This is a genomic window from Isoalcanivorax pacificus W11-5 (assembly GCF_000299335.2).
GTDB lineage: Bacteria > Pseudomonadota > Gammaproteobacteria > Pseudomonadales > Alcanivoracaceae > Isoalcanivorax > Isoalcanivorax pacificus.
This window is the reverse complement of the sequence record NZ_CP004387.1, coordinates 1431615-1489285: the sequence shown is the minus strand read 5'-3', so window position 1 is coordinate 1489285 and position 57671 is coordinate 1431615. Positions and strand designations below refer to the sequence as shown.

Annotated in this window: 54 protein-coding genes and 2 tRNA genes (2 of these 56 cut by a window edge); 24 read left to right on the top strand and 32 right to left on the bottom strand. The window is 64.2% G+C overall.

What is annotated here, in order from left to right:
- The 10 genes from S7S_RS06670 to S7S_RS19815 form a co-directional block, all read right to left on the bottom strand.
- Positions 1-256, bottom strand: the beginning of a protein-coding gene (locus S7S_RS06670; protein WP_008738946.1) for a Bug family tripartite tricarboxylate transporter substrate binding protein. Its footprint begins 722 nt before the window's first position; 256 of the gene's 978 nt are visible here — the first part of the coding sequence; the start codon lies at positions 254-256; its stop codon lies beyond the left edge, outside the window.
- A 41-nt stretch (positions 257-297) separates the two neighbouring features.
- Positions 298-1977 (bottom strand): long-chain-fatty-acid--CoA ligase, encoded by a 1680-nt coding sequence (locus S7S_RS06665; protein ID WP_008738947.1) that lies wholly within the window; start codon positions 1975-1977, stop codon positions 298-300.
- Positions 1978-2043: 66 nt separating this feature from the next.
- Positions 2044-3204, bottom strand: coding sequence for an acyl-CoA dehydrogenase family protein (locus S7S_RS06660; protein WP_008738948.1), 1161 nt, complete (start codon positions 3202-3204; stop codon positions 2044-2046).
- Between the two features lie 8 nt (positions 3205-3212).
- The gene (locus tag S7S_RS06655) at positions 3213-4034 is read right to left on the bottom strand and encodes an SDR family NAD(P)-dependent oxidoreductase (RefSeq protein ID WP_008738951.1); all 822 of its coding nucleotides are present in this window, start codon (positions 4032-4034) and stop codon (positions 3213-3215) included.
- Between the two features lie 15 nt (positions 4035-4049).
- A complete protein-coding gene (locus S7S_RS06650) occupies positions 4050-4472 on the bottom strand; it encodes a MaoC family dehydratase (RefSeq protein WP_008738954.1) in 423 nt (140 codons plus the stop codon).
- A gap of 17 nt (positions 4473-4489) precedes the next feature.
- Positions 4490-4933, bottom strand: a complete 444-nt coding sequence (locus tag S7S_RS06645) for a MaoC family dehydratase N-terminal domain-containing protein (RefSeq protein ID WP_008738956.1) — start codon at positions 4931-4933, stop codon at positions 4490-4492.
- A 13-nt stretch (positions 4934-4946) separates the two neighbouring features.
- Positions 4947-6137 (bottom strand): lipid-transfer protein, encoded by a 1191-nt coding sequence (locus tag S7S_RS06640; RefSeq protein WP_008738958.1) that lies wholly within the window; start codon positions 6135-6137, stop codon positions 4947-4949.
- A gap of 232 nt (positions 6138-6369) precedes the next feature.
- Positions 6370-7416, bottom strand: a complete 1047-nt coding sequence (locus S7S_RS06635) for an AraC family transcriptional regulator (RefSeq protein ID WP_035205488.1) — start codon at positions 7414-7416, stop codon at positions 6370-6372.
- Positions 7417-7546: 130 nt separating this feature from the next.
- Positions 7547-9073 carry a tripartite tricarboxylate transporter permease gene (locus S7S_RS06630; RefSeq protein ID WP_238582961.1) on the bottom strand — a complete coding sequence of 509 codons (1527 nt, stop codon included), beginning with the start codon at positions 9071-9073 and terminating at the stop codon, positions 7547-7549.
- A 10-nt stretch (positions 9074-9083) separates the two neighbouring features.
- Positions 9084-9539, bottom strand: coding sequence for a tripartite tricarboxylate transporter TctB family protein (locus S7S_RS19815; RefSeq protein ID WP_008738964.1), 456 nt, complete (start codon positions 9537-9539; stop codon positions 9084-9086).
- A gap of 472 nt (positions 9540-10011) precedes the next feature.
- On the opposite strand from S7S_RS19815, the gene S7S_RS06620 reads away from it, so the two are divergent.
- The 10 genes from S7S_RS06620 to S7S_RS06575 all read left to right on the top strand — a co-directional run bounded on the left by S7S_RS06620 (position 10012) and on the right by S7S_RS06575 (position 24828).
- The gene (locus S7S_RS06620) at positions 10012-11175 is read left to right on the top strand and encodes a CaiB/BaiF CoA transferase family protein (protein WP_008738966.1); all 1164 of its coding nucleotides are present in this window, start codon (positions 10012-10014) and stop codon (positions 11173-11175) included.
- A 94-nt stretch (positions 11176-11269) separates the two neighbouring features.
- Complete coding sequence (locus S7S_RS06615; RefSeq protein ID WP_008738968.1) at positions 11270-12097, top strand: HTD2 family dehydratase; 828 nt, start codon at positions 11270-11272, stop codon at positions 12095-12097.
- A gap of 19 nt (positions 12098-12116) precedes the next feature.
- Positions 12117-13283: an acyl-CoA dehydrogenase family protein gene (locus tag S7S_RS06610; protein ID WP_008738970.1), complete on the top strand. Its 1167-nt coding sequence runs from the start codon at positions 12117-12119 to the stop codon at positions 13281-13283.
- A 10-nt stretch (positions 13284-13293) separates the two neighbouring features.
- Positions 13294-14643, top strand: a complete 1350-nt coding sequence (locus tag S7S_RS06605; RefSeq protein ID WP_008738973.1) for an MmgE/PrpD family protein — start codon at positions 13294-13296, stop codon at positions 14641-14643.
- A 21-nt stretch (positions 14644-14664) separates the two neighbouring features.
- Positions 14665-15861 carry a CaiB/BaiF CoA transferase family protein gene (locus tag S7S_RS06600; protein ID WP_008738976.1) on the top strand — a complete coding sequence of 399 codons (1197 nt, stop codon included), beginning with the start codon at positions 14665-14667 and terminating at the stop codon, positions 15859-15861.
- A gap of 2 nt (positions 15862-15863) precedes the next feature.
- Complete coding sequence (locus S7S_RS06595) at positions 15864-16703, top strand: HpcH/HpaI aldolase/citrate lyase family protein (RefSeq protein ID WP_008738978.1); 840 nt, start codon at positions 15864-15866, stop codon at positions 16701-16703.
- A 31-nt stretch (positions 16704-16734) separates the two neighbouring features.
- On the top strand, positions 16735-18321 hold the full coding sequence (locus tag S7S_RS06590; RefSeq protein ID WP_008738980.1) for a class I adenylate-forming enzyme family protein: 1587 nt from the start codon (positions 16735-16737) through the stop codon (positions 18319-18321).
- A 6-nt stretch (positions 18322-18327) separates the two neighbouring features.
- Positions 18328-19152: a thioesterase family protein gene (locus S7S_RS06585; protein WP_008738982.1), complete on the top strand. Its 825-nt coding sequence runs from the start codon at positions 18328-18330 to the stop codon at positions 19150-19152.
- Positions 19153-19326: 174 nt separating this feature from the next.
- Positions 19327-21951 carry a winged helix-turn-helix domain-containing protein gene (locus S7S_RS06580; protein ID WP_008738984.1) on the top strand — a complete coding sequence of 875 codons (2625 nt, stop codon included), beginning with the start codon at positions 19327-19329 and terminating at the stop codon, positions 21949-21951.
- A 129-nt stretch (positions 21952-22080) separates the two neighbouring features.
- A complete protein-coding gene (locus S7S_RS06575) occupies positions 22081-24828 on the top strand; it encodes a peroxidase family protein (RefSeq protein ID WP_008738986.1) in 2748 nt (915 codons plus the stop codon).
- A 265-nt stretch (positions 24829-25093) separates the two neighbouring features.
- Here the strand turns inward: S7S_RS06575 and S7S_RS06570 are convergent.
- Both S7S_RS06570 and S7S_RS06565 read right to left on the bottom strand, forming a co-directional pair.
- A tRNA-Gly gene (locus S7S_RS06570) sits at positions 25094-25169 on the bottom strand.
- A gap of 3 nt (positions 25170-25172) precedes the next feature.
- A tRNA-Glu gene (locus S7S_RS06565) sits at positions 25173-25248 on the bottom strand.
- Positions 25249-25454: 206 nt separating this feature from the next.
- Between S7S_RS06565 and S7S_RS06560 the strand changes: the two genes are divergently transcribed.
- Entirely contained in the window at positions 25455-26111 is a 657-nt protein-coding gene (locus S7S_RS06560) for a glutathione S-transferase family protein (protein WP_008738987.1), read from the top strand.
- A 20-nt stretch (positions 26112-26131) separates the two neighbouring features.
- Here S7S_RS06560 and S7S_RS06555 read toward each other — a convergent pair whose 3' ends face one another.
- Positions 26132-26590, bottom strand: coding sequence for a helix-turn-helix domain-containing protein (locus tag S7S_RS06555; protein ID WP_041025944.1), 459 nt, complete (start codon positions 26588-26590; stop codon positions 26132-26134).
- A 194-nt stretch (positions 26591-26784) separates the two neighbouring features.
- Here S7S_RS06555 and S7S_RS06550 point away from each other — a divergent pair, with 194 nt between their 5' ends.
- Together S7S_RS06550 and S7S_RS06545 are read left to right on the top strand one after the other, a co-directional pair.
- Positions 26785-27453: a response regulator gene (locus S7S_RS06550; protein WP_008738991.1), complete on the top strand. Its 669-nt coding sequence runs from the start codon at positions 26785-26787 to the stop codon at positions 27451-27453.
- Entirely contained in the window at positions 27450-29348 is a 1899-nt protein-coding gene (locus tag S7S_RS06545) for a sensor histidine kinase (protein ID WP_008738993.1), read from the top strand. The genes S7S_RS06550 and S7S_RS06545 overlap by 4 nt, the downstream gene beginning before the upstream one ends.
- Here S7S_RS06545 and S7S_RS06540 read toward each other — a convergent pair.
- Entirely contained in the window at positions 29321-30241 is a 921-nt protein-coding gene (locus tag S7S_RS06540) for a lipase family protein (protein ID WP_008738994.1), read from the bottom strand. The genes S7S_RS06545 and S7S_RS06540 overlap by 28 nt on opposite strands.
- Before the next feature lie 98 nt (positions 30242-30339).
- The gene (locus S7S_RS06535) at positions 30340-31269 is read right to left on the bottom strand and encodes a LysR family transcriptional regulator (RefSeq protein WP_008738996.1); all 930 of its coding nucleotides are present in this window, start codon (positions 31267-31269) and stop codon (positions 30340-30342) included.
- Between the two features lie 128 nt (positions 31270-31397).
- On the opposite strand from S7S_RS06535, the gene metE reads away from it, so the two are divergent.
- Both metE and S7S_RS06525 read left to right on the top strand, forming a co-directional pair.
- Positions 31398-33689, top strand: a complete 2292-nt coding sequence (gene metE, locus S7S_RS06530) for a 5-methyltetrahydropteroyltriglutamate--homocysteine S-methyltransferase (protein WP_008738999.1) — start codon at positions 31398-31400, stop codon at positions 33687-33689.
- A 145-nt stretch (positions 33690-33834) separates the two neighbouring features.
- Positions 33835-34446 (top strand): hypothetical protein, encoded by a 612-nt coding sequence (locus S7S_RS06525; RefSeq protein ID WP_008739001.1) that lies wholly within the window; start codon positions 33835-33837, stop codon positions 34444-34446.
- Positions 34447-34452: 6 nt separating this feature from the next.
- Here S7S_RS06525 and S7S_RS06520 read toward each other — a convergent pair whose 3' ends face one another.
- From S7S_RS06520 to smc, 6 genes are all read right to left on the bottom strand, one after another.
- A complete protein-coding gene (locus S7S_RS06520; protein WP_008739003.1) occupies positions 34453-34689 on the bottom strand; it encodes a transposase in 237 nt (78 codons plus the stop codon).
- Between the two features lie 106 nt (positions 34690-34795).
- The gene (locus S7S_RS06515; protein WP_008739005.1) at positions 34796-35224 is read right to left on the bottom strand and encodes a hypothetical protein; all 429 of its coding nucleotides are present in this window, start codon (positions 35222-35224) and stop codon (positions 34796-34798) included.
- A gap of 68 nt (positions 35225-35292) precedes the next feature.
- The gene (locus tag S7S_RS06510; protein WP_238582947.1) at positions 35293-35874 is read right to left on the bottom strand and encodes a transglycosylase SLT domain-containing protein; all 582 of its coding nucleotides are present in this window, start codon (positions 35872-35874) and stop codon (positions 35293-35295) included.
- A 5-nt stretch (positions 35875-35879) separates the two neighbouring features.
- Complete coding sequence (gene ligA / locus S7S_RS06505) at positions 35880-38207, bottom strand: NAD-dependent DNA ligase LigA (protein WP_008739010.1); 2328 nt, start codon at positions 38205-38207, stop codon at positions 35880-35882.
- A gap of 53 nt (positions 38208-38260) precedes the next feature.
- Entirely contained in the window at positions 38261-39211 is a 951-nt protein-coding gene (zipA, locus tag S7S_RS06500; protein WP_008739011.1) for a cell division protein ZipA, read from the bottom strand.
- Positions 39212-39269: 58 nt separating this feature from the next.
- Positions 39270-42764, bottom strand: a complete 3495-nt coding sequence (gene smc / locus S7S_RS06495; RefSeq protein ID WP_008739012.1) for a chromosome segregation protein SMC — start codon at positions 42762-42764, stop codon at positions 39270-39272.
- Between the two features lie 310 nt (positions 42765-43074).
- Between smc and cysZ the strand changes: the two genes are divergently transcribed.
- The 3 genes from cysZ (at position 43075) to S7S_RS06480 (ending at position 45252) form a co-directional block, all read left to right on the top strand.
- Positions 43075-43893, top strand: coding sequence for a sulfate transporter CysZ (gene cysZ / locus S7S_RS06490; protein WP_008739013.1), 819 nt, complete (start codon positions 43075-43077; stop codon positions 43891-43893).
- 106 nt (positions 43894-43999) lie between these two features.
- Positions 44000-44509 carry an Rpn family recombination-promoting nuclease/putative transposase gene (locus S7S_RS06485; protein WP_052269213.1) on the top strand — a complete coding sequence of 170 codons (510 nt, stop codon included), beginning with the start codon at positions 44000-44002 and terminating at the stop codon, positions 44507-44509.
- A gap of 272 nt (positions 44510-44781) precedes the next feature.
- A complete protein-coding gene (locus S7S_RS06480; protein ID WP_238582946.1) occupies positions 44782-45252 on the top strand; it encodes a DUF4351 domain-containing protein in 471 nt (156 codons plus the stop codon).
- A gap of 117 nt (positions 45253-45369) precedes the next feature.
- Here the strand turns inward: S7S_RS06480 and S7S_RS06475 are convergent, their stop codons facing one another.
- Positions 45370-45891 carry a DUF2938 domain-containing protein gene (locus S7S_RS06475; RefSeq protein ID WP_008739862.1) on the bottom strand — a complete coding sequence of 174 codons (522 nt, stop codon included), beginning with the start codon at positions 45889-45891 and terminating at the stop codon, positions 45370-45372.
- Positions 45892-46049: 158 nt separating this feature from the next.
- On the opposite strand from S7S_RS06475, the gene S7S_RS06470 reads away from it, so the two are divergent.
- Entirely contained in the window at positions 46050-46481 is a 432-nt protein-coding gene (locus S7S_RS06470) for a helix-turn-helix domain-containing protein (protein WP_008739860.1), read from the top strand.
- Positions 46482-46502: 21 nt separating this feature from the next.
- Here the strand turns inward: S7S_RS06470 and S7S_RS06465 are convergent, their stop codons facing one another.
- Complete coding sequence (locus S7S_RS06465; RefSeq protein ID WP_008739858.1) at positions 46503-47201, bottom strand: GntR family transcriptional regulator; 699 nt, start codon at positions 47199-47201, stop codon at positions 46503-46505.
- Positions 47202-47335: 134 nt separating this feature from the next.
- Between S7S_RS06465 and S7S_RS19570 the strand changes: the two genes are divergently transcribed.
- Positions 47336-47605, top strand: coding sequence for a hypothetical protein (locus S7S_RS19570; RefSeq protein WP_144401610.1), 270 nt, complete (start codon positions 47336-47338; stop codon positions 47603-47605).
- 101 nt (positions 47606-47706) lie between these two features.
- Here the strand turns inward: S7S_RS19570 and S7S_RS06460 are convergent, their stop codons facing one another.
- The 7 genes from S7S_RS06460 to dapA all read right to left on the bottom strand — a co-directional run bounded on the left by S7S_RS06460 (position 47707) and on the right by dapA (position 52923).
- Positions 47707-48159: a hypothetical protein gene (locus S7S_RS06460; RefSeq protein ID WP_008739856.1), complete on the bottom strand. Its 453-nt coding sequence runs from the start codon at positions 48157-48159 to the stop codon at positions 47707-47709.
- A 176-nt stretch (positions 48160-48335) separates the two neighbouring features.
- Positions 48336-49511 (bottom strand): phosphoglycerate dehydrogenase, encoded by a 1176-nt coding sequence (locus S7S_RS06455; protein ID WP_041026075.1) that lies wholly within the window; start codon positions 49509-49511, stop codon positions 48336-48338.
- 41 nt (positions 49512-49552) lie between these two features.
- Positions 49553-49786, bottom strand: coding sequence for a DUF6726 family protein (locus S7S_RS06450; protein WP_008739852.1), 234 nt, complete (start codon positions 49784-49786; stop codon positions 49553-49555).
- A gap of 112 nt (positions 49787-49898) precedes the next feature.
- A complete protein-coding gene (gene purC, locus S7S_RS06445; RefSeq protein ID WP_008739851.1) occupies positions 49899-50615 on the bottom strand; it encodes a phosphoribosylaminoimidazolesuccinocarboxamide synthase in 717 nt (238 codons plus the stop codon).
- 39 nt (positions 50616-50654) lie between these two features.
- Complete coding sequence (locus tag S7S_RS06440; RefSeq protein ID WP_008739849.1) at positions 50655-51434, bottom strand: MBL fold metallo-hydrolase; 780 nt, start codon at positions 51432-51434, stop codon at positions 50655-50657.
- Positions 51431-52039, bottom strand: coding sequence for an outer membrane protein assembly factor BamC (locus tag S7S_RS06435; RefSeq protein ID WP_008739847.1), 609 nt, complete (start codon positions 52037-52039; stop codon positions 51431-51433). The genes S7S_RS06440 and S7S_RS06435 overlap by 4 nt, the downstream gene beginning before the upstream one ends.
- Positions 52036-52923: a 4-hydroxy-tetrahydrodipicolinate synthase gene (gene dapA / locus S7S_RS06430; RefSeq protein WP_008739846.1), complete on the bottom strand. Its 888-nt coding sequence runs from the start codon at positions 52921-52923 to the stop codon at positions 52036-52038. The genes S7S_RS06435 and dapA overlap by 4 nt, the downstream gene beginning before the upstream one ends.
- A gap of 254 nt (positions 52924-53177) precedes the next feature.
- On the opposite strand from dapA, the gene S7S_RS06425 reads away from it, so the two are divergent.
- Together S7S_RS06425 and S7S_RS06420 are read left to right on the top strand one after the other, a co-directional pair.
- The gene (locus S7S_RS06425) at positions 53178-53708 is read left to right on the top strand and encodes a glycine cleavage system transcriptional repressor (RefSeq protein WP_008739844.1); all 531 of its coding nucleotides are present in this window, start codon (positions 53178-53180) and stop codon (positions 53706-53708) included.
- A gap of 27 nt (positions 53709-53735) precedes the next feature.
- Complete coding sequence (locus S7S_RS06420) at positions 53736-54206, top strand: peroxiredoxin (protein ID WP_008739843.1); 471 nt, start codon at positions 53736-53738, stop codon at positions 54204-54206.
- Positions 54207-54243: 37 nt separating this feature from the next.
- Here S7S_RS06420 and S7S_RS06415 read toward each other — a convergent pair whose 3' ends face one another.
- Together S7S_RS06415 and S7S_RS06410 are read right to left on the bottom strand one after the other, a co-directional pair.
- The gene (locus tag S7S_RS06415) at positions 54244-55326 is read right to left on the bottom strand and encodes an AI-2E family transporter (RefSeq protein ID WP_008739842.1); all 1083 of its coding nucleotides are present in this window, start codon (positions 55324-55326) and stop codon (positions 54244-54246) included.
- 12 nt (positions 55327-55338) lie between these two features.
- On the bottom strand, positions 55339-55599 hold the full coding sequence (locus S7S_RS06410) for a sulfurtransferase TusA family protein (RefSeq protein ID WP_008739841.1): 261 nt from the start codon (positions 55597-55599) through the stop codon (positions 55339-55341).
- 109 nt (positions 55600-55708) lie between these two features.
- Between S7S_RS06410 and S7S_RS06405 the strand changes: the two genes are divergently transcribed.
- Together S7S_RS06405 and S7S_RS06400 are read left to right on the top strand one after the other, a co-directional pair.
- Positions 55709-57151 (top strand): M48 family metalloprotease, encoded by a 1443-nt coding sequence (locus S7S_RS06405; RefSeq protein WP_008739840.1) that lies wholly within the window; start codon positions 55709-55711, stop codon positions 57149-57151.
- Between the two features lie 151 nt (positions 57152-57302).
- Positions 57303-57671, top strand: the start of a protein-coding gene (locus tag S7S_RS06400; RefSeq protein ID WP_008739839.1) for a DEAD/DEAH box helicase. The gene runs 990 nt beyond the window's last position; the window shows 369 of its 1359 coding nt (coding positions 1-369); it begins with the start codon at positions 57303-57305; its stop codon lies off the right edge, out of view.

Below are 57671 nucleotides of genomic sequence, written 5' to 3'. Positions count from 1 at the left end.
GCCCACGGGCCACGATATTGGCGCCGGTGATACCGCTGGCACCCGGCCGGTTATCGACGATCACGGACTCACCCCAGGCATCCGACAGCCCCTGGGCAATCTGCCGCGCCAGCGTGTCGGTGGCGCCACCGGCCGGGTACGGCACGACGATGCGGATGGTGCGCTCCGGGTATTCGGCCAGGGTCTGGCCGGAAAGGCCCAGCAGGGTGACGGCCATCAGGCCGGCGAAAAATCTGTTCAGGGATCTCAAGATCATGACAGGTACTCCCGATTTGTTTTTATGTAGCGAGGCAGTGTTCAACTGCCGGTCTTGTGGTCGGCGCGGGCCTGTTCTTCCTGCAGCTCGCGCCAGAGAATCTTGCCGGTGGCGGAGCGCGGCAGACTGCTGCGGAACTCCACCTGACGCGGCGCCTTGTACACGGCCATCCGTTCCCGCGCCCAGCCGATGATGTCCTGCTCGGTGACGCTGCCGCGCCGGCCGGGCTTGAGCACCACGATGGCTTTCACCGCTTCGCCGCTGCGCCGGTCCGGCACACTGACGATGCAGGCTTCCTGGATGTCGGGGTTGTCGTACATGGCGTTTTCCACTTCCGCCGGCCAGACCTTGTAGCCGGACACGCTGATCATCCGCTTGAGGCGATCACGCATGAAGAAATAGCCGTCCTCGTCCACCGAGGCGAGGTCCCCGGTGCGGAAGAAACGCCTGCCGTCGCGTTCGATAAACGCTTCACGGTTGGCCTGCTCGTTGTTCCAGTAGCCGACCATCACCTGGTCGCCACTGGTGATCAGTTCGCCCACTTCACCGTCGGGCAGTTCTTCCAGGGTGTCCGGGTCCACCACCCGGGAATCCACACCGAAGGCGGGCACACCCAGGCACTGCGGCTTGCCCCGATGCACCGGGTTGCCGTGCAGGAATGCCGCCGTCTCGGTCAGGCCGTAGGCTTCATTGAAGTAAATGCCGTATTTGTCACGCAGCATCAGCGAGATCGCTTCCGGCATCGCGGCGCCGCCGCCTGCCAGCAGCGCCAGGCTGGACAGGTCGTAGCCTTCCTGCGCCGGATTGGAGAAGAAATCCACCAGCATGGCCGGCGTCGCCGACCAGAAACTGACCCGGTATTTCTCGATCAGCCGCGCCGCTGCGGCTTCATCCCAGCGCGGCAGCATGACCACGGTGGCGCCGAGCAGGATCGGCAGGTTCATGCCGTTCTGCATCCCGAGCAGATGGAACAGTGGCGCCACGGACAGGAACACGGTTTCCGCGTGCAGCCCGCGCCAGATGGCCGAGCCGTAGATGGCTGCCATCAGGGTGCGGTGATTGTGGACACAGCCTTTTGGCTGGCCGGTGGTGCCGGAGGTGTACGGCAGGATGCTCATCTGCTCTGCACCAAACGGCGCCGGCGATGCCGGGCAACGTGCGGCCAGCATGTCCTGCCAGTGCGTCACCACCGGGTCGTTGATGTCGCGACGCGGCATCATCACCCAGTCAGGAATGGCAAATTCACAGTCGTCGCCGATGTAATCGGAATAGGTGTGGATGATCAGTTGCCCCAGCAGCCCCTCGTCCACCAGCGGGCGGGCGCGCTCGTACATTTCCTGGCCCAGCAGCGCCACGCGGGCGCCGCTGTCTTCTACAAAGTAGCGCAGCTCCGGTGCCGTGCTCATGGCATTCACCGGCACCACCGCCGCGCCCAGTTTCAGCACAGCATAGTAGGCAATGAAAAATTGCGGGCAGTTCTGGCTGAACAGCACCACGCGGTCGCCCCGGGCGACACCGCAATGCTGTTGCAGGTAGCCGGCCAGATAACCGACTTCCTGTTCAAAGCGACCATAGGTCAGGACACCGTCGTAATAGATGACCGCCGGCCGTGCCGGGTAACGCGCCGCGGCGTCCTCGAGGTTACGACACAGTGTCGTCGCCGGCACCTGCAGCGTCTTCGGCTGCCCTTTCGGCCAGAAACGGTAGTGTGCGTTGCCCATATCCACTCCTGCTTCTTCTACTTATCCGCCGGCGGCAGATGCCGCCGGCGCTGTGTTGTCACGCGGTCAGGCCTGGTCCAGCGAACGGGCCACAAGCTCTTTCATGATTTCATTGGACCCCCCGTAGATGCGGCCGACGCGGGCATCGGTGTACATCCGGGCAATCGGGTATTCCAGCATGTAGCCGTAGCCCCCGTGCAGTTGCAGGCATTCGTCGATCACCTGGCAGTTGGTCTCGGTGACCCACCACTTGGCCATCGCCGCCGTGGCCACATCCAGCTCGCCACGCAGGGCCTTGCCGATGCAGTCGTCAACAAACACCCGGGCCGCCGTGGCGCGGGTCTTGCACTCGGCCAGTGTGAAGCGGGTATTCTGCATGTCCATCAGACGTTTGCCGAACACCTTGCGCGCCTGCACATAGGCCACCGTCTCTGCGACGGCACGCTCCATCACGGCCACCGCACCGACGGCGATCAGCAGGCGCTCGCGCGGCAGCTCTTTCATCAGCTGCGGAAAGCCCTTGCCTTCCTCGTCGCCAAGCAGGTTGCTCACCGGCACCCGCACGTCATCAAAGAACAGCTCGGCAGTATCCTGGCCGCGCTGGCCGATCTTCTCCAGCAACTTGCCACGGCGGAAACCCGGCAGGTCCTTCGTTTCCACCATCACCAGCGAGATACCCCGGGCGCCCGGCGCCTGGGTATCGGTCTTCGCCACCACGCACACCAGGTCGGCATGGTAGCCGTTGGTGATAAAGGTCTTGGAGCCGTTGATCACATATTCATCGCCGTCGCGGCGGGCGGTGGTACGGACCGCTTGCAGGTCCGACCCGGTGCCCGGCTCGCTCATGGCGATCGCCGCCACCATCTCGCCGGAGGCCATCTTCGGCAGCCACTGCTGCCTCTGCGCCTCGGTGCCGTGGTTGAGAATGTAGTGCGCCACAATGGCGCTGTGCACATTCAGGCTGAAGCTGCTGACCAGGGCTCTGGACTGCTCGGTGCAGATCACCACCTCGTGAGCGAACGTGCCGCCGGCGCCACCGTATTCTTGTGGAATACTGGCGCACAGCAGCCCGTACTGCCCGAGCATGTTCCAGACTTCGCGGTCAGTCCGTTTCTGACTGACCCAGCGCTCCTCAAGGGGCGCAAATTCATTTTCGAAGACCTTGCGGGTGGCATCCCGGAAAATCAGCAGGTCTTCGTCCATCCAGGCGTGCTTGATATCGCTCATCTCGCGCCTCAGGGACGGCCGCCGCCACAGATCAGTGACTGGCCGCTCACATAGTTGGATTCAGGAATGCAGAACAGGTATACGGCGCCGGCGGCTTCTTCCGGCGTGCCGGCCCGGCCCAGCGGGATCGAGGCTTCGGCGGCCTTCAGGTTGGCGGCCTTGACGCCAACGCGGATCTGCCGGCCTTCAATATCCACGGTCTTTTCTTCTTCCGTCGCCTGGGTCAGGCGGGTGCTGATCAGCGCGTAGGCCACGCTGTTCACGTTCACTTTGTAGCGGCCCCACTCTTTCGCCAGCGTCCTGGTCAGGCCGACGATGCCGGCCTTGGCGGCGGAATAGTTGCTCTGGCCGGCATTGCCCATCAGCCCGGAAATCGAGGAAATGTTCACCACTTTACGGAACACTTCGCGGCCTTCCCCGGCTTCTTTCTTGGCCTGCTCGCGGATGTAACCAGAGGCGGCACGCAGAATGCGAAACGGTGCAGTCAGGTGCACATCGATGATCGCCTGCCACTGTTCGTCGGTCATTTTCTGGATCACGTTGTCCCAGGTAAAACCGGCATTGTTGACGATGATGTCCAGGCCACCGAGCTCGTTCACGGCCGTATTGACGAAACGGTCGGCGAAATCGGCGTCCGTGACACTGCCGACACAGGCAACAGCCTTGCCGCCGGCGCGGATGATATCCGCCACGGTCTCTTCCGCCGGGGCGGCGTCCAGGTCGTTCACCACCACGGCCGCGCCTTCGCTGGCCAGCTTCAGTGCGATCTCGCGGCCAATGCCACGGCCGGAACCGGATACGATCGCCACTTTACCTTGCAACTTGCTCATTGAATTTCTCTCCCGTCAGCCCGGAAAGCCGATCACGGCTTCACCCTTCAGCTTGATTTCGTCGTTCTGGTTCTTCGTGGCCAGCACCAGCTTCAGGCGGCGCTCGCCGTTGTGTTCGAATTTCTCCACCACTTCGCCCGTGCAGGTAATTGCATCACCCACATGGGTGATGGCGACAAAGCGCACGCTGTATTCGCGCAACTGATGCTGTGGCACCCAGTCGGTGAGCAAACGGCCCAGAAAGGCCATCGACAGCATGCCGTGGGCAAACACATCGGGCATGCCGGCGCCTTTGGCAAAGTCGATATCCACATGGATCGGGTTGTGGTCGCCGGAGGCGCCGCAGTACAGCGCCAGGTCGAGCCGGCTGATCGGCCGGGTGGCCAGCACCGGCAGTGCATCGCCGACGTTCAGGCTGTCGTAGTTGATTGCTGTCATGTCGCTTCTCCGCCGCCTCAGCCGTTGCGTACCACCGTGACGCAGCGCAGCTCCGCCACCAGTTCATCGCGCCGGTTGGTGACGCGCGTATCACGCACCACGAATTCCAGCGCCCCGCCCTTCTTGGCGTAGATATCCGCCACTGTCGGGGTAAATGTCAGCCGGTCGCCGACGTAGGCCGGCGCGTGATAGACGAACTGCTGTTCGCCATGCAGGACACGGCCGATGTCGATATTGAGCATTTCCCGCAGCGCAGCCGGGTTCGGTGATTCCATTTCCAGGCAGAACAGGAACGTCGGCGGCACCGGGATGCCGTCGAAGCCGGCGGCACGGGCCGCCTGTTCATCCAGATAGACCGGATCGGCCTGGCCAATCGCCTTGGCGAAGAAACGCAGCCGGCCGGCTTCCACATCGGCACTGAAGGCGGGCAGTGCCGCGCCAATGAAAGAGGTATCTATCACGCTCGTCTCCTGCTCAGCCTTTGCTGGACTGATACAGCGTCACCACGCAGGCGCCGCCGAGACCCAGGTTGTGTTGCAGCGCCACGCGGGCGCCTTCCACCTGGCGTTTGTCAGCGGTGCCACGCAGTTGCCAGACCAGCTCGGTACATTGCGCCAGGCCCGTGGCGCCCAGCGGGTGCCCTTTCGACAACAGGCCGCCGGACGGGTTGGTGACCACGCGACCACCGTAGGTATTGTCGCCGTCGAGAATGAATTTCTCGGCGGTGCCCTCCGGGGTCAGGCCCAGGCCTTCGTAGGTGATCAGTTCGTTGGCGGTAAAGCAGTCGTGCAGCTCGACGACTTTCACCTCTTCCGGGCCAACGCCGGCTTTCTCGTACACTTCTTTGGCGGCAGCGGCCGTCATGTCATAGCCGACCACGCGACGCATATCGTCGCTGTTGAACGTCGATTCAAAATCCGTGGTCATCGACTGCGCTGCAATCACTACGTCCATGTTCAGACCATGGCGCTTGGCGAACGCTTCTGAGCAGACAATGGCGGCAGCCGCGCCGCAGGTTGGCGGGCAGCACTGGAAGCGCGTCAGCGGATCAAAGATCATCGGCGCGCTCATGATTTCTTCCAGCGAAAGCTGCTGGCGGAAAACAGCGTAAGGGTTGTTGGCAGCATGCTGGCGCGCCTTAACAGAAATGCGGCCAAAGGTTTCCGCCTTGGTGCCGAAACGCTTCATGTGTTCGCGGCCTGCGCCACCAAAAAACTGCGCGGCACGCGGTGCCTGGCTGTCGTAGCCCTGCAATTGAGTCATCGCCTCCTGGAACCGCGCCACTGGCGACGGACGATCATCATAGGCGCCTTTCAGCGCGCCCGGATTCATCTGCTCGAAGCCCAGTGCCAGCGCGCATTCGACCTGACCGCTTTCCACTGCCTGGCGGGCCAGGAACAACGCAGACGAACCGGACGAGCAGTTGTTGTTCAGGTTGAAAACCGGGATGCCGGTCAGGCCCGCACCGTACACGGCGGCCTGGCCGCTGGTGGAATCACCGTAGACGTAACCGACATAGGCCTGTTGCACCTTGTCGTAATCCAGGCCGGCGTCTTTCAGGGCAATGCGCGCCGCCTGCTCACCCATGATGTGATAAGGATCGCTGGCACCGGGCTTGGTGAACGGGATCATGCCGACACCGGCAACGTAGACTTTACGACTCAAGGGACTCTCCTCCGTACCTGTGCGGCACTGTGCTGACCTGAACCGGATCAGAAACCGGAAGCTGTCTTGTCAGGTCCGTTATTGTTCGATCATGGGTATAGAGTGGCGCCGGGGGCTATCGTCAACAATGGCGCATTCGGTCAAATGCATTGGCGAAAGCTGCCAGAAGAACAACGCATGGCGGCAGGCGGTGAGAGGTTTGGTCGCCGGCCCGGTTCGGCCGGCGTGGTGGTCAGAAAAATTCTTCTTCGCGCAGGCGGCGGCTGCGGTACTCGCCGGGCGGCAGCCCGGTCCATTTCTTGAAGGCACGGTGGAAGGTACTGGGTTCGGAAAAACCCACCATGGCGGCGATGTCCACCAGCGAAAGTTCCGGCTGGCTCAACAGTTCAATCGCCGCATCACAGCGCAGGCTGTCTTTCAGCGATTGATAGGTCTGCCCTTCGTTGCGCAGGCGACGGCGCAGGGTTTGCGGGGTGATGCCGAAGATCGACCCGACCTCTTCCAGCGTCGGCATTTCGCCGCTCAGGTGACGGCGCAACAAACGGCGAATCCGTTCCGTGAGGCTGGTCTGGTCACGGTATTTCACCAGCAGGCTGGCCGGCGCCTGATGCAGAAAATCCCGCACGCTCATCGCGTTCTGCACCACCGGCAGTTCCAGCCAGCGCGCTTCGAAATCAAAACCCAGCACGCCTTCTTCGTACAGGACCGGCGCCTGGAACAGCATTTTCACATAGGCATCGCGGTCGCGCTCTGAAGGCAGGTAATACACGTTCAGCAGCGGCAGCCGCCGTGCCACCAGCCAGGAGGCCATGCCCATGGCAAAAAAGATGAACACGCGCTCGGCATAGTTGCCCATCGTTTCCGGCGGGCCACGGTGACAGATACGCACCCGTGCCACGCCCTTCTGTACCGACAGCCGCGCGACAAAATCATCGATCATCATGTGATAGAACGAGAAACCCTCGCGGATTGCTTCACCGAGGCTGCCGCACTGCACCAGGTTCTTGCACATGTGCGAAAAGGCGCCGATGCGCACCGGCTGGCTGCACAGGCCAAAGAATTCATCACGCATGTGAAAGCGCATGGCGCGGATCAGCCGCGCATACTGACGTTGCGACACCCGGGACAACGGTGATTCCAGCAGCGCCGGCGAGATATCCGCGCGCAACAGGATGTCGCGAATATCCACGCCCTGCTGGCGCGCACCCAACAGGATTTCGTTGACCTGATAGATCGGGATGGTGTGATGTGTGGTGGTGTTTTCCAGTTCCACTGACATGGCCTGACCCGATAGCTGAAACGACATCACCCTGGCATATCACCGGGGCCGGCAATGCCGGCCCCGGTGCGGGTGAACCGATAATCTGATAATGCCCGCTCCGGCAGCAGCGGGCAATTTCATTCTGCCATCAGACGCTGCCACCACTGGCCGCCAGCGCCCGCTGGCGCTTGCGGGCACGCATCTGCCGCAGCAGCGTGAAACCGGCAAAGGCCATCAGCCCTGCAGTGACGATCAGGAAGATCGCACTCAACGGACGGTCCATGAAGGCACCGAATTCGCCGCGCGAAAGCAGCATGCTGCGGCGGAAGTGTTCCTCCAGCAGCGGGCCCAGCACAAAACCCAGCAGCAACGGCGCGGTCGGATAGCGCATCATGTTCATCAGGTAGCCGAGCAGGCCGAAGGCCAGCGCGACATAGATGTCAAACACGCTGTTGCGGGCGCTGTAGACACCGATGCAGATGAATACCAGGATGGCGGGGTACAGCACATGGTAGGGAATTTTCAGCATCCGCACCCACAGGCCGTTGAGCGGAATGTTCAGCACCAGCAGCAGGATGTTGCCGATCCAGAAACTCATGATCAGGCCCCAGAACATTTCCGGGTATTCGGTCATGAACAGCGGGCCGGGCACGATACCGTGGATCATCATGGCACCCAGCATCAGCGCCATCACCGCATCACCGGGAATACCCAGGCTCAGGGTGGGAATGAAGCCGGCCTGTACTGCCGCGTTGTTGGCGGCCTCCGGTGCGGTAATGCCTTCGATGGCGCCCTTGCCGAATTTCGACGGCTCGCGGGAGACTTTCTTTTCCAGCAGGTAGGCCATGAACGCGGACAACACCGGCCCGATGCCCGGCAGGGCACCGATGGCGGAGCCCACCACTGAACCGCGCCCCGCCGGCCCCCAGAAGCGACGCCACTCCTCGCGGCTCGGGAACATGGAACGCAGCGTCACCTTGCCGATGACGCCACGCTCGCCGGGACCCCGGCCGATGTTGGTGACGATCTCCGAAATACCGAACAGGCCCATGGCGATGGCCACCAGATTGACGCCGTCACTCAGGCCCTGCAGGCCAAAGGTGAAGCGATACTGGCCACTGGTCACGTCCGTGCCCGCAATGCCGATGGTGACACCCAGCACCACTGCCGCCAGCCCTTTCATGGGCGAACCGCTGGACAGCGTCGAGGCTGCAATCAACCCCATCAGCATGACCGCGAAATATTCATAGGAACTGAAATTCAGCGCCGCTTCCGCAATCATCGGCGCAAAGCCCATCACGATGACAATCGCAAACGAACTGCCGATAAAGGACGCGATGGCGGTGACGAACAGCGCCACACCGGCCTTGCCGTTCTGCGCCATCGGGTAGCCGTCCAGGCAGGTCACCGCATTGGTGATGCTGCCGGGCAGGTTGAGCAGAATGGAAGCAGTGGAACCGCCGTACTGGGAACCGTAGAAAATACCGGCCAGCATGATCAGGGCATAGGTCGGATCAAGGTGGTAGGTCATCGGCAGCGCCAGCGAAATGGCCGCCATGGCGCCCACCCCCGGCAGCACACCGACAAAGGTGCCGACGGTGACACCGATAAAACAGAACAGCAACGCTTCCGGCGTCACCGCCGTGGCCAGACCAAGGCCGAAATTGGACAACATTTCCACCGGCTTACCCTCCGAACGCAGACAGCGGCAGGCCGAGGGCCTTGACGAACAGCAACACGCTGATCACAGACATGGCCGCAGCAATGCACAGCACAGTGACCGGACGAAACGGACTTTCTGCCAGGCTGCCGAGCACCACCAGTGCACAGGTTGCCGGCACCAGCCCGGCCCGCTCGACCAGGAAGGCAAAGGTGATGATCCCCAGGCCAATCATCAGGATCGGCCGGAACGGGATCCGCACCACCACCTGTTCGGTGCTCCGCGCCACCTCGAACACCAGTACCACGCCGATGACCAGCAGCAGCGCGCCCAGAATCATCGGGAAGTACCCGGTGCCCATCCGGCTCAGGGAGCCCATGGGATAATCGCGGGCAATGACCATCACCGCCACGCCCAGCAGCAGCACGCACAGCGCACCGCTGAGTTCAACAAGATTGAGTTTTTTCATGGTATTCAGCATGGCAGGCCACCTCGGCGACCGTGCGGGGCGGAAGGGGCAGTTTCGTGCAGTGAAAAGAAAACGACACTGGCCACTGACCTGATGACACAACGCATAGAGCGAGTCTCCTGTTTTTTTTATCTCCGTGACCAGCCACGGACGGTATCCGTGAAGAACGGGGATGGCGCCTGCCCGCTCTGACCGGTCACGAAACGGTGACACGTCCGGGCGGGTTCTGCCCCGGCGTGCCATCTTGTCAACGTCTGAAGGGTGTCCAGACCGGCCCAAGCTTGTCCCGGTGCGCGGCGGGCAACAATGGCCATATCCATCAAAATCGGATGACAGAATATGCCATCGCGTTGCTGATACATCACGCCAATGATTCGCGAAGATTTTGCCATTGGCGCTGAAAAACGCCGCTTCTACACTCCGTGGATCGCAAAAAACCGGGCATCCCAGACCGGCAACCCATGTTATCCGGAGAGTAGTACCCATGAATGACACTTCACCGCTGCGCGGTGTGCGCGTGCTGGATCTGACCCGCCTGCTGCCCGGCCCGGTGTGCAGCCTGCACCTGGCCGACCTCGGTGCCGACGTGATCAAGATCGAGGACACCGGCGCCGGCGATTACGTGCCACCGATTCTCCGGGCGATCATCAACCGCAACAAGCGCGGCATCCGCATCGACCTGAAACAGCAAAGCGGCCTGGAGGTGTTCCTGCGCCTGGTACGCAGCGCCGATATTGTCATCGAAGGCTTTCGCCCCGGCGTCGCCGACCGTCTTGGCATCAGCTACGACGTGCTGTCGAAACTGAACCCGAAACTGGTCTACTGCAGCATCAGCGGCTATGGCCAGACCGGCCCCTACCGCGACGCCCCCGGCCACGACCTGAACTATTGCGGCTTCACCGGCGTGGCCGACCAGATCGGCTTCGATGCCCAGTCTCCGGCGCTGTCGAATGTGCCGCTGGCCGATCTCATGGGCGGCACACTGACCGCGCTGATGGGCATCCAGGCGGCCCTGTTCGACGCCCAGCGCAGTGGCCGTGGCCGCTACGTGGACATGTCCATCAGCGATGGCGTGCTGGCCCACGCGGTCATGCCGCTGGCCACGCTCGGCACCCATGGCCACACCTATCCGGCGGGGGGCGATACCCTGTCTGGCGGCCTGCCCTGCTATGGCCTGTACCGCACCCGCGACGGCCGCTTTATGGCGGTTGGCGCGCTGGAGCGCAAGTTCTGGGACCGTTTCTGTGACCTGATCGAACGGCCCGACCTGAAGGACAAACACCGCAGCCACGACAAGGCCGTGAACCGCGCCGTGCACGCCGAGCTGACCGGGCTGTTCGCCAGCCAGGAGCAGGAATACTGGGCCGAGCGTTTCAAGGACAACGACTGCTGCGTGACGCCGGTGCTGAAACTGGAAGAAGCCCTGCAACACGAACAGTTCCGCGCCCGTGACATGGTGCTGGAGACCGAGCACCCGACCTACGGCCCGGTCACCCAGGCGGCCTGCCCGGTGCGCATGAGCCAGTTCCGGTTCAGCCTGCGCCGGCATGCGCCGCTGCCGGGCGAGCATACCCGCGAGGTCCTGAAGGAAGCCGGCCTCAGCGACGCGGACATCGACGATCTGAGCAGCACGCGGGCAGTGGTCTGACCCCTGCCCCGCCGCCGTCCGGGGTGACGCGGCAGTGCGCCCACTGCATAATGTATACCGTATACGAATAACATCACTGACCCGGAGCATCCTGATGTCTGCCCCACTGGATCAATGGCTTGGCCGCGAGGAACACTGCGACGACAACCTGGATATCGCCCTGGTCACGCGGCTGGCCGCGACCTTTGACCGGCCCGCGCCGGCCGGTGGCGAGCCCTTGCCCTGGCTGTGGCACTGGGCGTTCTTCCAGACCCCGGCGCCCGCCAGCGAGATCGGCATCGATGGCCATCCGGCGCGGGGCGGCTTCCTGCCGCCGGCAGACGACCGTCATCGCATGTGGGCCGGCAGCCGGGTGGATTTCCTGGCGCCGCTGCGCATCGGCCAGCGCGCACGGCGCCGCACCCGCATCCAGGCGATTGAAGAAAAGCATGGGCGCACCGGCTCGCTGCTGTTTGTCACACTGATGCACGAATACACCCAGGCCGGCACGCTGTGCCTGCGCGAGGAACAGGACATCGTCTACCGTGCCCCGTCCGCGCCCCGTGCCGGTGAACCGACGCCGCTTCCGGCCTGCGACTGGTACGACGAGATCACCCCCGATCCGGTGCTGCTGTTCCGCTATTCCGCAGTGACCTTCAACGGTCACCGCATTCATTACGACCAGCCCTACACCACCGGCGAGGAAGGCTACCCCGGCCTGGTGGTACACGGCCCGCTGCTGGCCACGCTGATGATGCAGGCGTTCAACCGCGCCCACCCGAACACTACCCCGACTCACATGCGCTTCCGTGGCCTGCGCCCGATGATCGCCCCGGCACCCTTCCGTGCCGGGGGCCGCATCACAGCGCCCGGCGAAGCGGAGATCTTTATCGATAACGAGCACGGCCCGGCCCAGCACGGCGTGCTGCGTTTTACTGAATAAGTTTGCGGAGGAAGACCCGATGTCCCTGTTCCACGATCAAGAAGCGCTCGACAGCATCCGCGAAGGTGTGCGCGGCCTGTGTGCCAACTTCAGCGATGCCTACTGGCGCGATATCGACCAGCAGCACGCGTTCCCGGTGGATTTCGTCTCCGCCATGACCCAGGCCGGCTGGCTGGCGGCGATGATCCCGGAAGAATTCGGCGGTTCCGGCCTGGGCCTGGCGGAAGCGTCGGTGATCCTCGAAGAAGTGAACCGGTGTGGCGGCAACTCCGGCACCATTCACGGCCAGATGTACAACATGTTCACGCTGCTCAAGCACGGTTCGGCAGAACAGAAGCAAAAATTCCTGCCGAAACTCGCCAGCGGTGAACTGCGCCTGCAATCCATGGGCGTGACCGAACCGACCACCGGCACCGACACCACCAAGATCAAGACCATGGCGGTGAAGAAAGGTGACAAGTACGTCATCAATGGCCAGAAAGTGTGGATCTCGCGCATCCAGAATTCCGACCTGATGATCCTGCTGGCACGCACCACCCCGCTGGCTGAGGTAAAGAAAAAAACCGAAGGCATGTCGATTTTCCTGGTCGACCTGCACGAGGCCATCGGCAACGGCATGACCGTGCAGCCGATCGAGAACATGGTGCACCACGTCACCAACGAGCTGTTCTTCGACAACCTGGAAATCCCGGCGGACAGCCTGATCGGCGAAGAAGGCCAGGGCTTCCGCTACATCCTCTCCGGTCTGAATGCCGAGCGCACCCTGATCGCCGCCGAGTGCATCGGCGACGGCCGCTGGTTTATCGACAAGGCCAGCCGCTACGCCCGCGAGCGCGAAGTGTTCGGTCGCCCGATCGGCCAGAACCAGGGCGTACAGTTCCCGATTGCCGAAGCGCATATCGAAGTGGAAGCCGCCGACCTGATGCGCTGGCGCGCCTGCGCCGAATACGATGCGGGCCGCAACGCGGGCGCAGAAGCGAACATGGCCAAGTACCTGGCCGCCAAAGCCTCCTGGGAAGCGGCCAACGTGTGCCTGCAGACCCACGGCGGTTTCGGTTTTGCCTGCGAATACGATGTCGAGCGCAAGTTCCGTGAAACGCGGCTGTATCAGGTGGCCCCCATCTCCACCAACCTGATCCTGTCGTATGTGTCCGAGCATCTGCTCGGCCTGCCGCGTTCGTTCTGAGGACGAGATCATGACCGCCACCCAGGACCTGACCGCGTTTCTCGCCCGGCTGCAATACAGCGACCTGCCGGACGCTGTGATCGCCCGCACTGAAGACCTGTTCCTCGACTGGCTGGCCTCGGTGCTGGCCGGCCGGCACGAGCATCCGATCCCGCTGTTCGAACGCTATGCCACGCGCATGGGGCCGGCGGACGGCCGCAGCAAGCGCATCAACCACGGCAGCTTTACGACGCCGTATTTTGCTGCGCTGGTGAATGGCGCTGCCTCGCACGTGGTGGAACAGGATGACCTGCACAACAGCTCGGTCCTGCACCCGGCCACGGTCGTGTTTCCGGCGGCGCTGGCCGCCGCACAGGATCTCGGCAGCAGCGGCCAGGAGCTGATCCTGGCGTCGGTGGCTGGCTATGAAGCCGGCATCCGCATCGGTGAATTCCTGGGCCGCTCGCACTACCGCATTTTCCACACCACCGCGACGGTCGGCACCCTGGCCGCCGCCGTGGCCGTTGGCAAACTGATGCAGTTCAACGCCAGCGGTTTTACGCACCTGCTCGGCAGCGCCGGCACCCAGGCCGCCGGCCTGTGGGAATTCCTGCGTGATGCGGCAGACTCAAAACAACTGCACACCGCCAAGGCGGCCGCCGATGGCCTGCTCGCGGCCTATCTGACCGAAAGCGGCCTGACCGGTGCGCAGAATATTCTCGAAGGCCCGCAGGGGCTGGCCGCCGGCATGTCCAGCGACGCCGATGCAAAATGGCTCAACGATGGCCTGGGCACGCGCTGGGCGCTGACGGAAACCTCGTTCAAGTTCCACGCTTCCTGCCGCCATACCCACCCGGCAGCGGACGCGCTGCTGGACCTGATGCAGCGCGAACATCTCACTGCCGATGACATCGAGACCGTCACCGCCCGCGTGCACCAGGGCGCCATTGATGTACTCGGCCGCGTGGACGTGCCGCAAAGCATTCACCAGGCGAAATTTTCCATGGGCGCCGTGCTGGGTCTGATCGCCGTCTACGGCAGCGCCTCGCTGGTGGAATTCCGCGACCACGCGCTGACTGATCCGCGCGTATCCGCCTTCCGCGAGCGCGTCAGCATGGTGCTGGAGCCGGAAGTGGACAACGCCTATCCGCAACGCTGGCTTGGCCGCGTCACCGTGACGACAAAAGATGGCCGCACCCTGCACGGCGCCACCGACGAGCCAAAAGGCGATCCGGGCAACACGCTCACGCGTCCGGAACTGGAAGACAAGTTCCGCCGGCTGGTGGCGTTTTCCGACGCCGGTGATGCACAGCAGGTTGATGCCTGGATCAACGCCGTCTGGTCGTTGCACACGCAGGCCGACCTGCGCACTCTGTTCTGACGCTTTCCCGGGAGAAACACGATGTCGCAAGCCACAGCGCCAAGACCACTGGACGGCATCACCGTCATCAGCATGGAGCACGCCATCGCGGCGCCCTTCTGCACCCGTCAGCTGGCCGATCTCGGCGCCCGGGTGATCAAGGTCGAGCGCCCCGGCGTGGGTGACTTCGCACGCAACTATGACGAGCGCGTCAACGGCCTGGCGTCACATTTCGTCTGGACCAACCGCTCTAAAGAAAGCCTGACGCTGGACCTGAAACAGGGAGACGCCACCGTCATTCTCGACCAGTTGCTGGCCGACGCCGACGTGCTGGTGCAGAACCTGGCGCCCGGCGCGGCCGCGCGGATGGGGCTCTCCTTTGATGCCCTGCACGAACGCTTCCCGCAACTGATCGTGTGCGATATTTCCGGCTATGGCGTGGGTGGTTCCTATCAGGACAAGAAAGCCTACGACCTGCTGATCCAGAGCGAGGCCGGTTTCCTGTCGGTCACCGGCACCCAGGACGATATGGCCAAGGCCGGCAACTCGATTGCCGACATCGCCGCCGGCATGTACGCCTACACCAGCATCCTCAGCGCCCTGCTGCTGCGCGGCAAGACCGGCAAAGGCTCCGCCATTGATGTATCAATGCTGGAAAGCCTGGTGGAGTGGATGAACTACCCGCTCTATTACGCCTTTGAAAACGCCTCACCGCCGCCGCGAACCGGCGCCGCGCACGCCACCATCTATCCCTACGGCCCGTTCGGCACCGGCGACGGCCAGACCGTCATGCTCGGCTTGCAGAACGAACGCGAATGGGCACTGTTCTGCGAAAAAGTACTGCAACAGGCGGCGCTGACCACCGATGACCGTTTCAGCAGCAATTCAAAGCGCGTCGCCAACCGGGAGGCCTTGCGGGCGCTCATCGACGAGACATTTTCCGGGCTGACGGCAGCGCAGGTGATCGCCCGTCTGGACGACGCACAGATCGCCAATGCCCACGTCAACGACATGCACGGCGTCTGGGCGCACCCGCAACTGCGCGAACGCCAGCGCTGGACCACCATCGGCAGCCCCGCCGGCGACATTCCCGCGCTGTTGCCGCCCGGCACCAGCAATGCCTGGACACCACGCATGGACCCCGTGCCGGGTCTGGGCGAGCACAACCAGCACATTCTCCGCGACCTGGGCTACGACGACGCCCGCATCCGCGCCCTGCGCGACAAGGGAGTGATCTGATCATGGCCCACATCGAGGTTCTCAACCGCGTTCCCCCGCTGCGCTCAGCACTGTTCGTCCCCGCCAGCCGCCCGGAACGGATTCCGCGTGCGCTGGCCAGCGGTGCAGACTGCGTGATCGTGGACCTGGAAGATGCCGTCGCCACGGACGACAAAAACAGCGCCCGCGATGCACTGGCCGCCTTTCTGCGCCAGCACCCGGACAGCGGCATCGCCGTGCGCGTCAATGGCTGCGACACGCCCTGGTTCAGCGACGACCTGGCACTGTGCCGTGCATACCCGGGCATCCGCGCCGTGGTCCTGCCGAAAACCGAATCCGCCCGCCAGGTGACGCAGGCACGCACCGCCGGCCTGCCCGTCTGGCCCCTGATCGAAAGCGCCGCCGGCCTGCTCGCGCTGGCAGAGATCGTCCGCGCCGACGGCGTGGAACGGCTCAGCTACGGCGGCCTGGACCTGGGGGTGGACCTGGGCCTGACGCCGGGCACGGATGGCGCCGCCCGCATGCTCGACGCGGTGCGCTACCAGCTGCTGGTGCATGCCCGTGCCGCCGGCCTGCCAGCGCCACTGGAGACCGTCTGCACCGAATTCAACGACGCCGCCACCGTGCGCCGCGTGGCGCGGCTGGCCCGCGACTCCGGCTTTGCCGGCATGCTCTGCATTCATCCAAAGCAGATCGCACCGGCCCATGACGGCTTTGGTTATGACGCAGCGGATGTGGCCTGGGCACGCCGCGTGCTGGACATGGCTGCCGAACACCACGGCGCCGCCTTCCAGCTCGACGGCCGCATGGTCGACGCGCCGGTGATTCTGCGCGCACAGCGCATCGTCGCCAACACCGACTGAACCCGTCATCAAGAACAACAAGGAAACCATCATGCATCACCTCATCGCCGACATGCCGGTCTACGCCGCGCCCACCGCCACCGTTTTCGAAGACATGCCGGGCAAAATGCGCCGCCTGGCCATTGAGCAGCCGGACGCACCGGCGGTGACGGATGACCACGGCACCTGGACACGCCGCGAATTGATGGCGCAGGCGCATCGCATCGCCCACCGCCTGCTCGCCTGCGGCCTGCAACGCGGTGACACCGTGGCCGTGCTGGCCGCGAACAGCCGCGAATATATCGCGCTGCTGACCGGCACCCTGGCCGCCGGTGGCTGCATCGTGCCGTTATCCGGCCTCGCCACGGGCGAAACGCTGGCGCTGATGATTGATGACTGCGACACCCGCTTTTTGTTCTGCGACCGCAGCTACGGCGAAAACCTGCCGCCCCTGCCCGGCATCCCCGACGGGCATCGCGTACTGCTCGACAGTGATACCGACGCGCATGACGCCCTTGCCCTGCCGAACTGGCTCGGCGACGCCGCCGACACCGCACCCGATATACAGCTCACCGAAGACGACGCCTTCAATATCATCTACAGCTCCGGCACCACCGGCCGCCCGAAAGGCATCGTGCACGACCACCGCCTGCGCACGCGCCAGTATGATCGTTTCGTCAAAATGGGTTTTGTACCAGGCTGCGTCACCCTGCTGGCCACCCCGATCTATTCCAACACCACCATGGTGGCGTTGCTGCCGACGCTGCAGGGCGGTGGCCATGTGGTGCTGATGAGCAAATTCAATGCCGCAGGCTACCTGGCACTGGCGGAACAATACCGCGTCACGCACACCATCCTGATCCCGGTGCAATACCAGCGCCTGCTGGCCGAGGAGGCGTTTGATCGCACGGACCTGTCGTCCTTCAAACTGAAAATGTCATCCGGTGCACCGTTGCGGTCACCGGTCATCCGTGATCTGGTCGCGCGCTGGCCCGGCACGCTGCTGGAAGTCTATGGCATGACCGAAGGCGGTGGCAGCACCGTGCTCAACTGCACTGCATTCCCGGACAAATGGGATTCCGTCGGCCAGGCCGGCGAAGGCACGACACTGCATGTGATTGATGAACAGGGCAACATCCTGCCACCGAACACCGCCGGCGAACTGGTCGGCCGGGGCGGCACCATGATGCGCGGCTATTACAAGCGCCCGGACCAGAACGAGGATATCGTCTGGCGTGACGCAGAAGGCCAGGTGTATTTCCGTACCGGCGACATGGCGCGCATCGACGAGCAGGGTTTTGTCTATCTGCTGGATCGCCGCAAGGACATGATTCTTTCCGGCGGCTTCAACATCTACGCCGAAGACCTGGAAAAAGTGCTCGCCAGCCACGACGCCGTCGCCGACGTGGCCGTGATCGCCGTGCCCTCCGATGCCTGGGGTGAAACACCGTACGGCATCGTGGTGCTGAAAGCCGGTGCCCAGATCAGCGCGGACGATCTGAAACACTGGGCCAATGAACGCCTGGGCAAAACCCAGCGCCTGTCCGCGCTCGAATTCCGCGATGAACTGCCGCGCAACCCGCTCGGCAAGATCATGAAGCGTGAACTGCGCGCGCCCTTCTGGGACAACGACGTCTGAGCCGGCATGGACAATAACATTCTCTACCACCAGGCCGGCGACACCTTTGTGCCCACCCCGCTGGCCAACGGCCCCTGGGCCGGCGCCGTGTTGCACGGCTCGGCCGTCGCCGGGCTGTTCGGCCATCTGGCCGAAACACAGGTGGCCGCGCACCCGGCATTCATGCTCAACCGCCTGACGCTGGATTTCATGCGCCCGGTGCCGAACGCGCCGCTGCGCGCGGAGACCGACACACTGCGCGACGGCGGCCGGCTGAAACTCTGGCAATTGCGTCTGTTGGCCGGTGACACGCTGGTGACGCAGGCACTGGCGCTGGCCCAGCACTGCGATGACGTGGTGCTGCCGGACACCGCCCCCAGGCCGCCAGAACCGCCTGCGCACCGCGACACCCTGCCCCTGAGCCTGATGGCGGACTGGATGCGCACACGGCGCCCGGACGTGCCGCACAGCCTTCACTCCCTGCTGGAAATGCACCTGTTTTCCCCCTGGAACCTGTCCGGCCAGGGGCATTGCTGGCTGCGCCTGCCGGCGCAGGTGGTCGCGAACACACCCTGTTCACCACTGGTCCACGCCATCATGATCGCCGACATGGGCAACGGCGCCGCACACCTGGACCTGAAGCCGGGGCTGGGCACCATCAATGCCGACATCACCCTGTCGCTGTATCGCTACCCCACCTCGGCATGGCTCGGCATGCGCGCCTGCAATCTGTTCCAGCCCCATGGCACCGGCATCATTCATGCCGAACTGTTCGACGAACAGGGCGGCTTCGGACACGTATTGCAAAGCGTGCTGGCGAACCGTAAACCCCGGCGCGCGGCACCGGCCTGATGGCATATCGCCACCAGATGACCGGTCAGTGCCGGCGCCACAAACTGTGATCCGCTGCCCTGAAGCGGCCACACCGATTCGCTAACGTCCCGGCCAGGACAAGGCCCGACACCCCGTCTGTATCAGCTTGCGGCCTGCCACAACAACAATAACAACACGCCGGGCGAACGCGAGATGGCTACCCCTGACACGCCTGCGCCAGGCCGGTTTCTGCGCACCGGCCTGGTCAACCTGCTGGCACAGAGTGCCGAGGTCCCCCTGACGCTGCTGCTGGCACCGGCAGGCGCCGGCAAGTCGACCCTGCTCAATCAATGGCAGGAGCACAGCGGCCCCGCGTACGTGGTGCGCATGAACCTGTACCCGCCCGACGACGACCCGGTGCGCTTTCTGCGCCGCTTCGCCGAAAAGACCCGCGCCGCCGTGCCGGCGTTCGATACGTCCTGGTTCATGCCGTTCGATGTCGCCGAACTGCCGCCGGCCTCCATCGCCGACGCACTGTTTGATGCCCTGCAGCAGGTCACCGCGCCGCTGTTCATCGTGTTCGATGACTTCCAGCACATCCACAGCCCGGAAACCCTCAGCGTGATCGACGCGTTGCTGGCGCAACCGCCGGATGACGTGCACCTGATCATCGCCAGCCGTACTCCGCCGGGGCTGAACCTGAGCCGTCTGCGGCTCGACGACCGGCTACTGGAGATCGGCATGGACGCGCTGCGCATCCAGCCCGAGGAGGTGCAGCGGCTGAGCCACTGCCTCGGCGGCGAACCGCTGGCCGACGACGTGCTTGCACGGCTGATGACGATCACCGAAGGCTGGATCGCCGGCGTCAAGATCGCGCTCGTCGCCTCGCAGCGCAGCGGCATGCAGACCTTGCAGGGCTTCGACGCCAGCCAGCCGGAAATCATGGAATATTTTGGCCACGCGGTGCTCAGCGGCCTGCCGGAAGTCGCCCGTACCCTGTTCATGCAGAGCGCATTGCTGGACACCTTCAACGCCACCTTGTGCGACGACGTCCTGCAGACCGACCGTGCCGCCAGGCTGATCGAGGAACTGGCTTCGCGCGAACTGTTTCTGATGCCGGTGTCCGGCCAGCCGGGCTGGTACCGCTATCACACCCTGCTGCGCGACGTGCTGCAGGCACGGCTGGCCATCGAGCAGCCCGACTGCGTGGCGCCGATCCATCGCCGTGCCACGCACTTTTTTGTGCGCGCACAGAATTTCCCCCAGGCCACCTGGCACGCCTACCGCTGCGGCGACCAGGCGCTGTTCATCGACTGCCTGGAAAACGCCTTCGATTACTGGCTGCGCGAAGGCTACGCCAGCCACATTCTCGGCTGGGCGGAGGCGCTGCCGGATGAACTGATCCTGCGTCACGACAGGCTGGCGGCGCCGCTGATCAGCACGCTGACGCTGTCGCGCCGTTTTTTCCGTGCGCGCTATTACCTGGATGCGCTGAAAGCCACGCCCCGGTCCTCCGCCAGCGATGACGACGACCCTGCCCGCGTGCGCGATTTTCTCGAACTGCACCTGCAGCTGTTCCAGCACGACACCGATTTCATGGCCGGCGCCGACCTGTCGCTGCTGATGGAAAATGCCGGCCAGCGGGATATTCGCGCTTTTTCCCTGGCCATGGTCGCCTACCATCATCTGCAACACGGCCGCCTGGAATCCGCGCTGGCGTTTGCCTGGCAGGCGCGTGAAGTCCTGTTGCGGCTCGGCCACCATTACACCGCCGGCTATGCCGGGCTGATCATTGCGCTGGCCAACCAGCAACTGGGACACATCGGCGAGGCGGTGGCGTTTATCGTCGAACATTTCCACACGACAGCCCGCGACAGCCCCGTATGGTCGCTGTGGGCCACCGGCATGGTGGTGGTGCTGTACGATCAGAATCGCCTGGACGAAGCACGCCAGGTCTGTGAAGACCTGTTGCCGATGGTGTCCTCGGCCTCGGCCACGGAAATGATCTCCACCGTCTACCTGACCCTGTCGCGGCTGCAACATCTGGAAGGCCGTCAGCAGGCGTCCGGGCGCATGCTGGAAAAGCTGCTCGGTATTCTGCAGCTCGGCAACTATGAACGCTTTGTCAGCATGACGGTGCTGGAAATGGTGCGGCAGGCCCTCACCGGCGGCCAGTGGCAACGTCTCGATGCCGTGGCGGAACGCTTCGCGCTGGCCGACTGGGCACACGACAACCTGGCCGGGCCGCTGCCGCCCTACAGCCAGAGCTGGGAGCGCACCGGGCTGGCCGCCGTCTACTGGCTGGTTGCCGGGGGCCGCAGCCAGGACGCCATCGCCCTGCTGCAGCGTCTGCTGGCAGTGGTCAAAAAAGCCGGCATCCGCACCCGCGCCTCCATCATCGACGCCAACCTGCTGGTACTGACAGCAAAGCACCTGCCGCCGCCGGAGCAGGCGCGCGGCGTGGAAGCGCTGATCACCCGCTATGGCCTGATGAACATCAACCGCTCCGTGTTTGACGAAGCACCGGGGCTCTCGCCGCTGATGAACCGGTTGTGGGCAGACGGCACCCTGGCGTTACCGGAGGGCTACACGCAACTGTTCCCGGCGGTGTTCACCGCCACCCCCGCGCAGCCGCCGCTGGACGCCGATCCGGACGCCGTGCTGACCCCGAAAGAACTGGAAATCTTCACGCTGTTGCAGAACGGCCTGAGCAACGCGCAGATCAGCGAACGCACCGGCGTCTCCATCACCACCACAAAATGGCATCTGAAAAACATCTACAGCAAGCTCGGCATCACCCGCCGCACCGACGTATTGCTGCGCACACCACCGCGCTGAATCTGAACCACTTGGCATTTTCCCACCCACCCCCTCCCCGCGGAGGGGGTGGGTGGGGTCATACCATTGCTAGAGTCCGCCGTTGTCATCAGACAGACCGCGACAAAACAACAACGACGGAGACCTATCATGGCCATGACCCCCTGGGTGACCTGGCCGGCGCTCACCAAATTCGGCACCCTGGGCATCATGGGTGCGTTACTGGTGCTGGCCGGACAGCGTGAAGACCTGCTCAATAACAACATGTTCGACGAGGAAGACTGGGCGGGCAGAAATGCCGCCATCGTCTGCGACCAGCGCAGCCTGACCGCCCGTACCGAGGACGGCACCTGCAATATTCTGGAAAACCCCGCCGAAGGCTCCGCCCACGTCAACTTCGGGCGCAACGTCAATCCGAGCGTGGCACAGGCGGAAACCCTCAACGACACGCTGCTGGTGCCGAACCCGCGCGAAGTCAGCAACCTGCTGATGTCTCGCGGCGACGACTTCAAGCCGGCCACGACGCTGAACTTTATCGCCACCGCCTGGATCCAGTTCATGGTGCACGACTGGTTCGATCACGGTCCGCGCAGCGACGCCAACCCGATCGAATTTCCGCTGCCACCGGGTGATGCCCTCGGCAGCGGCACCATGTCCGTGCAGCGCACGCGCCCGGACCCGAGGGTCAGCGGCACGGAAACCACCGTGACCTATGAAAACATCAATACCCACTGGTGGGACGGCTCACAACTCTATGGCAGTGACAAGGCCACCAACGACGCCGTGCGCTCGTTCATTGACGGCAAACTGGAAGTCGATGCCGACGGCCGCCTGCCGACCGAATTTCTCAGCGGCAAACCGGTCACCGGCTTCAACGAAAACTGGTGGGTCGGCCTGAGCATGCTGCATCACCTGTTCACACTGGAACACAACGCCATCGCCGACATGCTCAAGGCCAATAATCCGGGCCAGTCTGATCAATGGCTGTTCGACAAGGCACGTCTGATCAACTCGGCATTGATGGCGAAGATTCACACCGTGGAATGGACCCCGGCGATCCTCGCCAACCCGGTACTGGAACGCGCCATGTACGCCAACTGGTGGGGCCTGGGCGGCGACCGCGACACGCGCGACAGATTCCAGGGCGACCTGGACACGCTGAACAATAACCTGGCGCAACTCGGCAGCCTGTTCAGTCTGGTCGGCATCGACACCGGCCTGGGTGACAACCCGACCAGCTCGATTGAACACGCCCTGGCCGGCCTGGTCGGCTCGCGCACGCCGAACAACTACGGCGTGCCCTACACGCTGACCGAAGAATTCGTGTCGGTGTACCGCATGCACCCACTGCTGCGCGACAATGTCGATATCTACGACATCGGTTCCAATATTGTCGACACATCGATACCGATCCAGCATACCCGCGACAGCAACGCCGAAGCGCTGCTCGGCGACGCTGGCGCAGACCGCCTGTGGTACTCGTTCGGCATCACCCACCCGGGCGCGCTGACACTGAACAATTACCCGGATTTCATGCGCAACCTGTCGCTGCCGTTTGTCGGCGATATCGACATGGCGGCGATTGATATTCTTCGCGACCGGGAACGCGGCGTACCGCGCTATAACGAGTTCCGCCGCCAGATCGGCCTGAAGCCGATCACCCGTTTCGAAGACCTGACCAGCGACCCGACACTGCTGGCAAACCTGAAAACGCTGTACAGCAACGACGTCGAAATGATCGATACCCTGGTCGGGCAACTGGCGGAAGAAACCCGTCCGGAAGGCTTCGGCTTTGGCGAAACCTCGTTCCAGATTTTCATTCTCAACGCCTCACGGCGCCTGATGACCGACCGCTTTTTCACCACTGACTACACCGATGCGGTCTACACCGCCGCCGGCATCGACTGGGTGGAAGACAACACCATGGTCGACGTGATCCGCCGTCACTTCCCGTCCCTGGCCAGCAGCCTGGCCGGCATGGACAACGCCTTCAAGCCCTGGGGCCTGAACATGCCGGCGGACTACCAGAGCTGGAGTGCCGGCGCGAAACAGGACCACCTGTGGGTCAACGGCGCACTGCGCACCAGCTATGCCGCCGGCAGCGTGCCGGCCATCGAGCCGATCGACATCGGTGGTTTGATCAATTCAGTGCTGTGGACCAAAGTGCGCGACGTCACCGACGTGACCCCGCCAGGCTACAGCAAGCCGATCCACCCGCGCGGCGCACTGGCCAAAGTACAGTTCGTGCCCAGTGCCGGGCACCCCTTCACCGGCCTGTTCAAAGGCGCTGACCATGGCCTGCTGCGGCTGTCGGTCACCGGCGACCCGTCCGACCGGGGCTTTGCACCGGGGCTGGCGCTGAAACTGTTTGTCGATGGCCGGCGTTCGGAAAACATTTCCGCGCTGTACACGCTCAGCGGCCAGGGCAGCAACCACAATATCTTTGCCAACGAAATGTCCAACTACGTGCAGCCGGAAGTGAACGAAACCCTGGGCACCACCGCACTGTTCTCGCTGGTATCGACCAAACCGACGCTGCTGGTGATGAGCGACATGGCAAAGGTGAACCAGGACGGCTCCGGGGTGGGCAGTGTGAAAGCACCGACGCAAATCTACTTTGTGCCGAACACCAGCCTGCGCAACGCCATCAGCACCGCGCCACACGATTTCCGCGACGACCTGACCACCCTGCCGGCCGGCACCCGCGTGTATGACGTGTACGGCACCAGCCAGGCGATCAGAACCTCGCTGTTCCCCTGGGTGACGGAACGCTACGCCCGTGAGCGGCGCGACAGCGCGGTGAAGATCGGTGAGCTGGTCACCACGTCCGCATTCACCCTGTCGCAATTTGGCGATACCGGTATTTTCTTCAAGCATCAGCGTTACGAAGACCGCTGACCTGGCTGCACGGTTACACCGCCCGGGCCTCGTCGGCCCGGGCGGTGATGACGGGGTACAGCGGGAACGGTATCGACATACAAAAAGCGCCCCTCACAGAGGGATGGCCTCAGTGGCACGGGTTCGAGGGAGGGAGCAACAAGGCATTTCCGGGTGGGGTTGCGGGGAGACATCCTGGTCTGGACGTGCCGGGTTTCGCCGTTGGCACTACCCACCCCGAGAAACAAAAAGGCCGGTTGTTTGCACAACCGGCCTTTTTTTAATCTGGAGCGGGAAACGAGGTTCGAACTCGCGACCTCAACCTTGGCAAGGTTGCGCTCTACCAACTGAGCTATTCCCGCTAATGGCGTCCCTTAGGGGATTCGAACCCCTGTTACCGCCGTGAAAGGGCGGTGTCCTAGGCCTCTAGACGAAAGGGACGCAGTGGCTGCCGGTAGCATCCGGAAGCGGCGCAAAGTCTAGCAGGCGCTCGCCGGGCGTCAAGCGAAAAAAATAAAAATGCCATCATTTGCCGCAGGGTCGCCTGCCCTGCCCGGCATGACCGATTCCGTCATTGACCCCGGCCGCTGACGCTTGCTCAGATAGGCCCCGACATCCGATCCCGAAGTGACCCAGGGGAGTAACCCATGAGCATCAAACTGCACGGCGCCGCCCTCTCGCCTTTTGTCCGCAAGACCCGCGTCGCCCTGGCCGAGAAAGGCCTCGCCTTTGAATCCGTCCATGTCGACCCGTTCAGCTCCCCGGCGGAGTACAGCGCCCTCAACCCACTGCGCCGCATCCCGGCGATGGAAGACGGGGACAAGGTGCTGGCCGATTCCGGTGTGATCTGTGCCTATCTGGAAAAAGCCTACCCGGAGCCGCCGCTCTACCCGGCCGATGCCTATGAGTACGGCCGCGCGCTGTGGCTGGAAAAATACGCCGATTACGAGGTTGCGCCGCAGGCCACCTTCGGGGTGTTCCGCAACCGCATCGTGATGAAGCTGGCCGGCAAACCCTGCGACGAGGAAAAGGTGCAGAAAGCCCTGACCGAGAAGCTGCCACCGCTGTTCGACTATCTGGAAACGCAGATCGAGGGCCGTGACTGGTTTGCAGGCGACGCTTTCAGCATCGCTGACATCGCGGTCGCCACCCAGTGTGTGAACCTCCAGCACGGTGGCGAACAGGTGGACCCGGCACGCTGGCCGGCACTGGCTGCCCACATCGCCAAGGTGCACCAGCGGCCGAGCTTCGCCAGGCTGATCGAGCGGGAAAGCCAGTTCGTGGCGAAAGTCCGCGGCGAGTAAGTCCCGAGCGCGCCGGTGGCTCAACCGCCGGCGCGCACATCCCGCGCCCGTACCCCGAAGCGGCGGCGGAACAGCCGGCTGAAGCTGGTGCTGTCGAGAAAACCACAGCGGCGGGCCACTTCGGCAATCGGCACCGAGGCCGGCAGGCTGTGCAGCAGACACCACACCCGTTGCAGGCGTTGTTCGCGAATATATCCCGCCACCGCCAGATCCCGATCGGCAAAGGCCCGGTACAGCGTGGCCCGTGAGCAGCCCAGTCGTGCGGCGATGAAGGCCGCATCCAGGCCGGGGTGTGCCAGTTGCAGGTCAATCAGGCGGCAGGCGGCGAGCCACAGGTCATGCGGCCGGCCACTGATGCCTCCCCACAACCGCACCACCAGCGGCTGCCCGCCCCAGCTCTCCCTGCCACTGGCAGGCTCGTTCCCCGCCTCGTCACGGAGGCGCCGGGCGCGGTGATTATCGTGCTGAATCTGTGTCACGCATCCTGCCCCCTGAGGCTGGCCGGACATGGCCGGTGGACGCGCCGGCCTGCTCGCCGCCGCAGGGCGTCATTATCGACAGCCCTGTTCAGCGCTGTCTGTCACCCAAACTGAGGACAGCGCCGGCTAGGCCTGCAAAATGCGCCCTGCCGGCGTATGCTTGGCAAAAAATAACCGGCCGGACGCACACTGCCGTGGGGGCAAAACAAGACGTGATCACGCTGGCAATGGTGGAGGACGATCCACTGTTCCGTACGGCAGTGGCGCAAGCCATAGCCGCCACGGCAGAGCTGCGTCTTGTGCTGGAGGCCGCCACGCTGCAACAGGGTCTGGCCCTGCTCGCGCAGGCGGCACCGCAGGTCCTGCTGGTGGACCTGGGCCTGCCGGACGGTTCCGGCATCGACATGATCCGCGCCGCCCGTGACGCCTGGCCGGCCTGCAGCATCATGGTCGCGACGCTGTTCGGTGACGAAGCGCGGGTGCTGCAATCGATCCACGCCGGCGCCGCCGGCTACCTGCTCAAGGACGCCAGCGCCGCACATATCGTCAGTGAAATCCGTACCCTGCACGCCGGCGGCAGCCCGATCAGCCCGGCCATTGCCCGCCAGCTCCTGCGCTATCTGCCCGCCGTACCGGAGGCCGGTGCGCGGGACGACGACAACAGCCTGTCAGCGCGGGAAACCGAGGTGCTGTCGCGCATTGCCCGGGGCTACGCCATGCACGAGATCGCCGCCGAACTGGGGGTGTCCCCCTGGACCGTGCAAACCTATATTCGCCGCCTCTACACCAAACTCGGCGTCAATTCCCGCGCCGGGGCGGTGCACGAAGCCTACCGCCGGCAATGGCTGAGCCCGGACCAGTGAGATACCTGGCGCTGCTGGCCCTGACCTGCCTGCTGGGCGCCTGTGGCGCGGCCGCCACCAGCCCGCTGACCCGTGCCCTGACCCACGCCGAACTACTGACGCTGCCACCGCAGGCCGGCACCTTCACGCCGCCGCCTCCCCGGCTGGACACACCGCTGCCGGAGACAGGCTGGACGCCGGTCACCCTGCCCCATTCCCTGCCCCGTGACGTGACGCCACTGGAACACGGCCCGAGTGTCTACACCACCTGGTACCGGTTTGCACTCGACGCAGCCCAGCAACAGGCGCATACGCCGCTGTTCCTCTATTTGCCACGCTGGCAGACCGTGGGGCAGGTGGCGCTCTACGGCGACGGCTCCCTGCTCTGGCGCTCCCGGGGTGACCCGGTCTGGAACGGTTTCAACCGGCCCGTCTGGGTGCCGCTGGACCCGCTGGACGGTGGCCCGCGCCCGGCCACTCTGTTGCTGCGCATGGACAGCACGCCCGGCTTCGGCGGCGGCATCACCCGCGTCTGGGTCGGCAGCGAGGAGGATCTGATCTGGTCCTACCGCGCTCGCCTGGTGTTGCAGAACCTGCTGCCGCCGGCCATCGCGGTCGTCTATCTGGTGCTGGCGCTGTTCGGCCTGAGCCTGTGGCGGCCGGGCCGCAGCGAGTGGCTGGCGCCGCTGTTCTTTATCGCTTCCCTGCTTTATCTGGTGCGGGTACTGCACTTCACCGGGCCGCTGGACACGCGGCTGGTCAGTTCGGCATGGTTCGGCTGGCTGACCGTGAACAGTGTCGGCTGGCTGGTGGTGGTGAGCCTGGTCTTCAACTTCTGGCTGTGCCGGCGGCGCTATCGCCTGATGGAACGGCTGATGCTGCTGGGCATGCTCTGCGCCACGCTGGCCACCCTGCCGGGGCTGGCGTCGTCCACCACCACGGCGGCCCTGGCCAATCTCAGTTACGGCCTGGTGCTGCTGATGACGGCCATCGCCATTCCGCTGCTGCTGTGGACGGCGGTGCGTGGCCGCGACCGGCTGGCGCTGGCGCTGGCCTGCCTGAATATCGCCGGTGTGCCGCTGGCGGTGCACGACATCCTGCTGATGAATTACCAGCTCAGCCTGGAGCGGCTGTATCTGCATATCTATTCCGTGGGGGCGTTCTTCCTGTTGCTCTGGTACATCCTCAACCGGCGTTTCCAGGAAGGTTTCAGGGCGATGGAACAGGGCCAGTTGCTGCTCACGCGCACGCTCGCCGCGCGCGAAGCGGAACTGGCGGAAAGTTACCGGCAATTGCGCGAAATAGAACGCCGTGACGTGCTCACCGGCGAACGCCAGCGGCTGATGCAGGACATGCACGACGGCCTCGGTGCCTCACTCACCGGCGCGCTGCGCATGATCGAGCACGGCCAGTGCAACAACGATCATCTCGGCGAAGTGCTGCGCGAATGCATCGAGGCGCTCAAGCTCACCATCGATTCGCTGGAGCCCGTGGAGGCCGATCTCGGGTTACTGCTCGGCACCCTGCGCTTTCGCATGCAGCCACGGCTGGAAGCGGCCGGCCTGTCGGTGCGCTGGCACATTGAGGCACTGCCTCCGCTGGCCTGGCTGACACCGGGCAGCGCACTGCATGTCCTGCGCGTTGTGCAGGAGGCAATCACCAATGTCATCAAGCACGCGCAGGCCGATACCCTCTGGCTCAGCGCCAGTGCGAATGCCGACAGCGTGCAGGTGCAGATCAGCGACAACGGCATCGGCCTGCCCGCACAACCGGTGTCGTCCGGGCGCGGGCTGACCAATATGCGTCATCGCGCTGCCGCCCTCGGCGCGCAGGCGGCGTGGACCGCACGGCCCGAAGGCGGCACGCGTTTTACCCTTACGCTGCCAGCTCACTCCGTGGCACAGGTCCCGGCCTGACAGACACAGTGCAGGTAGCGCCCGTCAGCAGAATGCGCGGCCGCAATCCTGCTGAATTCAAGATGCTCCAGCGCGTACTTCATCGCATCCCAGGCATCGCGCTCGGCCTTGTCGCCATACTCGATGGCACAACCCGGCCCGATATAACGCAGGATGCCCATCGGTACATACAGGTTGTTGCCGGCCGCCGGCCAGTTGGCGCTGGCCAGTTGCTGCGTCGCGCCCCTGTCACGCTGTTCGGCGTGCGCGAGCAGCGCCAGTGAGGGCCACCAGGGCAGGTACGGCACCAGGTCGTATTCGTTCTGGTAACGCACGCTGAACGGCCGCAGGCCCAGGGCGTTGTAGTTGTCGCGGAAGTGCGCGTCGCAGGTCAGCGGCGCAGCGAAGCAGCAGTTTTCAACCAGCACGTGCGGCATCTGCGACTTCAGCAATGACGCCGCCAGGAACGTCATCGCCGCGCCCTTGGAGTGGCCAGTGATAAGGATGCCCTGCTTGCGGCTGAGGTCGATGCGCCCCAGTGCCGCCATCACCTGCGGCCAGATGCTGTGCAGCGCGGTGGCAAAGCCGGTTTCGACGCGGCCGAAATGCCGGCCGTTGACGATCCAGTCGGTGGGGCCGGCTTCGAAATCCTGCAGCCAGTCGCGCACCCAGGCCCAGAAATCGCCAGTGAACGGCGGCAGCGTGCCGCGTATCGCGAGCACCACCCAGTTGTCCCAGGTTTCGGCAACAAAGCCGGCGTTGATATGGTCAGGGCCGTTGATGAAGACGGTGGGCGTGGTGCCCGATTGCAGGCCCAGCGCCTGCAGATCGGGATTGGCGGGATCGAGCTTGCCATTGTGGATCGCGTAGCAGGCGACCGAGGCGTGGATCAGGCGACATTCCAGTGTGGCCATGGTGCTTCCCCTTTTCGTTGACAGCCCGCGTCCGGCGGGCGCGGAAAAGGGTTCACTGTGGCAGGTTGCGGCGCCTGCGCAATGCTGGCGCTACGCCGCTACGCGCCCTGCCCGCGCGGCATGCGAATGCCGGACAGGTCGCGGAAACACAGCTCCCGCGCCACGGCGAGAAAATCCTGCAGATAGGGTGCGTGCTGCTCCTCCACCCGCACGGCGGCGTACAGTGTGCGCCACACCCCTTCGGCACCGAGTGGCACGGCCTTCAGCAATCCCTGGTCGAGGTATTCGGTCAGCGCCCAGTTCGGCAACGCCGCCACGCCCCGGCCACTGGCCACCAGCTGCGCCATCATCGGCGTCAGTTCGGCGGTGCGCTGCGCCGCCGGTTCGACGCCGGCGGGGTCCAGGAACGCGGTGAAAATATCCAGTCGGGCCCGCTCCACCGGGTAGGTGATCAAAGTCTGGTCGGCAAGATCATCCGGTGCCAGATGACGACGCGCCGCCAGCGCGCTGTCGCGGGCCACGGCCAGTACCAGCTCATAGCGGAACAGCGGGATATAACTCACGGCGTCCATCGGCACCGGGTCAGAGGTGATCACCAGGTCCAGGTCACCGCGCACCAGCGCCGGGATCGGGGCAAAGGAAAACCCCGCCGACAGGTCCAGCGCCACGTCCGGCCACTGGCTGCGGAACACATCCAGCGCCGGCATCAGCCACTGGAAGCAGGAATGGCACTCGATGGCCAGGTGCAACCGGCCAGTCTGGCCCGCCGCCAGCCGCCGCAGTTCGCGCTCGGCGGTACGCAGGCGCGGCAATACCTCGTCCGCCAACCCCAGCAGCCGCAGCCCGGCGGTGGTGAAGCGCAGCGGCCGGGTGCGCCGGTTCAGCAGTTGCAGCCCCAGCCGGTCTTCCAGGTCGCGCAACTGGTGCGACAGCGCGGACTGGGTGACATGCAGCCGCTCGGCGGCCTCCACCAGGCTGCCGCCTTCGCGGATGGCGGTGAGGGTTTCCAGATGGCGCAGCTCTAACATGAGACAATCTCATAGTTCATATGCGGAACTTGATTTTGTCTCACATTGTGTCCTCGTCACAATAGCCCACTGACTGGACGTGGCCGCCGTGGCTGCGCAGACCCTTTCACCACCGAACGGACAAGATCATGACCACGCTGCACACGCTTGGCTTCCCGCGCATCGGCGCGCGACGCGAACTGAAACAGGCCCAGGAGGCCTACTGGGCCGGCACCCTGCAACGCTCGGAGCTTGAGCATGTGGGCCGCGAACTGCGCGCCCGGCACTGGGCTGCCCAGGCCGAGGCGGGCATCAGCCTGCTGCCGGTGGGCGATTTCGCCTGGTATGACCAGATGCTGGAATGGAACTGCCTGCTCGGCGCCGTGCCGCCGCGCTTCGGCCAGGACGCCGGTGAGCCGGTGGACCTGGACACCCTGTTCCGCATGGCCCGTGGCCGCGCACCCAGTGGCACGCCTGCCGCTGCCTGCGAAATGACCAAGTGGTTCGATACCAACTACCACTACATCGTGCCGGAACTGCACCCGTCGCAGACCTACCGCATCGCCCGCGACAGCCTGTTCGAGCAGGTGGCCGAGGCGCAGGCCCAGGGCCACCAGGCCAAGCCGGTCATTCCCGGCCCGCTGAGCTGGCTGTGGCTGGGCAAGGGCGACGCCTACACCAGCGCCGGCGACAGCGCCAAGCTGGACCTGCTGGAACGGCTGGTGCCGGTGTACCGCGAGGTCTTGGCACGGCTGGCCGACCAGGGCGTGGAATGGGTACAGATCGACGAACCGATTCTGGTGCTGGATCTGCCGGACGCCTGGCAGCGCGCCTTGCTGCGCGTCTATGACCAGCTCACCGCCGGCCCGGTCAAGCTGCTGCTGGCCACCTACTTCGGCGGCCTGAACGACAACCTGTTCACCGCGCTGGCACTGCCGGTAGCCGGCCTGCACCTGGATCTGGTGCGCGCGCCGGAACAGCTTGCGGCAGTGCTGCCCCGGCTGGGCGACAAGAAAATCCTCTCTGCCGGTGTCATCAACGGCCGCAACATATGGCGGACCGATCTGGACAAGGCCCTGGCGCTGATCGAGCCGGCCCGTGCCCAACTGGGGGAACGTTTGTGGCTGGCACCGTCCTGCTCACTGCTGCATGTGCCGGTGGACCTGGCGCATGAACAGAAACTGGATGCGGAACTGAAAGGCTGGCTCAGTTTTGCCCGGCAGAAACTGGACGAGCTGGCGCTGCTTGCGCAGGCGCTGGATGCACCGGCGGAGGCGGCCGAAGCACTGGCCGGCCAACGCGCCGCCATCGCTGCACGCGCCACTTCGCCGCGCATCCACAACCCGGCAGTGCAAGCATACATGGCAGTGCTGGATGGCGTGTCGCGTGATCGCCAGTCGCCGTTCGAGACGCGCATCAGCGCCCAGCAACAGGCGCTGAAACTGCCGGCGTTCCCGACCACCACCATCGGCTCGTTCCCGCAGACCCGGGAAATCCGCGCGCTACGCCGCGACCTGAAAAAAGGCGCCCTGAGCGAGGCCGATTACGACGCCGCCATCCGCCGGGAAATCGAACAGTGCATCCGCTATCAGGAAGAAATCGGCATCGATGTGCTGGTGCACGGCGAAGCCGAGCGTAACGACATGGTGGAATACTTCGGCGAACTGCTGGAGGGCTTTGCCTTCACGCAGAATGGCTGGGTGCAAAGCTACGGCTCGCGCTGCGTAAAACCACCGGTGATCTTCGGCGACGTAAGCCGCCCGCAACCGATGACGGTGGCCTGGAGCGCCTATGCACAGTCGCTGACCGACAAGCCGGTCAAGGGCATGCTCACCGGCCCGGTGACGATCCTGCAATGGTCGTTCGTGCGCGATGACCAGCCGCGCCAGAAAACCTGTGAGCAGCTTGCGCTGGCACTGCGACAGGAAGTGCTCGACCTGGAAGACGCCGGCATCCGCGTGATCCAGATCGACGAACCCGCCCTGCGCGAGGGCCTGCCGCTGCGCCGCGCCGACTGGCCGGCCTACCTCGGCTGGGCAGTGGACTGTTTCCGCCTGAGCACCGGCGCCGTGCGCGATGACACGCAGACGCACACGCACATGTGCTACGCGGAATTCAACGACATCATCGAATCCATCGCCGCCATGGACGCCGACGTGATCACCATCGAAACGTCCCGCTCGAACATGGAACTGTTGAAAGCGTTCGAGGATTTCCACTACCCGAACGACATCGGCCCCGGGGTCTATGACATCCACTCGCCAAACGTGCCGGAGGTGGACTGGATTGTCGGCCTGATGCAGAAAGCCGCCGCCAACCTCCCGGCAGAGCGACTGTGGGTGAACCCGGATTGCGGGCTGAAGACCCGTGGCTGGGAGGAAACCCGCAGCGCACTGGAAAACATGGTGCAGGCTGCCCGCCGCCTGCGCGACGCCGGCTGATCGCCGGCTGCCCCCGCCGGCCCCGTGCCGGCGGGGCGCATTTCACAAAAAGCACGCCTGCGATTTGTGAAGCGCCGCGCCCCGTTCCTAGCATGGGCTCTTCAGGCGACAGGCCGGCCACAAGGCCAGGCCGGAGGAGAACCCCATGGAGAACCCGATTGAGAACCCCGGAAAAAGTCCTGCGCTGCCCCGCTATGCCCTGCTGTTCCCGTTGCTGATACTGCCGCTCGGCGGCTGTAACGACCCTGGCGACACGGGCGCCGACACGGCGGCCATTGCCGACCGGGCAGAACAGACCCTGCCCGACAGTCAGGCCCTCACCGAACACTACCGGCACACCCTCGACGACTTGCTGGACGCCATCAACGACGGCAACCCAGACCTGGCGGAATCCCTGAGCCGGGCGCTGCTCGACCAGTCGCTGTCGTTGCTGGACAGCGTGGCGCTGCGTCACACCGATTGCACGGAGTACTTCGATGCCGTCCGCGAACTGCCGGCCCAATTGCCCACCCTGGATGCCCAGGCGATCCAGAACGGTTATGTGCAAGGCCGTGCGCTGCCAGACGGCGCGGCCCACTGCCACGACGCCGCCGGCCTGCTGACCGCACCGGCCCTGGCCACGGCCGTGGCGCGTGAGCAGCCGGACAACTGGCAATCGACGACGCGGGCGCACGCCGACACGGCACGCGCCCGGCTGGACGGGCTGCGGGATGTACTGGGAGGAGAGGAAACGGCGGCGCCCGGGAAGGCGCCGTAACAGGTATCAGGCGTCGGCAAACACCTGTTCCAGGCATTCGGCCTGCAGCATGCGCTGGGCCCAGGTTTCCAGTTGCATGGATTCCGCCAGTTTCAGGCGCAGCGCCAGGGCTTCCGGCAACGGACCGAAGCGTCTGACCAGCAGGCGCTCCAGCAGCGCGCTTTCGCTTTGCAGCGCGTCACCGCGTGGCGGCGGCTGCATGCCCGGCGTGTTCCCGCGCCGCAGGCTGGGGGTATATCGCATAGAACTGGCTCCCTTCATGGCCGGGCTATCCTGCCACAGATTGGCGCATTGTGCCTCCCACGCCATAAACGTGCCGCTGGACGGGCGAAACAGCCGACAACCTGCATCAGGCGATGGCCCCCTCTCGGGCCCATTCGCAGCGCACCCTGAGCGGCTGGTCGCTGGGCTCGTGGCACACGTCGGTGGCATCCCAGACAAAGGTATGGTGCCCGGAGAGTTCGGTTTCCAGATGCACCACGGCGCTGACCCAGTACATCTGCCTGAGCAGGGATTCGAACTTGCGGATCCAGTGCTCCCATTCGTATTCCACCGCCTGGTAGGACATGCCGAAATGGATCACCTGGGTCTGGAAGGTGCCGCCCATCAGGTCATCGCCCGGCACGGCGAACATCTCGCGGCACAGGAACGGCCATTCATCGGCCTGCGGCAACTGGCGGATCGCGCGGCGGTTGTGCATGCAGCTCGCCTTGCGCTGCACCAGCTCGCCGAACGGCAGGTGCTTGATACATCCGTAGACAATGGATTCGGAATCCATTCGCCTCCCCCGTGATTGATGCTGTCCGTGGCGGCTTCCCCGTCCGGCCACCGGATTGGTTCTGAACGCTAGCGGCGGCCGCAGCCGCGCAACTGGCTGTCGTAGGTCTGCGCCATGCTGGCCACCCGCGCTGCGCTGTTGAGCATGCCGCGGTTGTTGCGATAGGTGCCGCGGGCGTAGCCCCCGTGCCCGGCGTAATAGGCCAGGTACAGATTGTAGGCATCGGTCTTGGCGATGCCGTTGCGACGGTGCGACTGGTCGTGGTACCAGCCCACAAAGTGCACCGCATCCTTGAATTTCGAGCGCCGCGCAAAGGATTTGCCGGTCGCCTCCTGGTACCAGTCCCAGGTGGAATTCAGCGCCTGCGGGTAACCGAACGCATTCGACGGACGCCGCCAGGGGATGAAGCCGAGCAGTTTGGTGCGCGGCGGCCGGGCGCGCGGTTGGAAGCGCGATTCCTGATAGATAGTCGCCATCAGGATCGGCACCGGCACGCCGAATTCCTTCTCGGTATTCTTCGCGTACCGCTGCCAGTTATTGAACAGGCCACCGCGCTGGTCGAAGATGGCGCAGGCATTATCCACATTCTCCGGCGGGCTCATCGCGCAGCCGCTGCCCAGCGTCATGACTACTGTCAGCACTAACCACATTGGTCTCATGCAGACGGAGTTAACCCGTGTTCGGCCAGCATGGCAAGCAGGCCGGCTTCATCGAGCACCGGAATGCCAAGTTCTTCCGCTTTTGCCAGCTTGCTGCCGGCGGCTTCGCCAGCCGCCACGCACGCAGTGTTTTTCGACACGCTGCCTGCCACCTTGGCGCCGAGCTGTTCCAGCATGGCCTTGGCCTGGTCGCGGGTGAGCGAGGCGAGGCTGCCGGTCAGCACCCAGGTCTGCCCTGCCAGCGGACGCTGCACCTGCTCGGTGGCGGGCGCGCGCTCACGCAGTGCAGCGATCTGTTCATGGCACCGTTGCAGGCGCGCCGCCCAGTCTGCATCAGACAGCCAGGCCCGGACCGCACTGGCGGCATTCTCTGGCAGGCCGGCATCGGCCAGCACCTGGGCATCGGCGTGCAGCAACGCTCCTACATCGGCGAACTGCTCGCCGAGCTTCTCCAGTGATTTCTGGCCGATGCCCTGCAACGGCGCGTTCAGTGTCTTGGCGGCATTCAGCACATGCGCCACCGTCAGGCGGGCGACAAATTCCGGCGCGGGCGCGCCGTTGCCCCGGGCGGTCAACCCCAGCGCCAGCAGCTCGTCGATCACCTCCTGGTTATGGGCTTCGTGGAAAAAGGCGGCCACAGACTGCGCCACCTTGCCACCGACATCCGGCACCGCCAGCAACAGGATCTCGTCCGCCTGACGAATCGCCGGCAATTCCCCAAACGAACTGGCCAGGGCTTTGGCCGTTTCCTCGCCGATCTGGAGGATGCCCAGCGCAAACAGGAACCGCGACAGCGGCATCTGCTTGCTCTTTTCCAACGCGGCAATCAGATTGGTCGCGGATTTTTCGCCCATGCGTTCCAGCGCCGCCACGGGCTCCGCCTCCAGGCGATAAAGGTCGGCCAGGGTGTGCACCAGCCCTTGTTCCACCAGGGCATCCACCAGTTTTTCACCAAGCCCTTCGATGTCCATGGCCCGGCGGGAGGCGAAATGACGCAGCGCCTCCTTGCGCTGGGCGCTGCAGATCAGGCCGCCGGTGCAGCGGGCAATGGCTTCGCCTTCGGGGGTAAAGATCTCGCTGCCGCAGACGGGGCAATGCGCCGGCAGGCTGATCGGCCGGGCATCCGCCGGGCGCCGCTCCGTGACCACACTGACCACTTTCGGAATTACATCGCCGGCGCGATAGATCACCACCGTATCGCCAATGCGTAAATCCAGCCGGGTGATTTCGTCCATGTTGTGCAGGGTGGCATTGCTGACGGTGACGCCGCCTACCTGGACTGGCTCCAGACGGGCGACCGGCGTGATCGCCCCTGTGCGGCCGACCTGGAATTCCACCTCGCGCAGCACGGTGATTTCTTCCTGGGCGGGGAATTTGTGCGCAACAGCCCAGCGCGGTGCGCGGGAGACAAAGCCCAGGTCGTTCTGCCAGTCGAGACGGTCGACTTTGTACACCACGCCGTCGATATCGTAGCCGAGGCGGTCGCGACGTTTGAGAATGTCGTCGTAAAAGGCACGCAACGCCTGGACACCGGCGCAGGTACGCACTTCCCGGTTCACCCGCAGCCCCCAGTCGCGCACTTTCTCCAGCAGTTCGCTGTGACGCGCCGGCCAGTCCTGGCCCTCCAGGCGTGCCACACTGTAGGCAAAGAATTCCAGCGGCCGTTGTGCGGTCAGTTTCATGTCGAGCTGGCGCAGGCTGCCGGCGGCCGCGTTGCGCGGGTTGGCGAAGGTTTTCAGGCCCGCCGCCAGCTGGCGTTCGTTCAACTCGGCAAAGCCTTCGTGGGTCATCATGACCTCGCCACGGATTTCCACCAGTGCGGGAGCGTCGCCCCGCAATGTCAGCGGCACGGAACGCAAAGTGCGGATATTGCTGGTGATGTTCTCACCGGTCTGACCATCACCCCGGGTGGCACCCCGGACCAGTTGGCCGTTTTCGTACACCAGACTCACCGCCAGACCATCGAGCTTTGGCTCGGCGACATATTCCACGTCACCGTCCAGGTCCAGGCGCTCGCGAATGCGACGGTCGAAATCCATCAGGTCTGCGTCATCGAACGCGTTGCCGAGCGAAAGCATCGGCACCTCGTGACGCACTTCCTCGAACCCTTCCAGGGGGCGGTCACCGACACGCTGGGTCGGCGAATCCGCGCTGATCAGCTCCGGGTGAGCCTCCTCGAGCGCTTGCAGTTGCCGAAACAGCCGGTCGTACTCGGCATCCGGCACCGCCGGGTCATCCAGCACGTAATAGCGGTAACTCCAGTCGTTGAGCCGGGCCCGCAGGCGGGCAGCTTCGGCACCAGGCGTCTCGGCGGATGTGCTCATGGGATGGTTCCGTCATGTGGCGGCGGGCGCGGCGGACCGCGCCCGTGAAGCATTCAGTGTTGTTCTTTCAGGTGCAGGCGACGCTCGAATTCCTGCACCCGCTGGCGCATATGCTCCATGTTCTGCGGCGTCAGTACGCTGCGCTGTTCATCCTTGAGTTCGCCGCCGAGTCGTTCGGCCAGGGTGCGCACGGTGTCCAGCATCCGGTCCAGCGCCGCCAGCGGCCGGCCAGGGCCCGGCAGTTTCAGGAAGAATGTGGTGCCGGCGAACTGCTCGCGGTCCATCTCGTCAATATCGAAGGTGCCCGGCTCTACGGCATTGGCCATGCTGAACTGCAACACATCTTCGCCCTGTTCCTGACGGTGGCAGTGGAAAATGTTCATTTCACCAAAGCGCATGCCGCTCTCGAGCAATTCCTGCAGCAGTTCACGGCCGTCGAAACGGTGGCCGCGCGGGGCGATCAGGTGCACCACAATCACTTCCAGCAATGCCGGTTCCGCACGCGGTGGTGGCTCGGGCCTGCGGGCTGCCGGGCGCGCGGCCGGTTTCGCCGGCGCCGGTTCACGGACGGGCGCCGGTTCCCGCACCGGGGCCGGTTCGCGTTCGGCCCGCATTGGCGGGAGATCGTCTTCGATGTCGTCCTGCGGCACGGCGCGGGCCGGCACCTCAGGCACGTCATCCGGTTCGTCATCGGCCTCGAACAGCGGCTGCTGGGTGGCAGCCCGAAACGCGGGACGCTCAGGCTGCTCGCGCTCGCGGGCTTCTTCCTCGGCCGCTGCACGCTGCTCCAGAATGCGCTGCACCACCCGCGCGCCACCGGAAGGCAGTTCCGGGTTGAAGCGATCTCCACCCCCGGCCTCCGCGTCCTCGCGGTGCTGCCGTGGTTCGATCTTCATGCGCAGCCGGGTGTTGCGCTCACGCAGCATTCTGCGCAGCCCATCGGCCATGATGAGCAGGATCAGAATGACCAGAATGCCTACCAGGGTTTCCAGATTCAGGCCCATTACCTTGCCTCTTCCTTGTTTGTACTACCCCAACACCCCGAAAAAACAGCCTCTATGATCACAGCGCGGCCATCTCTGCAGCCTCGTCCACATCCACCGATACCAGCCGTGACACGCCTGGCTCGTGCATGGTGACCCCCATCAGCGCATGGGCCATCTCCATGGCGATCTTGTTGTGGGTAATGTAAATGAATTGCACCACGCCGGACATCTCGCGCACCAGGTTACAGAAACGGCCGACGTTGGCGTCATCCAGCGGCGCGTCCACCTCGTCCAGCATACAGAACGGCGCCGGGTTCAATTGAAAAATTGAGAAAACCAGCGACAGTGCCGTCAGCGCTTTTTCGCCACCGGAAAGCAGATGGATGGTGCTGTTCCGTTTGCCCGGTGGACGCGCCATGATGGCCACGCCGGTGTCGAGCAGATCTTCCCCGGTCAGTTCCAGGTAGGCGTGCCCACCGCCAAACACTTTCGGGAACAGCTCCTGCAGGCCTTTGTTGATGCGGTCGAAGTATTCCTTGAAGCGCGTTCGCGTTTCGCGATCGATCTTGCGGATGGCATTTTCCAGCGTGTTCAGGGCGTCATCCAGGTCAGCGTTCTGGCGATCCAGGTATTCCTTGCGCTCGGCCTGGGTCTTGTACTCGTCGATCGCGGCCAGGTTGATCTGGCCCAGCCGGCTGATACGTGCGGCAATGGCTTCCAGTTCCTGGTTCCAGGTGTCCTCGGCGGCGTCTTCGGGCAGGTTCTCGAGCACGGTCTGCAGATCGAACTGCTGTTCGGCCAGTTGTTCCTGCACGGTGCTGCGACGCACCTTGATTTCCTGCCACTGCATGCGCTTGCCGTCGAGCGCACTGCGCACTTCCTGTGCCTGACGCTCAAACTGCTGGCGCTGGCCGTCCAGGTTGCGCACTTCGTGATCGATGGTTTCCAGTTCGCGACGCACCGACTGCAGGCGGGTTTCAGATTCCAGGCGCAGACCGAGTTTTTCTTCCAGCTGCGCTTTCAGTTCAATGCCCGGATCATCGCCTTCGTCCAGTTGGCGTTCCAGCAGCGCCTTGCGCTCGGTCAGGCTGGCGACCTGCGCATCCAGACGCACCAGCCCCTGGCGCAATGAATCTGCCTGGGTGCGTGCGCCCTGCACTTCCATCGCCAGTTGATGCGACTGGTCACGTTGCTGACGGGCTTTCTGGCGGGCTTCGTCCAGCTGCGAGCGGGCGCTGTCACGGCGTGACAGCAACGCTTCGCGCTGGCCGCTGTCCTGTTCCATGGCGTCCAGTGCTTCGGTCAGCACCGAGCGGGCTTCTTTCAGTTGTTCCTGTTCCTGCGTGCGCTGCTCGCGGCTTTCGTCCAGCTCACGGCCCAGGCGCTCGCGACGCATGGTGATCTGTTCCAGCCGCACCTGACGCGCACTGATCTGGGCGTTCAGCTCGCCCAGATCGCGGTTGATGCGCGACGCCTGGCGCTGGCTTTCTTCGCGCTCGTGTTCCAGTTCCTGCACGCGTTCGCGGCCGGCCTCCAGTGCCGCACGGTTTTCCGCCACTCGCGCGTCGAGTTCGGGAATCTGGTCTTCCAGCCGCTCCAGTTCACGACGCCGCTCCAGAATGCCGGCTTCCTGGTCCTGCTCACGCACCACCCGCAGCCAGTCCGGGCCGACCCAGATGCCGTCGCGGGTCACGGCAGACTCAGCAGCGCTGAGACGGCCGCGCAGTGCCAGCGCGTCGGCCAGCGACTCCACCGCATAAATCTGGCCAAGCTGCGCCGGCACCGGACCACTGACCAGGGCCGCCAGCGTCCGGCCGTGTGCACCGTCTTTGGCAGCGTTGCTCGGTGCCAGCAGGCAGACGCGGCCATGGGACAGGTCGCCCAGCCACTGTTCCACCTGATCGAAGCCTTCGACACACAGCCCCTGCAGGCTGTCGCCCAGCACCGCTTCCACGGCGCGCTCCCAACCTGGCTGCACATCCAGTTTTTCGGCCAGCCGTGGACGTTGCTGCAACTGATGCCGCTCGAACCACTCCGACACCCGGCCATCGTCACCCTGGGCGGCTTTCTGCAATGCTTCCAGGGTGGCATGGCGGCTTTTCATTTTCTGCAACTGGTCGCGGTCTTCATCAAGCTGGCGACCGCGCTCGCCGTTGTCGCGGCGGATGCTGTTGATCTGTTCCTGCACGCTCTCCGAGCGCATCTCTGCTTCTTCGGCCTGCTCGCGCAGTTGCGCCTGCTGTTCCTCGAACTGGCGCATCTCGGCCGACAGCGGGCCGGCGTCGAGGCTGCCCTGCTCTTTGCTCAGACGGTCGATGCGGTCCGACAGCCGTTCGATAGAGGTTTCCAGGTGCTGGATGCGCGACTGCTCCACTTCGGCCTTGCGGCGCGATTCGGCGGAGCTGTGGTTAAAGGTTTCCCACTCCTGTTGCCAGGTCTGCATCTGTTCCTCGGCCATCGCCAGTTGTTCAACGGCCTCGGCTTCCTGTTCGCGAACCAGAGCCAGTTCCGGTTCCAGTTCGGCCAGCTTTTCATCCAGTTCAGCAATGCGTTCGCCGTCGGTGCTCAGGTGCGCGCTGGCCTCGCGCCAGTTCTGTTCCACCTGCATCAATTCTTCGTTCAACTGCTGCTTGCGCTCGCGCTGGTGCTGGATGCTCTGTTCCAGCCGCGCCACTTCTGCACCCAGCGCGTAATATTCCTGCTGCACGCTGTTGAAGCGGTCCTGTACGTCGGTATGGCCGTCACGCAGACGTTCCAGCTCGGCATCCACATGGCGCTGCTCGGCGACTTTTGCTTCCACGGCCACTTCCAGCTCGCGCATGACATGCTCGATCTGTTCCACCTGGGTGTTCAGCGTACGCCAGCGCAGGGCCCGCACCTGGGCACCGACCAGGCGTTCTTCTTCTTTGTACTGCTTGTATTTTTCCGCTGCGGCCGCCTGGCGGGACAGGCGCTCAAGCTGACGTTCCAGTTCTTCGCGGATGTCCGTCAGCCGCTCCAGGTTCTCGCGCGTGCGGCGCATGCGGTTTTCGGTTTCGCGGCGGCGCTCCTTGTAACGCGAGATACCCGCCGCTTCTTCGATGTAGACACGCAGGTCTTCCGGGCGCGCCTCGATCAGGCGCGAGATCATGCCCTGCTCGATGATGGCGTAGCTGCGTGCGCCCAGCCCCGTCCCCAGGAACAGGTCGGTGATGTCCTTGCGGCGACACTTGGTGCCGTTGAGGAAATAGTTGGACTGGCCGTCGCGGGTCACCATCCGGCGCACCGAGATTTCGGCATAGCGGGCGTATTCGCCGCCGATCTTGCCGTCGCCATTGTCGAACACCAGCTCGATGCTGGCCTGCGCGACCGGCTTGCGGGCATTGGAACCGTTGAAGATGACGTCCGCCATGGATTCACCGCGCAGGTGCTTGGCGGAGGATTCCCCCATCACCCAGCGCACGGCGTCGATGATATTGGACTTGCCGCAGCCGTTCGGGCCGACGACCGCGGTGAGGTTCTCCGGAAACAGGGCGGTGGTGGGGTCAACGAAGGACTTGAAACCCGCAAGCTTGATACTTTTCAGTCGCATGGTTGTGCTGGACCCGGTCAGAGCACCGCGTTCCGGCGGCGCTTGGCTGTGAACTGGTGGTGACGCGGCCACGGTGATCGCCCGGTGGCGATGAACCATTGCCATAACAAACACTTGCGTCCGGCAGACGGCACCGGCGCGGTCCCGGCAAGTGCGCTCTGGGCCACCCCGGAAAAACGGCTAGTGTATAGAAAATTCCAGCGCCGCACTATTTGTCCGACCAGTGCCGGCCGGGGGTCTGGCACCTGTCCCCGGCTCAGGTAAACTGGGCCGCCTGTCAGGAATGTGCCACCACAGGGAACAACCCGCCATGCCCCCCATTGCCGAAGCCATCCACTACCTCCGCCGTGCCGCCCGCCTCGCCTTCGGGCCAGGCATCCGCCCGTGGGTGATTGTCCCGATCCTGTTCAACAGCCTGCTGTTCGGTAGCGCCTACTGGTTTACCGGCAGCTGGCTTACCGGTCTGCTGGGTGCGCTGACCGCCGGCTGGGCCCTGGAAGGCTGGCTGGCGTTCCTGAACCCGGTCATCGGGCTGTTCACCGGCCTGCTACAGTTGCTGATCTGGGTGCTGCTGCTGGCACTGATGGCCAGCGTATTCACCTATGTGGTGCAACTGGTGGCCGCGCCGTTCATGGGCTTTCTGGCTGCCCAGGTGGACAACCGCGTGGCGCCCCCGCTGGGCTTCCCCGCGCAGCCGGAGGAAAGCATCCCGTCGATGATCTGGCGCACTCTCAAGCGCGAGCTTCGCAAGACCTGGTACTGGCTGTGGCGCGCGGTGCTGTTGCTGATCCTGGTCGGCATCCTGTCCTTTATCCCGGTGGTGAACCTGCTGGCGCCGGTGATCTGGTTTATCTGGTCCGGCTGGATGCTGGCCATCCAGTACATCGACTATGGCGCCGACACCCGCCTGGTGAGCTTCGAAGAAATGCTGGGGCAACTGCGCCAGCAGCGCATTCTGGTGACCGCCCTCGGCAGCCTGATCCTGGCCCTGACCATGCTGCCACTGGTGAACCTGGTGATCATGCCGGTCGCGGTGGTGGCCGGCACCCTGTTCTGGCTGGAAAAAGGCAGTGTGCGCCCCGCCCCCGCGCCGGTACGTACGCCTGCGCCGGCAGCCCACGTCGGCTGACACCTACACGCTTTGGTGGCGATGGCTGACACGCCGACCCGCCCGACCATGGAATACTGCTCCGCAGCCGCTGCCAGGGAAGGCGCCGGTGTCACCGGAGCATGCCATGGACGACCACGATACCGGCTACCGACTGCTGTTCTCCCACCCGGAGATGGTCCGCGACCTGCTCACCGGCTTTGTGCCGGAGAGCTGGGTGGCCGAACTGGACCTGGACACTCTCGAAAAAGTAAACGGCAGCTACGTCACGGACGATCTGCGCAGCCGCTGTGCCGATGTCATCTGGCGGGTCCGATGGGGCGAACACTGGCTCTATCTCTACCTGCTGCTGGAATTCCAGTCCTCCGTGGACCCGTATATGGCCGTCCGCATCATGGACTATGCCGCCCTGCTCTATCAGGACCTGATCCGCACCCGCCAACTGGGCGAGACCGGCCACCTGCCCCCCATCGTGCCATTGGTGCTCTACAACGGCCGGCCGCGCTGGCAGGCGGCCACCGATATCAGCGACCTGGTCTTCCCCGTCCATGGTGAACTGGCCAGGTACCAGCCCCGGCTGCGCTATCTGCTGCTGGACGAGGGCCGCTTTCAGGACCAGGATCCAGGGAACCTCTGAATAACTCCCCGGTGGTTCTGCGGGCGCTACAGCATGCAGTAGCAAGGCGCGGCGCGCCGGCAATGGCATCGCCCTTGCCAAGCGACGCAACGCGGCTAATGCGTGCTGTAGCGCCCGCCCTGCGGGGCTTTCCGGGCGGCACCTGCTCCGCGTTACGACTTCTCGACGTAGCCCGCTATGCCTTCGAAGTCGCGCCTTGATCAGGCGCCGCCCAGAAAGCCAGAACCACCGGGGAGTTATTCAGAGGTTCCCTAGCACCGCTGCAGAACCTAGTGGCCGCCCTGTTCCGGCTGGAGAACAGCCGTGACGCCGCCGCCATTCAGCGGATACTGCGGCATTTGACAGACTGGCTGCACGCCCCCCAGCAGGCGGGCCTGCGCCGCAGCTTTACCGAATGGCTCCGGCGGGTACTGTTGCCGGGCCGCTTGCCAGATATCACAATACCGGCCATGCAGGAATTGCAGGAGGTGGATGACATGCTCGCTGAACGGGTCCAGGAATGGTACGCCGAGTACGAACGCAAAGGGCTGCAGGACGGTATGCGGAAAGGCATGGCGCAAGGCATGGAAAAAGGCCGCTGCGACGAAGCCCGTCGTATCCTGCTGGGTCTGCTGACACACCGCTTTGGTCCCGTTTCACCTGAGGTGGAAGCACAGCTGCAAGAAGCCGATGTCGCTACGCTGGAAGCCTGGACCCTGCGCGTTCTGGATGCCAGATGCCCCGAAGACCTTTTCAACGACTGACCCCCTCTCCTGCATCACCCTCAGGAGCGCCATGCCGCGCTCCGAAACCCGTTGGGTCCGCCCGAAACCCCCGTCACCTTGCCTGGCGTTCCTTGGACTACAGCGTGGAGGTGAATGCTAGCAAGACCCCCAACCCAGCCAACCGGCCAGTTGCGCCGTCACCAGGCCGGCCAGGTACAGGCCCAGGCCGAATACGGCATGGGTGATCAGGCTCTGCACGCGCGCCTGGCCAGGCCTGGGCGTGCGACGCGCCGCCAGTCCCGCCCCCATGGCTGGCTGCATGATGAGAAAAGGCGCCAGCACCGTCACCAGCCCCACGATCAGCGCCGGTCCCAGGCTTGGCCGGCAAAGCCAGTCGGTGCCCCAGATCGCCAGCAGCGCGATGGCGAAAAGCACTCCGGTCAGGTAATGCACCGCCCAGCCCACCCAGCGTTCACCCGCCACCGCCGGTGTCGCCGCGATCGGATGGTGGCGCAGCCGCCCCCGGCCCAGATACAGCACCCAGCGCCCCACCAGTGCATAGTTCAGCGGCGCCACACCGAGCAGGTGTTGCCGCACCAGCCCCCAGACGTCCATCACCAGCGTCGCGCCACTGCCGACGAGTACCGCCGCGGCCAGCCCCCACATCAGCTCCGTCATGGTCTGCCTCCTCTTTGCCCATCTATTAGCCCGCCAGCCACCGGGATGCGTTGCAGCCGTTCCCTGTCATTGCCGTTTTTCACCCTGATCTCCTGTGCCTTGTCTTCACCATCGCAAAACAGGACTATGCCAATTCAAGCTGACTTGAGGTCAAGCCCATGAAGGCACTGGATATCGCAGAGGCGGCACAACGCAGCGGCGTGCCCGCCTCGACGCTGAGGTTCTATGAGGAGAAAGGATTGATTGCCTCGATTGGCCGGCACGGCCTGCGGCGCGTGTTCCCGGGGCACGTGCTGGAGCAACTGGCGCTGATTGCTGCCGGACGTGCGGCGGGATTCTCTCTGGACGAGATCGCCCGGATGTTTGCGCCGGATGGTCAGCCGGACATCGACCGCAACATGCTCTCCGCCAAGGCGGATGAACTGGACGCCACCATCCGCCAGCTCAGTGCCATGCGCGACGGCCTGCGTCATGCCGCGGCCTGCCCGGCACCGAGCCATCTGGAGTGTCCGACTTTTCGCCGCATCCTCCGCGCGGCCGCATCCGGGCGCCTGGCAAACCCGGCACGGCTGGCACCGGCGAGAAAATGAACAGCGCAGCAGCGTGGCGGTTTACTTCTTGCGCCGCCCCCACGCCGCCTCGATCTGGCGGGCACGCACGATCGATTCCTGCACCAGCGACGACTGATGCTCGGCAAACTCCCGGATAATCTCGAGCGCTGAGCGGATATCGCGGCGGAAGATCGTCTCGATGATGGCCTTGAAGAATGTCAGGCACTCTTTCATCTCGTCCTGCTCGATGTGCAGCGCCATGTAGTAGGCACGCTGGATGGCCGGTTGCAGGTTGTCGAGGATGTCTTCGACGAACGTATTGCGGGCATAGGGATACAGCAGTTCGAAGAACAGGAAGCTGTGATCGAAGAAGGCGCCGGTATCACGCTCGTCCACCTGCTGTTGAAGCAAGTGGATCAGTTCGATGAAGCGGTCGAGATCATCCTCCTGCATCACCTTGATGGCCTTGCGCACCACCAGGCCCAGCAGCACCTGCATCACTTCATAGAGGCTGCGGACATGGGATTCGGACATGTCCTTCACCACCGCACCACGGCGCGGCAGGATGTCGATCAGGTGGCGGCGTTGCAGGATCAGCAGCGACTCGCGCACCGAGCCCCGGCTCACTTCCAGCTCGGCAGCAATACGCAATTCCTGGATACGATCCCCCGCCAGCATCTCGCCACGGATGATCTGGCGCCCCAGATGCTGGGCGATCTGTTCGGAAAGACTGTCGTTGGCCTTGAAACTCACGGGCATCGTCCTCTGGCGGCGGTTCCCTGTCGATGTTGGACAATCAGAAAAATCCTGTCCGACTATACAACAAAGTGCAATGGCCACTGGTACTGTCCACGCGCGTCAACAGGCCAGTTTCCCATCACAGAGGTCAGTTTATGAACAACCCGGAGTTACCCACAGAATCTGTGGAAAACTCTGTGGGTAATAGGGTGGGAAACCGCCCCAGCCCCCGTGACAGGGGGCCAGAGGTCAAAATGATGAAAAATTATTCAAAAAATAAAACTCATTATTTTCAATCAGTTATTAACAGCACTGTGAAAATCAACAAGTTACCGGACGATATTGACATCAAGCTGAAACATGCTCAAAAGCTGTGCAAAACTTCAGCCGTTTTGACCCGTATCAGTGCCGGACTTTCGCCATAGGCAGAGCAGGATGCGCCTCAGCGGAGCAGCTCAAAGGCACAATGCCACTATTCAGACCCGGATTGTCTGGTTCAGATCACCCCCGGGGAAGGGGCAGGGTCTCAGCGACGCAGGCTCAGCGTGACGCCGATGGTGAGTTGCGGCTCCATATCAAGGTCTTCCTCCTTGATCTCTTCCAGCAGCGCGATGCCCCCGCTGACCGTCAGGCGCAGGAAGTTGCCCACCCACTGATGGCCCAGCTCGCCGCCGACACCCAGGCGCTCGTAATGCTTTTCGCCACCCAGGTCGCCCACCATGGCGCCGGTAAAGAAGCCACTGGTCACGGTAGTGCCACGATCAATGCGGTGGCGCAGGCCGGCCACCCAGCGGAAGTCGTCTTCCAGGCCCTGATTGCCCATATGGGCACCGGGCAGGACGTACGCAGTATTGCGCTGCCAGGCCCATTCCAGGTTCGGACCGACGACGCCATTCATGTAGCCGATACCCACCAGCAGCTCGGCCCGCGACAGGACGGGCAGCAACAGGAGCGCGCACAGCGCGATACGCTTGAACATGACGGGAAAGAACCTCTGTTGTTGTCGTTATCGCCGCGTGGAGAGCGCGGCATGGATCACATGGATCAGCAGTACCCCGGAGAACATATCAATCCGCCAGCGGCGGAAGCCGTCATTGTGGGCAACGCCCGGAGGGATGACAAGCCTGAAACAGCGCACGCCGGTGCCGGAACAACTCAGACCGGCGGCAGCCGCCGCACGCCGACCACACCCTCAATAGCCGCCAGACGGGTGAGCACCGTCGCATCCGGCGCCGTCTCCAGATCCAGCAGGTTGTAGGCGATGTCCTCACGGCTCCGGTTGAGCATGTCGAGCACGTTGAGGTTGGCGTCGGCCAGCACGGACAACAACTGGCCCAGCATTTTCGGCACATTGCGGTTACTCACCGCCAGCCGGTGCCCGCCGCTGCGCTCCAGCACCAGGGTCGGGAAATTCACCGCGTTGACGATATTGCCGTGCTCGAGAAAATCGATCAGCTGGTCGGCCGCCATGCGTGCGCAGTTTTCTTCCGATTCGCCGGTACTGGCGCCCAGGTGCGGCAATGCCACCACGCCGGGTTCGCGCATCAGCGCCGGGGACGGGAAATCGGTCAGGTAGGCCGCCAGCCGCCCGGCGCGCAGCGCCTCGAGGGCGGCGGCATCATCGACGATGCCGTCGCGGGCAAAATTCAGCAATCGCATCCCCGGCCGTGCCTGGCTGAACGCCTCGCGCCCGAGCAGGTGCCGGGTGCTCTCCAGCAGCGGCAGGTGCAACGTCACATAATCCGCCCGCGCCATCAGTGCCGGCAGGCTCTCCATGCGCCGCACCTGATGGGGCAGCCGCCAGGCCGCGTCCACGGACAGCGCCGGATCGAAACCGATCACCTGCATGCCCAGCCCGAGGGCCATTTCGGCCACCCGTGAGCCGATCGCGCCCAGGCCAACCACGCCCAGTGTGCGGCCGGTCAGTTCCTGCCCGCGAAAGCGCTTTTTCTCGGCCTCAATGGTGGCGTGCATGGCCTGCTCGTCCAGCGCCGTGAGCGAACGCACCCAGTCGATACCGGGCAGGATGCCGCGCGAGCCCAGCAGCAGTGCCGCCAGCACCAGTTCCTTTACCGCGTTGGCGTTCGCGCCGGGTGTGTTGAACACGGGCACGCCGGCCGCCGTAAAGGCAGGTACGGTGATGTTATTGACGCCGGCCCCGGCCCGGGCCACCGCCTTGAGGCCGGGGTGCAGCGCCTCTGCACCAAGCCGGTGGCTGCGCAGCAGGATGGCGTCTGGCTGGCTGAATTCGCTGGCCACTTCGTAGCGTTCACGGGGAAAGCGTTCGAGCCCGCAGACAGCGATCTGGTTCAGGGTCTGGATGTGGAACATGCGCAGCTCCCTGGCCGGCCAGCCGGCCATGCATGGGTGGATCAGATCGGAATATCGTCGACACCGTCCATGACCTTGTCGATGGCGCCATTGGCTTCACGGAAAGTGTCGTTGATCGGGTTGCCCACCACCGGCAGGATCGACAGGGCCGAGCCCACCACAGTGCCGGCGGAACCGACCAGGCGTACGGGCGTGGTCACGAGTTTGGTCAGGAAGCAGCCGGACAGTGTCCCCACGAGCACGGCCAGGAGGGAAATACGAACGAGGGTTTTCATAAGACATGCCTTGTTTTTGTTATGACAGAATCACCAAGGCATTGAAGTACAGCGGGCAGGAAATGGCAAGGCGGCACCGGACAGCCGCGCGGCTGTCCGGCACGCGGCGGGATCAGTATTCGAATGTCATGCCCAGGCGGCGGCCCACTTCTTCGTAGGCTTCGACCACGCTGCCGAGCCCCTGACGGAAGCGGTCCTTGTCGAGTTTTTCGCGGGTGTCTTTATCCCACAGGCGACAGCCGTCCGGGGAGAATTCATCACCCAGCATCACTTCGCCATTGAACAGGCCGAATTCCAGTTTGTAGTCCACCAGCAGCATGTTGCCGTCGAGGAACAGCGCCTTGAGCACATCGTTGACCTGGAAGGTCAGTGCCTTCATTTTCTCGATGTGTTCCGGCTCGGCCCAGCCGAAGCTGCGCACGTGGTACTCGTTGATCATCGGGTCGCCGAGGGCGTCGTTCTTCAGGAACATCTCGAACGTCGGCGGGTTCAGCGCCAGCCCTTCTTCCACCCCCAGACGACGGCAGATGCTGCCGGCGCTGATGTTGCGCACCACACATTCCACCGGGATCATTGTCAGGCGCTTGACCAGCGATTCCTGCGGCGACAGCAGCTTCTCGAAGTGGGTCGGAATACCGGCGGCAGCCAGCTTCTGCATGATGAAGGCATTGAACTGGTTGTTGACCGCACCCTTGCGTTCGAGCTTTTCCTTTTTCTTGCCGTCGAACGCCGAGGTGTCATCGCGGAACCACATCACCATGCGCTGTTCGTCGTCGGTGGTGAATACCGATTTCGCCTTGCCGGAATAAAGCTCTGTACGTTTTTCCATTGCCCTCACCTTGTCGCTCATGCTGCACCGGGCAGCCCGTCAATTCACTTCCAGCCAGTCAAAACCCTGCTGCTGGCAGGCCACCCGGACCCGGGCGGCATCATCCAGCCCGGCAGCGGCAATGGCCTCCAGCGCATGCGCCGGAGTATTGTTCTGTTCGCTCAGGTGCGAGAGCACCAGATGCTGCAGCCGGTGCTGTTCCAGCACCCGCACCAGCGAGCCGGCCTGCTGATTGCTCAGGTGGCCCAGGTCACCGCCCACGCGCCGCTTCAGCGAAAACGGATACGGCCCGGCGGCCAGCATCGCCGGATCATGGTTGCACTCCAGCAACAGCGCGTCGCAGGCGCTGTAGGCTTCGGTCACGTGCGTCGTGATCGAGCCCAGATCGGTGAGCACCCCGGTGCGGCGGCCACCGCTTTCAAACACGTACTGGCACGGTTCGCGGGCATCGTGCGGGACAGGCACCGGCATCACCGCCAGGTCACCCACAGAAAACGCGCGGCCCGGCCGTACTTCCTGCACCGTGACGCCTTCCAGGCTATGGCGGCTGTTCGGTGCGCTGATGGCGCGCAAGGTACCGAAGGTCATGTGGACCGGCAAGTGATATCGGCGCGCCAGAGGCAGCACGCCGCGGATATGGTCACCGTGCTCGTGGGTCACCACCACCGCGCTCAGGTCCGCCGGCGACAACCCCAGCCGCGCCAGCCGCTCGCAGGTCTCACGCACGGCAAAGCCGCAGTCCACCAGCACCAGCGTATCCCCGGCCCGGATCAGCGTGGCGTTGCCCTTGCTGCCGCTGCCGAGCGAGGCGAGCCTCACAGTTCGTTGTACAGGCGTTGCAGAATGGCCTGCCCCGGCTCCCGATCCACCAGGCTGGTGCCGGTCTGGTTGAGCACCGCCACCTGGATTCCGTTCACGGTCTGGCTCAGCTTGAGCTGCGCCTGGCGCTCCGTGAGGCCGTATTCCGACGGCACACGCACATAGAGGATGCCGGATTCCCGATCCCGGTCGTCCACACGCAGGTCGGTCTTGGCGACCGCCTGGCCAACATACTCCCACGCCCAGACAAACTGGGTGCTCAGCATGATGATCGGGTAGCCGTTGCCGTCACGGCCGAGGATCGCACCCGGATTGTCCGGGCGTGGCGTGCTCGCCTCCTCGGGGGCGGCAGCCTGCCCCAGCACCACCAGTTGCGGCGGCTCGGGCACAACAAAGCGCTCGTCGGATGAATCCTCGATCTGGATGCGGTTCTCGACATCCGGTATCGGATAGCGGTCGTCGAAACCGCTGAACCACATCCCCTCGGGTACGTCCATGCGTTTGCCGGTCTGTGCCTCCTGATACACCAGGGTCCGGTCCGGCACCCAACTGCAACCCGTGATCAATACCGGCAGCAGTACCACCGTCAGGCATGTTCTGTTCATTGCACCTCCAGCAGGCCCGCTTCACGCAGGGTCTGCCGCAAACGATCCTGCGCCGGCGCCGATAACGGCGTCAGTGGCAGGCGGATACCCCGGTCGATCAGGCCCATTTCATACAGGGCCCATTTCACCGGGATCGGGTTGGATTCGATAAACAGGTCGCGGTGCAGCGCGCTCATGTCGGCATCCAGGGCACGGGCGCCGTCTGCATCGCCGCTCAGCGCTGCGGCGCAGGCTTTCGCCATCTGCCCGGGCATCACGTTGGCGGTCACGGAAATGTTGCCCTGGCCACCGAGCAGGATGAACTCGATGGCGGTCGCGTCGTCACCGGAATAGACCATGAAGCCGTCGTCGCAACGCTCCAGCAGTTCGCGGGCACGCTCCAGGTTGCCGGTGGCTTCCTTGATGCCGACGATGTTCGGTACTTTGCTCAGGCGCACCACGGTTTCCGGCAGCATGTCGCAGGCGGTGCGGCCCGGCACGTTGTAGAGGATCTGCGGGATGTCCACTTCGCGGGCGATGGCCAGGTAGTGCTGGTACAGGCCTTCCTGGGTCGGCTTGTTGTAGTACGGCGTCACCAGAAGGCAGGCATCGGCACCGGCGCGCTGGGCGTCGCGGGTCAGCCGGATGGCCTCTTCGGTGGAGTTGGCCCCGGTACCGGCAATGATCGGGATACGGCCGCCCGCGGCAGAGATGATCTCGCGGATCACCAGGTCGTGTTCTTCAAAACCGAGCGTGGCCGACTCGCCGGTGGTGCCCACGGCGACGATCGCATCGGTGCCCTGCGCGACGTGCCAGTCGACCAGCTTTCGCAGCCGCTCCCAGTCCACGGAACCGTCTGCGTGCATGGGGGTGACCAGGGCTACAATACTGCCGCGAATATCCACGTTCTCTCCGGCTTGTCTCTCAGTTGATGCTCAGTCTGTCTCGGGGACTCATGCCTGCCCGGCATGCTGCCGTGGCAAGCGGCTAATGGTACTTGCCGGCATAGTTGGCGACAAGGCGAGCGGCGGGACAGCGCCGGCCCCGGCCGGTAAGATGTCTTCACGCGGCGGCCGGGCCTTGACCAGGCGCTCACGCCCGCCGCACCAGACTGCCCATCGCCCGCTCGCGCGGGCGCACAGCCCGAGGATTCCGGATCATGGAACAACTGATCGTCATTTCCGCGCTGGGTTCCGACCGCCCCGGCATCGTGCAGGCGCTCACCGGCGCGGTACTCGAACGCGAAGGCAACATTCTCGACTCCCGCATGACCGTGCTCGGCGGCGAATTTGCCGTGCTGATGCTGGTGTCCGGCACGGAACAGACCCTGGCGGCGCTGGAAAGTGCCCGTGCCGACCTGGAACAGGCACTGGACCTGACCCTGACGCTGAAGCGCACCCGCACACCCGGTGAACGGCCCAGCGCACTGCCCTATCTGGTGGAGGTGGTGTCCATGGACCACCCTGGCATCGTGCACGAAATCGCCGGCTTCTTTTCCGGACGCGGCATCAATATCGATGACCTCACCACCGGCACGTACGCGGCACCGCATACCGGCACACGCATGTTCAGCCTGCACCTGACCCTGAGCGTGCCAGCCCAGGAATCCCTCGGCCGTCTGCGCGAGCAGTTCCTGGATTTCTGCGAGGCGCGCAACCTGGATGCCACATTGCAGCCGCGTCGTCGCTGATCTTTCGTTTCACCACGGAGCATGACCATGAGCAAGACTGTCACCGTCGGCAAACCGGTACCGGCATTCTCGGCCCAGGCCACCGGCGACCAGACCATCCGTTCTTCTGCATTGAAAGGCCGGAAGGTGGTGATCTATTTCTACCCGAAAGACAACACCCCCGGCTGCACTACCGAAGGCTCGGACTTCCGCGATCTCTACCGGGAGTTTCAGAAAGCCGACTGCGAGATTTTCGGCGTCTCCAAGGACAGTCTGAAAAGCCACGAGAACTTCAAGGCCAAACTCGGCTTCCCGTTTGAACTGCTGGTGGACGAGGACGAAACCCTGTGCCGCCTGTTCGACGTGATCAAGCTGAAGAAAATGTACGGCCGCGAATTCGAGGGCATTGAGCGCAGCACCTTCCTGATCGATGCCAGCGGCAAGCTGCGGCAGGAATGGCGCAAGGTCAAAGTGGCCGGCCACGCAGAAGAAGTGCTGGCGGCCGCCAGGGCACTTTGATCCGCTGCGGGCCGCACCGGCAGGCGCGGCCCGCTGATCACTGCACCGGTGGCTCAACCACCACCGCGCGCTGGTGCTTCGGCCAGGCGTAGATCACGGCCTTCGCCAGCGTCGCCAGCGGAATGGCGAAAAACACGCCCCAGAATCCCCACAAACCACCGAACAGCAGGATGGCGATGATGATCGCCACCGGGTGCAGGTTGACCGCCTCGGAGAACAGGAACGGCACCAGAATGTTGCCGTCGATGAACTGGATGATGCCGTAGGCCACCAGCACCAGCGCCAGGTCACCGCCCCAGCCAAACTGCACGTAGGCCACCGCCGCCACAGGAATCGTCGCGGCCGTGGCGCCGATGTAGGGAATCAGCACCGACAGCCCCACCACCACGGCCAACAGCAGCGCATAATTCAGCCCAAGGATCACGAAGACGATATAGGTGGCGATGCCGACGATCAGGATTTCCACCGCCTTGCCACGCACATAGTTGGCGATCTGCTGGTCCATTTCCGCCCACACGTTTGCCAGCACGCGGCGTCGGTCCGGCAGAAAAGACGTCGCCCAGTCCACCAGTTGCTTGCGGTCGGCCATGAAGAAAAACACCAGCAGCGGGACCAGCACCAGGAAGATCAGCACGTCCATCAGGCCAGGAATCGACGACAGCGACAGCGTCAGGAACATCTGCCCGGCATGCGCCAGCTCTCGCTGGGCCAGATCGACAATCGCGTTGACCTGATGAATGGAAATGACCTCCGGGTACTCCGCCGGTAGAGCACGCAGCCAGCGCTCGCCCGCGTTGAGCAGGCGTGGCAGCTGGTCCTGCACCAGGTTCAGGGTCTGCTTCCAGATCACCGGCATCAGCAGCATCAGCGTCACCACCAGGGCCGTCAGGAACAGCAGGAACACGATCCAGACCGCCACCCGCTCCGGCACGCCGAACCGGGTCAGCCGCGCCACCAGCCCTTGCAGCAGATACGCCACCACCAGCGCCGTCAGCGCCGGGGCAAGCATCTTGCCCAGCAACAGGATCAGTACCAGCCCGGCTGCCAGGATAAACAGCAGGTAGACCGCTTCTTCGTCGGAGAAGTAGGCGTGGTACCAGTTCCGTAACACCTCAAGCATGTACTGCTCCTGTCAGGCGGCGTGTTCAGCGACGCGAATAATAAACTGCAATTCACCACCCTGTTCAGTCAGGCGAACCAGTTCATGGCCCGACTGTCTGAGGTAGGCGGGTATGTCACGACGAGCGCCGGTGTCCGTGGCGCGCACCCGCAACAACTGGCCCGGTAACAGCGTGCGCAGCGCCTGGCGGGTCTTCAGCAGTGGCAGCGGACAACGCAGGCCGGTGGCATCCAGCTCCTCGAACGCGTCCTCGGACAGGGTTTTCTCAGGCATGGTTCAACACAGCTTTACAGTTCAGGGCCAAAAAAACCGGGTGCGACAGCAATGCCCCGGCACCAAGGCTCTGCATTATACTGGCCCGCGAAGCTTTCAGGAGACGACTTTGGCATACCTGCGGGTGTTTTGCCTTCCTCTGCTGGTATTGGCACTCGTGATGCCGCCAGTGACGGGCTACGCCAACACACAGAATCTGCCGGATCTGGGTGACCCCAGCGGCACACTGCTGACTCCGGAGCAGGAATACCGCCTCGGCCGTGGCTGGCTGCGCAGTCTGCGCGGACAGGCGCCGCTGCTGGAAGACCCGCTGGTACAGGATTACGTTGAGCATCTGGTTTACCGTCTCGCCTCCTACAGCGACCTGGCCGAACCGGACCTCGCCATCGTGGTGGTCAATAACCGCGATATCAATGCGTTTGCCGTACCCGGCGGCGTGATCGGCCTAAACGCCGGCCTGTTTCTCAATGCCGAGAGTGAAGACGAGGTCGCGGCCGTGATCGCGCACGAGATCGCACACGTCAGCCAGCGCCACTTCACCCGTCGCTATGCCGACAGCAAGCGCATGAACTACACCATGCTGGCCGCCATGCTGGCCAGCATGGCGGTGGCCATTGCCGGCGACGCCCAGGCCGGCATGGCCGGCATCGCCACCACCCAGGCCGCCGCGATCCAGTCGCAGCTGGCCTATTCGCGCCACCACGAACGTGAAGCCGACCGTGTCGGCATGCAGACCATGGTCAACGCCGGCATGGACCCCTATGCCATGCCGCGCTTTTTCGAGCGCATGCTGCGCAGCCGCCAGTACGCCGGCAACCCGCCGGAATTCGTCCTCAGCCACCCGGTGACCGAAGACCGCGTCGCCGACAGCCGCAGCCGCGCCGAAGGGCTGGCCCGGCCCCGCCTGCGCATGAGCCCGGATTTCAATCTGATCCGCGCACGTGTGCAGGCCGGTTTCTATAGCGACCCGCAGCAGGGGTTGAACTACTTCCGCAACCAATACGAAGGCGGCAGCAGCATCAGCCAACAGGCCGCCGGCTTTGGCCTGGCCATGAGTGCGCTGCGCACCCGCGATTTCGATCTGGCTGAACGCACGCTGCGCACACTGGCCGAACAGTCTCCGGATCAATTCTGGTTCCGTACCGCGCTGGCCGAGGTGGCGCAGAAGCGCGGCGACCCGCAACAGGCGGTGCGGATGCTGCGCGAAGTACTGGACGTGATTCCCGGCAACTACGCGGCCTCGGTGCTGCTGGCCGACAACCTGCTGGCGATCAACGAACCTGCCCAGGCCCGCCAGGTGCTCGACCAACTGCTGCTGAAACGCCAGGACCCGCTGCTCTACCGCATGCTTGCCGAAGCCTGGGGCAAGGAAGGCGACCGGGCCCGCACCCATCAGGCACGCGGCGAATACCTGTTTGCCATGGGCCAGGAGAAACGCGGCATTGAACAGATGCGCTTCGCGCTGGAACAGAGCCGCGAGCAGTTCGCCCTGCACACCCAGCTCCGGGCCCGATTACGCACCATGGAACAGCTCGCCAACGAAGAATTCTGACCTGCACTGGCCGCGCGCCCGTTTGCCCTGTACCATGGGCGCCCCTTGTCGCCCCCAGTCAGCGACAACCCGCCTTCACCGAACACCCCCCAACCCGCCTGAGACTGGCGCCATGACACTGGCGACAGGCCACCATATTTCCGGAGACTTGATGTCGTTTTCCGAACTGGGCTTGCATGAAGCCATCCTGCGCGCTGTGCGCGAGCAGGGCTATGAAACACCTACCCCGATCCAGCGCCAGGCGATCCCCGCCGTTCTCGACGGCGGTGATCTGCTGGCCGGTGCACAAACCGGCACCGGCAAGACGGCAGGCTTCACCCTGCCGATCCTGCAACGATTGATCGACACACCGGCGCGCAAACCCGGCCGCATCCGCACGCTGATCCTGGCACCCACCCGGGAGCTGGCCGCGCAGGTGGAAGAGTCCGTGCGCGTCTACAGCCGTTATCTGAAACTCAGCTCCATGGTCATGTTCGGCGGTGTCGGCATGCAGCCGCAGGTGGATCGCCTGAGAAAGCCG

Bases quoted from the DNA above. Each gene is read 5' to 3' on its own strand.
- S7S_RS06665 (WP_008738947.1), bottom strand. From the start codon at position 1,977: ATGGGCAACGCACACTACCGTTTCTGGCCGAAAGGGCAGCCGAAGACG.
- S7S_RS06660 (WP_008738948.1), bottom strand. From the start codon at position 3,204: ATGAGCGATATCAAGCACGCCTGGATGGACGAAGACCTGCTGATTTTC.
- S7S_RS06655 (WP_008738951.1), bottom strand. From the start codon at position 4,034: ATGAGCAAGTTGCAAGGTAAAGTGGCGATCGTATCCGGTTCCGGCCGT.
- S7S_RS06650 (WP_008738954.1), bottom strand. From the start codon at position 4,472: ATGACAGCAATCAACTACGACAGCCTGAACGTCGGCGATGCACTGCCG.
- S7S_RS06635 (WP_035205488.1), bottom strand. From the start codon at position 7,416: ATGTCAGTGGAACTGGAAAACACCACCACACATCACACCATCCCGATC.
- S7S_RS06630 (WP_238582961.1), bottom strand. From the start codon at position 9,073: ATGTTGTCCAATTTCGGCCTTGGTCTGGCCACGGCGGTGACGCCGGAA.
- S7S_RS19815 (WP_008738964.1), bottom strand. From the start codon at position 9,539: ATGCTGAATACCATGAAAAAACTCAATCTTGTTGAACTCAGCGGTGCG.
- S7S_RS06620 (WP_008738966.1), top strand. From the start codon at position 10,012: ATGAATGACACTTCACCGCTGCGCGGTGTGCGCGTGCTGGATCTGACC.
- S7S_RS06615 (WP_008738968.1), top strand. From the start codon at position 11,270: ATGTCTGCCCCACTGGATCAATGGCTTGGCCGCGAGGAACACTGCGAC.
- S7S_RS06610 (WP_008738970.1), top strand. From the start codon at position 12,117: ATGTCCCTGTTCCACGATCAAGAAGCGCTCGACAGCATCCGCGAAGGT.
- S7S_RS06605 (WP_008738973.1), top strand. From the start codon at position 13,294: ATGACCGCCACCCAGGACCTGACCGCGTTTCTCGCCCGGCTGCAATAC.
- S7S_RS06600 (WP_008738976.1), top strand. From the start codon at position 14,665: ATGTCGCAAGCCACAGCGCCAAGACCACTGGACGGCATCACCGTCATC.
- S7S_RS06595 (WP_008738978.1), top strand. From the start codon at position 15,864: ATGGCCCACATCGAGGTTCTCAACCGCGTTCCCCCGCTGCGCTCAGCA.
- S7S_RS06590 (WP_008738980.1), top strand. From the start codon at position 16,735: ATGCATCACCTCATCGCCGACATGCCGGTCTACGCCGCGCCCACCGCC.
- S7S_RS06585 (WP_008738982.1), top strand. From the start codon at position 18,328: ATGGACAATAACATTCTCTACCACCAGGCCGGCGACACCTTTGTGCCC.
- S7S_RS06580 (WP_008738984.1), top strand. From the start codon at position 19,327: ATGGCTACCCCTGACACGCCTGCGCCAGGCCGGTTTCTGCGCACCGGC.
- S7S_RS06575 (WP_008738986.1), top strand. From the start codon at position 22,081: ATGGCCATGACCCCCTGGGTGACCTGGCCGGCGCTCACCAAATTCGGC.
- S7S_RS06560 (WP_008738987.1), top strand. From the start codon at position 25,455: ATGAGCATCAAACTGCACGGCGCCGCCCTCTCGCCTTTTGTCCGCAAG.
- S7S_RS06540 (WP_008738994.1), bottom strand. From the start codon at position 30,241: ATGGCCACACTGGAATGTCGCCTGATCCACGCCTCGGTCGCCTGCTAC.
- S7S_RS06535 (WP_008738996.1), bottom strand. From the start codon at position 31,269: ATGTTAGAGCTGCGCCATCTGGAAACCCTCACCGCCATCCGCGAAGGC.
- metE (WP_008738999.1), top strand. From the start codon at position 31,398: ATGACCACGCTGCACACGCTTGGCTTCCCGCGCATCGGCGCGCGACGC.
- S7S_RS06525 (WP_008739001.1), top strand. From the start codon at position 33,835: ATGGAGAACCCGATTGAGAACCCCGGAAAAAGTCCTGCGCTGCCCCGC.
- S7S_RS06520 (WP_008739003.1), bottom strand. From the start codon at position 34,689: ATGCGATATACCCCCAGCCTGCGGCGCGGGAACACGCCGGGCATGCAG.
- S7S_RS06515 (WP_008739005.1), bottom strand. From the start codon at position 35,224: ATGGATTCCGAATCCATTGTCTACGGATGTATCAAGCACCTGCCGTTC.
- S7S_RS06510 (WP_238582947.1), bottom strand. From the start codon at position 35,874: ATGTGGTTAGTGCTGACAGTAGTCATGACGCTGGGCAGCGGCTGCGCG.
- ligA (WP_008739010.1), bottom strand. From the start codon at position 38,207: ATGAGCACATCCGCCGAGACGCCTGGTGCCGAAGCTGCCCGCCTGCGG.
- zipA (WP_008739011.1), bottom strand. From the start codon at position 39,211: ATGGGCCTGAATCTGGAAACCCTGGTAGGCATTCTGGTCATTCTGATC.
- smc (WP_008739012.1), bottom strand. From the start codon at position 42,764: ATGCGACTGAAAAGTATCAAGCTTGCGGGTTTCAAGTCCTTCGTTGAC.
- cysZ (WP_008739013.1), top strand. From the start codon at position 43,075: ATGCCCCCCATTGCCGAAGCCATCCACTACCTCCGCCGTGCCGCCCGC.
- S7S_RS06485 (WP_052269213.1), top strand. From the start codon at position 44,000: ATGGACGACCACGATACCGGCTACCGACTGCTGTTCTCCCACCCGGAG.
- S7S_RS06475 (WP_008739862.1), bottom strand. From the start codon at position 45,891: ATGACGGAGCTGATGTGGGGGCTGGCCGCGGCGGTACTCGTCGGCAGT.
- S7S_RS06470 (WP_008739860.1), top strand. From the start codon at position 46,050: ATGAAGGCACTGGATATCGCAGAGGCGGCACAACGCAGCGGCGTGCCC.
- S7S_RS06465 (WP_008739858.1), bottom strand. From the start codon at position 47,201: ATGCCCGTGAGTTTCAAGGCCAACGACAGTCTTTCCGAACAGATCGCC.
- S7S_RS19570 (WP_144401610.1), top strand. From the start codon at position 47,336: ATGAACAACCCGGAGTTACCCACAGAATCTGTGGAAAACTCTGTGGGT.
- S7S_RS06460 (WP_008739856.1), bottom strand. From the start codon at position 48,159: ATGTTCAAGCGTATCGCGCTGTGCGCGCTCCTGTTGCTGCCCGTCCTG.
- S7S_RS06455 (WP_041026075.1), bottom strand. From the start codon at position 49,511: ATGTTCCACATCCAGACCCTGAACCAGATCGCTGTCTGCGGGCTCGAA.
- S7S_RS06450 (WP_008739852.1), bottom strand. From the start codon at position 49,786: ATGAAAACCCTCGTTCGTATTTCCCTCCTGGCCGTGCTCGTGGGGACA.
- purC (WP_008739851.1), bottom strand. From the start codon at position 50,615: ATGGAAAAACGTACAGAGCTTTATTCCGGCAAGGCGAAATCGGTATTC.
- S7S_RS06435 (WP_008739847.1), bottom strand. From the start codon at position 52,039: ATGAACAGAACATGCCTGACGGTGGTACTGCTGCCGGTATTGATCACG.
- S7S_RS06425 (WP_008739844.1), top strand. From the start codon at position 53,178: ATGGAACAACTGATCGTCATTTCCGCGCTGGGTTCCGACCGCCCCGGC.
- S7S_RS06420 (WP_008739843.1), top strand. From the start codon at position 53,736: ATGAGCAAGACTGTCACCGTCGGCAAACCGGTACCGGCATTCTCGGCC.
- S7S_RS06415 (WP_008739842.1), bottom strand. From the start codon at position 55,326: ATGCTTGAGGTGTTACGGAACTGGTACCACGCCTACTTCTCCGACGAA.
- S7S_RS06410 (WP_008739841.1), bottom strand. From the start codon at position 55,599: ATGCCTGAGAAAACCCTGTCCGAGGACGCGTTCGAGGAGCTGGATGCC.